This window comes from Aeromonas sp. 603757, assembly GCF_049171255.1.
GTDB classification, from domain to species: Bacteria; Pseudomonadota; Gammaproteobacteria; order Enterobacterales; family Aeromonadaceae; genus Aeromonas; species Aeromonas veronii_A.
Genome location: NZ_JAAKOE010000002.1, coordinates 1 through 57,320, shown reverse-complemented (window position 1 = coordinate 57,320; position 57,320 = coordinate 1). Strand labels below are relative to the sequence as shown.

General features: G+C 60.5%; 49 protein-coding genes and 1 pseudogene (1 of these 50 running past the window's edge). 37 read left to right on the top strand and 13 right to left on the bottom strand.

The window, feature by feature from the left end:
• Window positions 1-536: the 5' portion of an NAD-dependent epimerase/dehydratase family protein gene (locus tag G5332_RS02100; RefSeq protein ID WP_421249334.1), read on the bottom strand. 463 nt of this gene lie to the left of the window's left edge; only the first 536 of its 999 coding nucleotides appear in the window; its start codon is at window positions 534-536; its stop codon lies beyond the left edge, outside the window.
• 211 nt (window positions 537-747) lie between these two features.
• Between G5332_RS02100 and tsaA the strand changes: the two genes are divergently transcribed.
• The 6 genes from tsaA to G5332_RS02070 all read left to right on the top strand — a co-directional run bounded on the left by tsaA (window position 748) and on the right by G5332_RS02070 (window position 5,701).
• Window positions 748-1,452, top strand: a complete 705-nt coding sequence (tsaA, locus tag G5332_RS02095; RefSeq protein ID WP_139746419.1) for a tRNA (N6-threonylcarbamoyladenosine(37)-N6)-methyltransferase TrmO — start codon at window positions 748-750, stop codon at window positions 1,450-1,452.
• A gap of 288 nt (window positions 1,453-1,740) precedes the next feature.
• Entirely contained in the window at window positions 1,741-2,289 is a 549-nt protein-coding gene (locus G5332_RS02090) for a cytochrome b (protein WP_064341216.1), read from the top strand.
• A gap of 230 nt (window positions 2,290-2,519) precedes the next feature.
• Window positions 2,520-3,194: a response regulator gene (locus tag G5332_RS02085; RefSeq protein WP_216953181.1), complete on the top strand. Its 675-nt coding sequence runs from the start codon at window positions 2,520-2,522 to the stop codon at window positions 3,192-3,194.
• Window positions 3,194-4,576 carry an ATP-binding protein gene (locus G5332_RS02080; protein WP_216953180.1) on the top strand — a complete coding sequence of 461 codons (1,383 nt, stop codon included), beginning with the start codon at window positions 3,194-3,196 and terminating at the stop codon, window positions 4,574-4,576. The genes G5332_RS02085 and G5332_RS02080 overlap by 1 nt, the downstream gene beginning before the upstream one ends.
• A gap of 181 nt (window positions 4,577-4,757) precedes the next feature.
• Window positions 4,758-5,246 carry a TIGR00645 family protein gene (locus G5332_RS02075; RefSeq protein ID WP_040065876.1) on the top strand — a complete coding sequence of 163 codons (489 nt, stop codon included), beginning with the start codon at window positions 4,758-4,760 and terminating at the stop codon, window positions 5,244-5,246.
• Window positions 5,247-5,452: 206 nt separating this feature from the next.
• Window positions 5,453-5,701 (top strand): DUF3297 family protein, encoded by a 249-nt coding sequence (locus G5332_RS02070; RefSeq protein WP_005347440.1) that lies wholly within the window; start codon window positions 5,453-5,455, stop codon window positions 5,699-5,701.
• Window positions 5,702-5,817: 116 nt separating this feature from the next.
• On the opposite strand, the gene G5332_RS02065 is transcribed toward G5332_RS02070, so the two are convergent.
• Both G5332_RS02065 and puuR read right to left on the bottom strand, forming a co-directional pair.
• On the bottom strand, window positions 5,818-7,095 hold the full coding sequence (locus tag G5332_RS02065; protein WP_421249333.1) for an NAD(P)/FAD-dependent oxidoreductase: 1,278 nt from the start codon (window positions 7,093-7,095) through the stop codon (window positions 5,818-5,820).
• A 45-nt stretch (window positions 7,096-7,140) separates the two neighbouring features.
• Window positions 7,141-7,677 carry an HTH-type transcriptional regulator PuuR gene (gene puuR / locus G5332_RS02060; protein ID WP_337072501.1) on the bottom strand — a complete coding sequence of 179 codons (537 nt, stop codon included), beginning with the start codon at window positions 7,675-7,677 and terminating at the stop codon, window positions 7,141-7,143.
• Window positions 7,678-8,095: 418 nt separating this feature from the next.
• Here puuR and G5332_RS02055 point away from each other — a divergent pair, with 418 nt between their 5' ends.
• From G5332_RS02055 to G5332_RS02035, 5 genes are all read left to right on the top strand, one after another.
• Complete coding sequence (locus G5332_RS02055) at window positions 8,096-9,559, top strand: NAD-dependent succinate-semialdehyde dehydrogenase (protein ID WP_421249332.1); 1,464 nt, start codon at window positions 8,096-8,098, stop codon at window positions 9,557-9,559.
• Between the two features lie 124 nt (window positions 9,560-9,683).
• Entirely contained in the window at window positions 9,684-10,973 is a 1,290-nt protein-coding gene (gabT, locus tag G5332_RS02050) for a 4-aminobutyrate--2-oxoglutarate transaminase (RefSeq protein WP_421249331.1), read from the top strand.
• Between the two features lie 367 nt (window positions 10,974-11,340).
• On the top strand, window positions 11,341-12,690 hold the full coding sequence (locus tag G5332_RS02045) for an APC family permease (RefSeq protein ID WP_227343014.1): 1,350 nt from the start codon (window positions 11,341-11,343) through the stop codon (window positions 12,688-12,690).
• Between the two features lie 647 nt (window positions 12,691-13,337).
• A complete protein-coding gene (locus G5332_RS02040) occupies window positions 13,338-13,478 on the top strand; it encodes a hypothetical protein (RefSeq protein ID WP_005338239.1) in 141 nt (46 codons plus the stop codon).
• On the top strand, window positions 13,478-14,824 hold the full coding sequence (locus tag G5332_RS02035; protein WP_005350109.1) for an APC family permease: 1,347 nt from the start codon (window positions 13,478-13,480) through the stop codon (window positions 14,822-14,824). The genes G5332_RS02040 and G5332_RS02035 overlap by 1 nt, the downstream gene beginning before the upstream one ends.
• A gap of 94 nt (window positions 14,825-14,918) precedes the next feature.
• Here G5332_RS02035 and G5332_RS02030 read toward each other — a convergent pair whose 3' ends face one another.
• The gene (locus G5332_RS02030) at window positions 14,919-15,314 is read right to left on the bottom strand and encodes a hypothetical protein (protein ID WP_254204252.1); all 396 of its coding nucleotides are present in this window, start codon (window positions 15,312-15,314) and stop codon (window positions 14,919-14,921) included.
• A 248-nt stretch (window positions 15,315-15,562) separates the two neighbouring features.
• Here G5332_RS02030 and G5332_RS02025 point away from each other — a divergent pair, with 248 nt between their 5' ends.
• Window positions 15,563-16,711 (top strand): Na/Pi cotransporter family protein, encoded by a 1,149-nt coding sequence (locus tag G5332_RS02025; RefSeq protein WP_421171736.1) that lies wholly within the window; start codon window positions 15,563-15,565, stop codon window positions 16,709-16,711.
• Between the two features lie 174 nt (window positions 16,712-16,885).
• A complete protein-coding gene (locus G5332_RS02020; protein ID WP_005347462.1) occupies window positions 16,886-17,356 on the top strand; it encodes an FKBP-type peptidyl-prolyl cis-trans isomerase in 471 nt (156 codons plus the stop codon).
• A gap of 54 nt (window positions 17,357-17,410) precedes the next feature.
• Here the strand turns inward: G5332_RS02020 and ggt are convergent, their stop codons facing one another.
• Both ggt and rdgC read right to left on the bottom strand, forming a co-directional pair.
• Window positions 17,411-19,192 (bottom strand): gamma-glutamyltransferase, encoded by a 1,782-nt coding sequence (gene ggt / locus G5332_RS02015; RefSeq protein WP_421249330.1) that lies wholly within the window; start codon window positions 19,190-19,192, stop codon window positions 17,411-17,413.
• A gap of 191 nt (window positions 19,193-19,383) precedes the next feature.
• Complete coding sequence (gene rdgC / locus G5332_RS02010) at window positions 19,384-20,295, bottom strand: recombination-associated protein RdgC (protein ID WP_005350107.1); 912 nt, start codon at window positions 20,293-20,295, stop codon at window positions 19,384-19,386.
• Window positions 20,296-20,474: 179 nt separating this feature from the next.
• On the opposite strand from rdgC, the gene G5332_RS02005 reads away from it, so the two are divergent.
• The 3 genes from G5332_RS02005 (at window position 20,475) to G5332_RS01995 (ending at window position 25,982) form a co-directional block, all read left to right on the top strand.
• Entirely contained in the window at window positions 20,475-20,903 is a 429-nt protein-coding gene (locus G5332_RS02005; protein WP_216978334.1) for a GNAT family N-acetyltransferase, read from the top strand.
• A gap of 103 nt (window positions 20,904-21,006) precedes the next feature.
• On the top strand, window positions 21,007-22,233 hold the full coding sequence (locus tag G5332_RS02000) for an exonuclease SbcCD subunit D C-terminal domain-containing protein (protein WP_421171735.1): 1,227 nt from the start codon (window positions 21,007-21,009) through the stop codon (window positions 22,231-22,233).
• A complete protein-coding gene (locus G5332_RS01995) occupies window positions 22,230-25,982 on the top strand; it encodes an AAA family ATPase (protein WP_421171733.1) in 3,753 nt (1,250 codons plus the stop codon). The genes G5332_RS02000 and G5332_RS01995 overlap by 4 nt, the downstream gene beginning before the upstream one ends.
• Window positions 25,983-26,054: 72 nt before the next feature.
• On the opposite strand, the gene G5332_RS01990 is transcribed toward G5332_RS01995, so the two are convergent.
• Together G5332_RS01990 and G5332_RS01985 are read right to left on the bottom strand one after the other, a co-directional pair.
• Entirely contained in the window at window positions 26,055-26,819 is a 765-nt protein-coding gene (locus G5332_RS01990; protein ID WP_421171731.1) for a DODA-type extradiol aromatic ring-opening family dioxygenase, read from the bottom strand.
• A gap of 167 nt (window positions 26,820-26,986) precedes the next feature.
• Entirely contained in the window at window positions 26,987-27,229 is a 243-nt protein-coding gene (locus G5332_RS01985; protein WP_227342253.1) for a hypothetical protein, read from the bottom strand.
• Between the two features lie 308 nt (window positions 27,230-27,537).
• Between G5332_RS01985 and pykF the strand changes: the two genes are divergently transcribed.
• From pykF to G5332_RS01970, 3 genes are all read left to right on the top strand, one after another.
• Window positions 27,538-28,950: a pyruvate kinase PykF gene (gene pykF / locus G5332_RS01980; RefSeq protein ID WP_031227651.1), complete on the top strand. Its 1,413-nt coding sequence runs from the start codon at window positions 27,538-27,540 to the stop codon at window positions 28,948-28,950.
• A 150-nt stretch (window positions 28,951-29,100) separates the two neighbouring features.
• The gene (mscK, locus tag G5332_RS01975; RefSeq protein ID WP_227342251.1) at window positions 29,101-32,430 is read left to right on the top strand and encodes a mechanosensitive channel MscK; all 3,330 of its coding nucleotides are present in this window, start codon (window positions 29,101-29,103) and stop codon (window positions 32,428-32,430) included.
• Window positions 32,431-32,612: 182 nt separating this feature from the next.
• Window positions 32,613-33,545 (top strand): GGDEF domain-containing protein, encoded by a 933-nt coding sequence (locus tag G5332_RS01970; protein ID WP_421171730.1) that lies wholly within the window; start codon window positions 32,613-32,615, stop codon window positions 33,543-33,545.
• Between the two features lie 99 nt (window positions 33,546-33,644).
• Here the strand turns inward: G5332_RS01970 and crr are convergent, their stop codons facing one another.
• The 4 genes from crr to cysK all read right to left on the bottom strand — a co-directional run bounded on the left by crr (window position 33,645) and on the right by cysK (window position 37,639).
• On the bottom strand, window positions 33,645-34,154 hold the full coding sequence (crr, locus tag G5332_RS01965) for a PTS glucose transporter subunit IIA (protein ID WP_216953167.1): 510 nt from the start codon (window positions 34,152-34,154) through the stop codon (window positions 33,645-33,647).
• Between the two features lie 44 nt (window positions 34,155-34,198).
• A complete protein-coding gene (ptsI, locus tag G5332_RS01960) occupies window positions 34,199-35,926 on the bottom strand; it encodes a phosphoenolpyruvate-protein phosphotransferase PtsI (protein WP_216953166.1) in 1,728 nt (575 codons plus the stop codon).
• A gap of 46 nt (window positions 35,927-35,972) precedes the next feature.
• Window positions 35,973-36,230, bottom strand: a complete 258-nt coding sequence (locus G5332_RS01955) for an HPr family phosphocarrier protein (RefSeq protein ID WP_005338266.1) — start codon at window positions 36,228-36,230, stop codon at window positions 35,973-35,975.
• A 440-nt stretch (window positions 36,231-36,670) separates the two neighbouring features.
• Window positions 36,671-37,639 carry a cysteine synthase A gene (gene cysK, locus G5332_RS01950; protein ID WP_421171728.1) on the bottom strand — a complete coding sequence of 323 codons (969 nt, stop codon included), beginning with the start codon at window positions 37,637-37,639 and terminating at the stop codon, window positions 36,671-36,673.
• 159 nt (window positions 37,640-37,798) lie between these two features.
• On the opposite strand from cysK, the gene G5332_RS01945 reads away from it, so the two are divergent.
• The 18 genes and pseudogenes from G5332_RS01945 (at window position 37,799) to G5332_RS01860 (ending at window position 56,445) form a co-directional block, all read left to right on the top strand.
• On the top strand, window positions 37,799-38,641 hold the full coding sequence (locus tag G5332_RS01945; protein WP_216953165.1) for an AAA family ATPase: 843 nt from the start codon (window positions 37,799-37,801) through the stop codon (window positions 38,639-38,641).
• A 3-nt stretch (window positions 38,642-38,644) separates the two neighbouring features.
• Entirely contained in the window at window positions 38,645-39,808 is a 1,164-nt protein-coding gene (locus G5332_RS01940; protein WP_421311077.1) for a vWA domain-containing protein, read from the top strand.
• A 54-nt stretch (window positions 39,809-39,862) separates the two neighbouring features.
• Window positions 39,863-40,984, top strand: a complete 1,122-nt coding sequence (locus G5332_RS01935) for a beta-ketoacyl-ACP synthase III (protein WP_216978325.1) — start codon at window positions 39,863-39,865, stop codon at window positions 40,982-40,984.
• Window positions 40,985-41,361: 377 nt separating this feature from the next.
• Window positions 41,362-42,930, top strand: coding sequence for an ExeA family protein (locus G5332_RS01930; RefSeq protein WP_421171722.1), 1,569 nt, complete (start codon window positions 41,362-41,364; stop codon window positions 42,928-42,930).
• Window positions 42,930-43,616: a GspB family T2SS assembly factor variant ExeB gene (gene exeB / locus G5332_RS01925; RefSeq protein ID WP_216978323.1), complete on the top strand. Its 687-nt coding sequence runs from the start codon at window positions 42,930-42,932 to the stop codon at window positions 43,614-43,616. Before G5332_RS01930 ends, exeB begins: the two co-directional genes overlap by 1 nt.
• A 221-nt stretch (window positions 43,617-43,837) precedes the next feature.
• Window positions 43,838-44,680, top strand: a complete 843-nt coding sequence (gene exeC, locus G5332_RS01920; protein WP_421171720.1) for a GspC family type II secretion system variant ExeC — start codon at window positions 43,838-43,840, stop codon at window positions 44,678-44,680.
• Window positions 44,681-44,701: 21 nt separating this feature from the next.
• Window positions 44,702-46,741 carry a GspD family T2SS secretin variant ExeD gene (gene exeD, locus G5332_RS01915; protein ID WP_227342243.1) on the top strand — a complete coding sequence of 680 codons (2,040 nt, stop codon included), beginning with the start codon at window positions 44,702-44,704 and terminating at the stop codon, window positions 46,739-46,741.
• Window positions 46,741-48,246: a type II secretion system ATPase GspE gene (gene gspE, locus G5332_RS01910; RefSeq protein WP_323912824.1), complete on the top strand. Its 1,506-nt coding sequence runs from the start codon at window positions 46,741-46,743 to the stop codon at window positions 48,244-48,246. The genes exeD and gspE overlap by 1 nt, the downstream gene beginning before the upstream one ends.
• A gap of 1 nt (window position 48,247) precedes the next feature.
• Window positions 48,248-49,468, top strand: coding sequence for a GspF family T2SS innner membrane protein variant ExeF (gene exeF, locus G5332_RS01905; RefSeq protein WP_005338296.1), 1,221 nt, complete (start codon window positions 48,248-48,250; stop codon window positions 49,466-49,468).
• Window positions 49,469-49,565: 97 nt separating this feature from the next.
• The gene (gene exeG, locus G5332_RS01900) at window positions 49,566-49,997 is read left to right on the top strand and encodes a GspG family T2SS major pseudopilin variant ExeG (protein ID WP_005338297.1); all 432 of its coding nucleotides are present in this window, start codon (window positions 49,566-49,568) and stop codon (window positions 49,995-49,997) included.
• A 38-nt stretch (window positions 49,998-50,035) separates the two neighbouring features.
• On the top strand, window positions 50,036-50,608 hold the full coding sequence (gene exeH, locus G5332_RS01895) for a GspH family T2SS minor pseudopilin variant ExeH (protein WP_421259220.1): 573 nt from the start codon (window positions 50,036-50,038) through the stop codon (window positions 50,606-50,608).
• Window positions 50,605-50,964, top strand: coding sequence for a GspI family T2SS minor pseudopilin variant ExeI (gene exeI, locus G5332_RS01890; RefSeq protein WP_421311076.1), 360 nt, complete (start codon window positions 50,605-50,607; stop codon window positions 50,962-50,964). The genes exeH and exeI overlap by 4 nt, the downstream gene beginning before the upstream one ends.
• Window positions 50,961-51,608 (top strand): annotated as a pseudogene (gene gspJ, locus G5332_RS01885) (type II secretion system minor pseudopilin GspJ); the annotation flags it as partial. The gene exeI and the pseudogene gspJ, both read left to right, overlap by 4 nt.
• Window positions 51,609-51,720: 112 nt before the next feature.
• The gene (exeK, locus tag G5332_RS01880; RefSeq protein WP_323912831.1) at window positions 51,721-52,722 is read left to right on the top strand and encodes a GspK family T2SS minor pseudopilin variant ExeK; all 1,002 of its coding nucleotides are present in this window, start codon (window positions 51,721-51,723) and stop codon (window positions 52,720-52,722) included.
• 122 nt (window positions 52,723-52,844) lie between these two features.
• Entirely contained in the window at window positions 52,845-54,029 is a 1,185-nt protein-coding gene (gene exeL, locus G5332_RS01875; RefSeq protein WP_421311075.1) for a GspL family type II secretion system protein ExeL, read from the top strand.
• A complete protein-coding gene (exeM, locus tag G5332_RS01870; RefSeq protein WP_144715950.1) occupies window positions 54,026-54,517 on the top strand; it encodes a GspM family type II secretion system protein ExeM in 492 nt (163 codons plus the stop codon). Before exeL ends, exeM begins: the two co-directional genes overlap by 4 nt.
• Window positions 54,514-55,281: a GspN family type II secretion system protein ExeN gene (exeN, locus tag G5332_RS01865; RefSeq protein ID WP_421171716.1), complete on the top strand. Its 768-nt coding sequence runs from the start codon at window positions 54,514-54,516 to the stop codon at window positions 55,279-55,281. The genes exeM and exeN overlap by 4 nt, the downstream gene beginning before the upstream one ends.
• A 324-nt stretch (window positions 55,282-55,605) precedes the next feature.
• Window positions 55,606-56,445: a hypothetical protein gene (locus tag G5332_RS01860; RefSeq protein ID WP_227342231.1), complete on the top strand. Its 840-nt coding sequence runs from the start codon at window positions 55,606-55,608 to the stop codon at window positions 56,443-56,445.
• 56 nt (window positions 56,446-56,501) lie between these two features.
• Here G5332_RS01860 and G5332_RS01855 read toward each other — a convergent pair.
• The coding region (locus tag G5332_RS01855; RefSeq protein WP_421311074.1) for an IS3 family transposase at window positions 56,502-57,320 on the bottom strand (819 nt) is incomplete at its 5' end.

The following is a 57,320-nucleotide window of genomic DNA, read 5'->3' as shown; positions in this document are numbered from 1 at the left end:
AGCAACCAGGGCCCGCCCTGCTGCACCCGCTTAATCCACCAGGCCATGCGACCGGTGGGATCATGGGGGCCGCACAGCACGCCCGGGCGCAGGATGCAAAGCCGCTCGCCCCAGCGGGCACGATACTCCTGCTCGCACAACACCTTGAGCGGGCCATAGTCAGTGGGCATTTCCCCTTCGGGGATAGGGTGCAGCGGCGCCGACTCGTCCATTCCGTGCAGTGAAAAATCGCGATAGACGCTGATGGTGGAGATAAAGATCAGCCGCGCGCAGCGCCCGAGCAAGGCGGCAGAGAGGCTTGCCGCCTGCTCGGGGCGATAGCAGCAGGTGTCGATGACGAGATCCCACTGCAACCCGGCCCCTTGCAGGGCGCTCAGGCTATTGTCCCTGTCACCGGTGAGCTGCCCCAGATCGCGCCAATCCGGATGCTGGTGCAGGCCACGGTTGAACAGAGTCACTTCATGGCCCCAATCCAGCGCGAGCGCGGTGAGGTGGCGCCCCAAAAAACCGGTGCCACCGATAATCAGCAGTTTCATCCCTCTCCCTCCCTTCGGCGCGAGTGCGCACATTTCATCCTGACACGCCAGTTGCCTCCACCCTACGCAACTTGACGGCATGGCACAGCCCCCGACTGGCCGGGATGGGACAGGGATCACGGCAGCGCCGCAGAAAAGGGCGTATCGAGGCCGAGCCTGCGTTTTGGGGCCGCCTGTGCTAAATTGCCGGGGTTTTCAGTCAGGATCCGCCATGAAGTTCGAAATCGACACCCTCGGGATCATCCGCTCTCCCTACAAGGAGAAGTTCGCCATCCCCCGCCAGCCCGGTCTGGTCAAATCGGCCCGCGCCCGCCTCGAGCTGCTCCCCCCTTACGATCAGCCGGATGTGCTGCGCGGCATCGAGCAGTTCTCCCATCTGTGGCTCAGCTTCGTCTTTCACCAGACCATGGCGCAGGGCTGGCACCCGACGGTGCGTCCGCCGCGCCTTGGCGGCAACGAGCGGGTCGGGGTTTTTGCCACTCGCTCCACCTTCCGCCCCAATCCGCTAGGGCTCTCGGTGGTCGAGTTGCACGGGATCGGCCGTGAGCGGGGCAAGCTGTGGCTGGAGCTGGGGGCGGTGGATCTGCTCGATGGCACCCCCATCGTCGATATCAAGCCTTATATTCCCTATGCCGACAGCCTGCCGGATGCCCGTGGTGGCTTTGCCCCCGGCGCGCCCACCCCGCCGCTGGCTGTGAGTTTCAGTGCCGAGGCCGAGCAACAACTACAACCCTGGCTCAAGGCTCACCCCGAGCTACGCCAGCTGGTGAGCGAAGTGCTGGCGCAAGATCCACGCCCCGCCTACAAGAAGGGCAAGCCCGATGAGAAGGAGTACGGGGTGCGGCTGTTTGACTGCAACGTCCGTTTTCGCATCAGCGAGCCGGATTGCGTGGTGCTGGCCATCGAGCCAGCCTGAACCTTGGCGGGCCGACATCACTGATGCTATTTCACGCCTTCTTCACGTCACAAGGGGCTTAATGAGCCTGTAAATTGTGTGGCATTGATCAGACTATTCACCCGGTTGCCAGTGATACCATGCAGACAGCAGAGGGCATCTCCTCTCTGACTGAGGCCAGCAGCAGGCTATCGATGTATGGCAAGCATGGCAGCCAGCCTGTTGCCGCCAAAGGAGCAAGCCTCGCCCCGACACGCTTGAGTGCGGGGATGCCACACGGATGTGACAGCACTTCGAAGGAACAAACCTATGCTGATGAACAGTGAACAACGTTATGGCACCCTGAATATCGGGCTGCACTGGCTGACCCTGTGGGCCATGATCGCCGTCTACGCCCTGATCGAATTTCGCGATATCTTCCCCAAGGGGGACCCTGGCCGGGACCTCATGAAGGAGTGGCACTTTATGCTGGGGCTGCTTATTTTCGCTCTGGTGTTTGTCAGACTGGCCCTGCGCTGGATGAGCCCGACACCCCGCATCGTGCCCGAGCTCTCCCCGGTCATGCACAAGCTGGCAAAACTGGCCCACCTCGCCCTCTACGGTTTTCTTATTCTCACCCCGCTGTTTGGCTGGCTGCTGCTGAGCGCCGCGGGCAAACCCATCCCCTTCTTCGGGCTTGAGCTGCCTGCCCTGCTCTCCCCAAGTCCAGACCTCAAGGGGCTGATCAAGGAGGTGCACGAGACCCTGGGTAATATCGGTTACGCCCTGATCGGCCTGCACACGGTGGCGGCCCTCTATCACCACCATATTCTCAAAGACAACACCCTCACCAATATGCTGCCGCCACGCCGCAGCTAACAAGCAGCAGAACAAAAACAGAAGGGGCACACATTGCCCCTTCTGTTTTTTGAACGCGACAAGACCGGTGTCTATGAAGCGGCCCACTGCTCAGGCCTCTGACAGGTCTCTACAAGCAGAACGCCTTATGATTCAGTCCCGATACAGGAGCTGCACGATAGGATTCGAATTGACTCAAAGCGACATACACTTTCTAATTGACAGTCTGGACCCCTATGACCGTTCACATCATGAAAATTCTGTTGGTCGAAGACGACAAGCTGCTCAATCACCACCTCTCCTCTCTGCTGACCGAAGCCAACAATCAGGTATACAGCACCGATCAGGCCGGAATTGCGTTGCACTATGCCGCCGACTACCCCATTGATGTGGCGATCATCGATCTCGGTCTGCCCGATATGGATGGCTTGCAGTTGATCCGCCAACTGCGCGAACGGCAGATCCCCTTCCCCATCATTGTGCTGACCGCCCGTGGCAACTGGCAGGACAAGGTCGAAGGACTGGAGGCGGGGGCTGATGACTATCTGGTCAAACCGTTCCAGAAAGATGAGTTGCTGGCCCGCCTCAATGCCTTGATGCGCCGCAGCGCCGGCTTTATCTCCCCCAGAGTGAAGGCCGGTGATTACGAGCTGGATCTCTCCCGCAAGGAGCTGACCATCGACGGTGAAGTGGCAGTGCTCACCAGCTTTGAATACCTGATTCTGGAGTACCTGATGCGCAACGCCCGTCAGGTGGTCTCCAAGCAGCAGTTACTCGACCAGCTCTACGGCGATGGAGAGGGGGATCCCAACACCATAGAGGTGATGGTGAGCCGCCTGCGCAAAAAGCTGGATCCGGAAGGGACGATTCAACCCATCTCGACCATCCGTCGTCAGGGCTACATCTTCAACCTCTCCTGTAGCTGATGCAGTTTCATCTGCCACGTCCCATCAGGATGCTCCGCAGCTCTCTGCACATCAAACTGCTGCTCAGTTCGCTGCTGGTCATCGCACTGAGCATGGGGTTCGCCGTCTATGCCCTCTACCTCGGCCACATGGAGGAGCAGAGCCAGAAGGCGAGCGCCGGCATGCAGGAGAACCTGGCCAAGATGTTCTCCTCTACCAAGCCAGTCAACAGCGAAGCCACCGAGATCGGACGCATTTCCCGCCAGGTCAGTAACAGCAATCTCGATACGCTGATCTGTCGTGCCGATGGCGAGCTGATTTGGTCGAGCCTCCATATGCCGGAGGTGATCAAGGCCAAACAGACCATCTGTCGGGACCTGATGAAGTATCTGGGGGGAATGGATCTCGACTACTTCTTCAAGAAGCACACCATCAAGAACGGCGAGAGCTACTTCGTCTACAGCCTGCGTTTTACCCGCAATCCCGGCAGCGGCACCACAGCCTACTACGTGGTGATGATTGACTCGGCCAAACGCTATCACGAAGAGTCCCGCGCCTACCTCTACCAGACGGCCAAACAGGCGTTGCTCGCCTATCTGCTGCTGGCCGGGCTGCTGCTGCTCACCACCTTCTGGAGCCTCCGCTCCCTGCGCACTATCGCCAATCAGCTCGACGACATCCGGGCAGGCAAGCGGGATGCTATCGCCCATGATTTTGAACGGGAGTTGGCCCCGCTGACCGACTCCATCAACCAGTTGCTGGAGAACGAACGCCAGCAGACCCAGCGCTACCAGCATGCCCTCAACGATCTCGCTCACAGCCTGAAAACACGGCTGGCGCTGATCCAGATCACCACCCGAGAAATGAAGCTGGGGCGGGAGATCCACGACAACATCAATGAACAGATCCTCACCATGGATCAGATGATCCAGTACCAACTCAGACGAGCCGTCACCGGTCGCCAGCGCCTCGCCAGCAAGGGCACCGAGCCGGTACCGCTCATCGAGAAGCTGCTGGCCAGTCTGGCCAAGGTCTATCGCCACAAGAAGCTGCAGACCCACTTCCAGTTCGATGATGATGCCCTCTTCCACGGCGAACAGGGCGATCTGATGGAACTGATGGGCAACCTGCTCGACAACGCCTGCAAATTTGCCATCAGCGAAGTGAAGGTGACGGTACGCCGCCATCTCGATCGGTTACGCATCGAGGTAGAAGATGATGGCCCGGGCATCGATCCGGCCAAATCGGAGCAGATCTTTCAGCGTGGCGTGCGCGCTGACAGCTCGCCCGGCCAGGGCATCGGTCTGGCTGTCGTGACCGAGATCGTTCACAGCTACGGCGGCCAGATCCGGGTCGATGAATCTCCCCTCGGCGGTGCCCGCTTTACCCTGGATCTTCCCTGACACCGGATGGGCAAGGCCACGAGCCCTGCCAACCGCTCCATCGCCCTCCCCGGGGTTAAAAAATCCCGCCTGGCACCACCCAATTCAGCAATATGCTATCGAGATGCTTGAGATGTGAGGCATCTCGGTTAAGCTATGGCCGACTCGTTTGTTAACCATTTGATGGATCTTTAATCGCACTATGGAAAACATGTTTGAAAGATTGATGTACGCATCCCGCTGGATCATGGCCCCCATCTATCTTGGGCTCAGCCTCATACTGCTGGCACTGGGGGTGAAATTCTTTCAGGAGATCCTCCATATCCTGCCCAACATACTGGAGATGAAAGAGGTGGATCTGGTGCTGGTCACACTGTCGCTGATCGATATCACCCTGGTGGGGGGACTTATCGTGATGGTGATGTTTTCCGGCTATGAGAACTTCGTCTCGCGCCTCGATGTAGGGGATGAGAGCGACAAACTGGTGTGGCTCGGCAAGCTCGATGCCGGCTCCCTGAAAAACAAGGTCGCCGCCTCCATTGTCGCCATCTCCTCCATTCACCTGCTCAAGGTGTTTATGAATGCCGAAAACCTCCCCAACGACAAGATCAAGTGGTACCTGCTGATCCACATCACCTTTGTCCTCTCGGCCTTCGCCATGGGCTACCTCGACAAGCTGACCCGCAAATAGAAGTCAGCCTGTAATAGACGCTATGCCCGATAACGCAATCCGGATCGGGCATAGCGGTCGCCCCGAGCAGGGGATGGATTGGCAACGGGGATAATCAAGTCACCAACATAGATGGCCGCCCGCCTTGGCCGGTATTGTGGTCGCCTTGAATGCCATGGCGGCATTCTCTACAATGACCCACTTTTTATTCATTTCGGGTTATATCGATGAGCGATACCAGTACCAAACCGGCTCTGCCGGATCACCTCTCCTGCAATCCCCGCAGCCCTCACTATGTGGCAGCCTGCTTCGAGCACCCGATCGGTATTCGCCTGAACGGCAAAGAGCGCACCGATGTCGAGGAGTACTGCATCAGTGAAGGCTGGGTGAAGATCCCCTCCCCCAAGGCGCTGGATCGCCGTGGTCAGCCCATTCTGATCAAGCTCAAGGGCACCGTCGAAGCCTATTACAGCTAATCGCAGCCACCCGCTTCGGGTAAAACAGAAGGGCACCCTCGCGGTGGCCTTCTGTTTTTCGGCATTTGTGCTGGCATCGTCGCCAGCACCAGACCATATTTCTCGCTGGGCAGCCCTTATACCCCCAGCCGATCGCGCAAGGTATACCAGGCGGCACCCGCGGCGGTGAAGGGAATACGGAACAGCCGACCGCCCGGGAAGGGGTAGTGCGGCAGCTTGGCAAAGGCATCGAAACGCTCCGCCTGACCGCTCAGCACCTCGGAGAGCAGCTTGCCCGCCAGATGGGTGCAGGTGACACCGTGGCCGCTGTAACCCTGCATGTAGTAGATGTTGGGGCCGATGCGACCAAACTGTGGCAGCCTCGACAGGGTGAGCAGGAAATTGCCTGTCCAGGTGTACTCCACCTTGACGTCTTTAAGCTGGGGGAAGGTCTTGAGCATCTTGGGGATGATCAGCCGCTCGATATCTGCCGGATCCCGTGCGCCATAGACCACGCCGCCGCCATAGATCAGCCGGTGATCGGCGCTGGTGCGGTAGTAGTCGAGCAGGTAGTTGCAATCCTCCAGGCAGTAATTCTGCGGCAGCAGCTCGCGGGCCCGCTCCTCCCCCAGCACCTCGGTGGCGATCACCTGGGTGCCGCAAGGCATGCTCTTGCCGGCGAGCTCGGGCACCAGATTGCCGAGGTAGGCGTTACCGGCCACCACTATGTAGCGCGCCTTCACCGCTCCTTTGGCGGTCTTGACCAGAGCAGGCTGGCCCGGGGTGATGCTGGTAACGGCAGACAGCTCGAAGATCTGCCCACCCTGCATGCGGATCGCTTCAGCCTCGCCGAGAGCCAGATTGAGGGGGTGAATATGGCCGCCGCTCTTGTCGAGCAGGGCGCCGACGTAGCGATCGCTCGCCACCACTTCGCGCACGCCTCTGGCATCGAGCAGCTCCAGCTTGTCGTTGCCCCACTTCTGCCAGCGCGCCTGCTGCGCCTTGAGCTCGTGGAACTGTTTCTCGGTCTCGGCGGCAAAGACGCCCCCCTCCTGCAGATCGCACTGGATGTTGTAGCGTTTGATCCGCTCTCGGATGATCTGCCCCCCCTCAAACAGCATGGAACCGAGCAGCCTGGCCTGATCCGGCGGGCAGTTCGCTTCTATGGTGTCAATGTCGCGGCTGTAGGAGTTGACTATTTGGCCGCCGTTGCGGCCGCTGGCGCCAAAACCGACCCGGGCTGCCTCCAGTACCACCACCTTGTAGCCCTTCTCCACCAGATGCAGGGCACTGGAGAGGCCGGTATACCCCGCCCCGATGACGCAGACATCGCACTCCAGCTGCTCGGTCAGTGTCGGGTAGGGCGCGTGTTTATTGGCGCTGGCTGCGTAGTAACTGTTTACATGTTCGGTCATGATCCTGTTTCCTTACCGGTTTGGTTGGCAAACCCTATTCCAAGATTAAAAACTGGCCGGGGTATGGGCACTGACGATGCGACAGGTCTCCCCCGACGGATTGCTGAAGCTGTGGGGTTCGCCAGTGTCGATCACATAGCTGTCACCCGCCTCCAGCTGATAACTCTCTCCTGCCACGGTCAGGATCACCGAACCCTCCAGCACAGTGCCCACCTCTTCTCCCTGGTGGGTCACCTGACCACCGGTGTCGGTGCCCGGGGGGTAGGTCTCCAGCATAAAGCCGAGCTGGCGGCGGTTGTTGCCGTTGTGCACCAGCTTCATCGAGACCCCCTGACTGCCCAGCTCGATCAACTGATCACCCTTGATCACCACCTGCGGCGGGCGACTCAGCTCCTCTTCGGCAAAAAAGCGTGACAGTGGCAAGCCATATACGGTGAGCAGCTTTTGCAGCGAGGCGACCGAGGGGCTCACCTTATCCTGCTCGATCATGCAGATAGCACCGTGGGTCAGGCCGCTCAGCTCGGCCGCCCTCCGCTGGGAGAGCCCCAGTTGATGACGCACCGCCGCCAGCCGCTCCCCCATGCTCGCCTGCCGTGCAGCCCCCTGACCGAAGCGGGTACTGCTGCTCTGGGTTGGCGCCCCGCTCATGGCAGGCCTCCGCCATCGATTCCCTTGTCACGTTGGTACATTGGCCACCTCCCTGTTGCCACTGGTTAAAATAGCGGACCAGCCATGGCATCACTGTTTGCTATCTTACACAGCCTGGCGTTCATTATTTTGCACACCACTTATCGTGCGATACCCTGTTCATCTGGTTAAACTGCGCTACACAGCCCAATTTCTAGCATGCAACACACCAACAATTCAAATATATTTAACACTTGAAAAACATTTGCGCTCAATTTATGGTCTCTCTGTGCTTATTATTTTATACGGCAGCAGTACAGGATGAGCCGCATCATCGCCACCTTGCTGCCAGGTTTCATCATCGAGGCTTGCCATGTCCGCTACCAGTTCCAATCAAAGCTTGATCAAATCCCGTGCCTATATAGCTGGTCACTGGTGCGAGGCCGCCAGCGGCCGCACCTTCGAGGTGACCAATCCTGCCAGCGGGGCCGTCATTACCCAGGTGCCCGACATGGATGCCGAGGATACCCGCCGCGCCATCGCGGCCGCCCACGCGGCGCAACCCACCTGGGCTGCGCTGACCGCCAAGGAGCGCAGCAACAAGCTCTACGCCTGGTTTGCCGCCATCACAGCACATAGCGACGAGCTGGCGCGCATCATGACCTGCGAGCAGGGCAAGCCGCTGGCGGAAGCAAAGGGCGAGGTGGCCTATGGCGCCAGCTTTATCCAGTGGTTCGCCGAGGAGGGCAAGCGCGCCTACGGCCGCACCATCCCGGGTTTTAGCGGCGATCGCCGGCTGGCCACCATCAAGCAGCCGGTCGGGGTAGTCGCCGCCATCACTCCGTGGAACTTCCCCATTGCCATGATCACCCGCAAGGCGGGCCCTGCGCTGGCAGCGGGTTGCACCATCGTCATCAAACCCGCCGCAGAAACGCCGCTCTGCGCGCTGGCGCTGGCGGTGTTGGCCGAGCAGGCGGGCATCCCCGCCGGTGTCATCAATATCGTCACCAGCCATCAGGCGAGCGCGGTGGGCAACGAGCTGTGCAGTAATCCGGTGGTGCGCAAGCTCTCCTTCACCGGCTCCACCCGCATCGGCAAGCTGCTGATGCGCCAATGCGCCGACACCATGAAAAAGCTGTCGCTGGAGCTGGGCGGTAACGCCCCCTTTATCGTCTTTGACGACGCCGACCTCGACGCCGCCGTGGCCGGGGCACTCGCCTCCAAATACCGCAACGCCGGGCAAACCTGCGTCTGTGCCAACCGCATTCTGGTGCAGGCCAGTGTCTATGACGCCTTCGCCGAGAAGCTGACCGCTGCCGTCAGAGCCTTCAAGGTGGGAGATGGTATGGCGGAGGGCACCCAGATCGGCCCGCTTATCAACCCGGCTGCCGCCAGCAAGGTGGCCGAGTTGGTGCAGCAATCAGTCGCCGCCGGTGCCGAAGTGCTGCTGGGGGGCGAAGCCCACCCCGCCGGCCCCCTCTTCTACCAACCCACCATTTTGGGCATGGTGGATAAAACCAACCCCATCCTGCAGGAGGAGATCTTCGGCCCGGTCGCCCCGCTGGTGCGCTTCGAGACGGAAGCTGAAGCCATCGCGCTGGCTAACGATACCCCTTATGGGCTCGCCGCCTACTTCTATGGCCGCGATATCGCCCGTGTCTGGCGCGTCGCCGAGCAGCTTGAATACGGCATGGTCGGCATCAACGAGGGGATCATTTCAACTGAGCTGGCTCCCTTCGGCGGCATCAAGGAGTCAGGTCTGGGCCGGGAAGGGGCCGCCGAGGGGCTGGAGGAGTATCTGGAGACCAAATATCTCTGCTTTGGCGCCATTCGCTAGGGCAGTAAAACAGAGACGACAGGCCGCCGATCTGGCCCGATGGGCTGTTCGGCGGTAATGGGCGCCAGATCGCCCACCACATTTTCAGGGAATATCAGGGGCTGCGGCCCCTCAGGGAGGAAAGATGAGTCAGTCAGAATCAAACAAGGCGTGGCAAGCACGCCGTGAAGCGGCCGTGGTCAACGGCGTCGGCACCCTGCTGCCGGTCTTTATCGACCGTGCGCAAAATGCCGAGCTGTGGGATGTGGAGGGCAACCGCTACATCGACTTTGCCTCCGGCATCGCCGTGCTCAACACCGGCCACAACCACCCGAAGGTGGTGGCGGCGGTGCGCGAGCAGCTGGAAAAATTCAGCCACACCTGCTTTCAGGTCACCCCTTACCCGGGCTATATCGAGCTTGCCGAAAAGCTCAACGCCCTGGTGCCCGGCCCGACCCCGAAACGCACCCTGTTTCTCTCCACCGGTGCCGAGGCAGTCGAGAACGCCATCAAGATCGCCCGCGCCCATACCGGTCGCAGCGGCACCATCGCTTTCAAGGGGGGCTTTCACGGCCGCACCATGATGGGGATGGCGCTCACCGGCAAGGTGGTCCCCTACAAGACCGGCTTTGGCCCCTTCCCGGGTGAGGTCTACCACATCCCCTTCCCCGCCGACTATCTGGGGGTAAGTGAAGAGGATGCCCTGTACGCCCTCGATCTCTGCTTCAGCGCCGACATCGAACCCTCCCGCGTTGCCGCCATCATCATCGAGCCGGTACAGGGAGAAGGGGGCTTCTATCCCGCCTCCCCGAGCTTTATGCAGAAGCTGCGCAGCATCTGCGATCAGCACGGCATTCTGCTCATCTGTGACGAGATCCAGAGCGGCTTCTGCCGCACCGGCAAGACCTTCGCCACCGAGTATGCCGGCATCGAGCCGGACATCATGACCCTGGCCAAGAGTCTAGCGGGGGGCTTCCCGCTCTCTGCAGTAGTCGGCAAGGCAGAGATCATGAACGCCGCCAAGCCGGGGGGCCTGGGTGGCACCTATGCCGGTTCCCCCATTGCCTGCGCCGCCGCGCTGGCGGTGTTGCAGGTGATCGAAGAGGAGCAGCTCAACCAGAAGGCCCAGGCGCAAGGTGAGCAGATCAAGGCGGGACTGGAACGCATAGCCGAGCGTTTTGACTGCATAGGTCAAATTCGTGGACCCGGAGCCATGGTGGCCATGGAACTGGTGAAACAACGTGATGCCAGCCGGCCCGATCCCGACCTAACCAAACGTCTGGTGACCGAGGCGGGCAAACGCGGTCTGATCCTGCTCTCATGCGGGGTGCGCGCAAATGTCATCCGTTTTCTCGCCCCCCTGACCGCCCCTGCGGCAGTGATTGACGAAGGGTTGCGACTCCTTGAAAAATCGCTGGAGGCCGTGCTGGACTGACCAGCAGGAAAGCAATCGCTAACCTGTGCAAAAAAATGCAGTTTCGCCCCCCTTTTTTACTTGTCAAGGGGGCCCTGCAAATGCACAATGCGCCGCCACTGCAAGGACCGGTATCACCACATCTCACCGGTCCTTTTTTGTGCAGCGAACAAACCCATAAACGAGGCCGGATCACCCCCGGAAAAGATAGCGAGATTGGCAGCAATCTCCCGACACCACATTCTGTGAGGAACAACATGGGGCATCTCTATGCTTTCCTGCCGGCTCTGACCGGCGCGCGCCACCCCGGCGCCCTTGATTTCCGGGCCTCTCTCCCGGTTTCGTTGATGGAGTGTGCCGCCCTGGCACCGCGTGAGGAACAGGCATGATGAACGCCCAACCGGTTGGTCTGAAAAAGACCCTGAAACTGTGGCAGGTCGTGGTCATGGGTCTTGCCTACCTCACTCCCATGGCGGTATTCGATACCTTCGGCATCGTCACCGAAATTACCGAAGGCCATGTGCCGACCGCCTACCTCTTTGCCCTCATCGGCATGTTGTTCACAGCCCTGAGCTACGGCCATCTGGTACGCAAGTTCCCGTCGGCAGGCTCCGCCTATACCTATGCCCAGAAGGTGTTTCACCCCTATGTCGGCTTTATGGTGGGCTGGACCTCCCTGCTCGACTATATGTTCATGCCGATGATCAACATGCTGCTGGCCAAGATCTATCTGCAGGCTCTCTTCCCCGAGGTGGAGCCCTGGACCTATATTTTTGGTCTGGCGGCGGTGATGACCGCCCTTAACCTGCGCGGTATCAAGCTGGTGGCCAACTTCAACAGCCTGATCGTCATCATGCAGTTCAGTATTATCGCCGTCTTCATCGGCCTGATCGCCTGGGGCGTCCACAACGGTGAAGGGTTGGGGACCGTGGCCAGCAGCCGTCCCTTCTTCTCCGAGCAGATCAACATCTCGCCGTTGTTGATGGGTGCCTCCATCCTCTGTCTGTCGTTCCTCGGCTTTGATGCCATCAGCACCCTGTCGGAAGAGACACCGGACGCGGATCGGGTGATCCCCCGCGCCATCGTGCTGACGGCGCTGATCGGCGGTGTGCTGTTTGTCAGCACGTCCTACTTCCTGCAGCTCTACTTCCCGGACATCTCCCGCTTCAAGCAACCGGATGCAGTCCTGCCGGAGATCGCTCTCTATGTCGGTGGCAAACTGTTCCAGGCGGTGGTACTGGTCTGCACTACGGTGGCGGTGCTGGCCTCGGGACTCGCCTCTCACGCCGGGGTGTCGCGCCTGCTTTATGTAATGGGTCGTGATCGCGCTCTGCCGAGTCGCTTCTTCTCCTATGTGCATCCGAAGTGGCAGACCCCGGCATGCAATGTGCTGCTGGTCGGTCTGCTGGCCCTCTCCGCGGTATCGTTCGATCTCGAGATGGCACTGGCACTGATCAACTTTGGCGCCCTGGTGGCCTTCACCTTCGTCAATCTGGCGGTGATTGCCCACTTCTATGTGAAGCTAGGCCGCAACAAGTGTCTCAAGGATCACCTGATGTACCTGCTGCTGCCGCTCTGTGGCGCCGCCTGCATCGGGGTGTTGTGGCTCAATCTGGAACCCGCCTCCTTCGAGCTGGGGCTGATCTGGGCGGCGCTGGGTGCTATCTACCTGTTCCTGCGCCTCACCGTGTTCCGCATCCCGCTACAACCTGCTGACAAGGTGGAGATCGCCCAGTAATCGCGGCTCAACCATACCGCCATACAAAACAAGGAGCCTGCGGGCTCCTTGTTGTTTTTGCGGCGAGCTGGTTGCCAGAAACGCGGTTTCTGCAGGAAGTGTGACTGATTTCAAATAACTACCCAGCCGGACCGCTCGCCGTGCCATGGCCCGAGCCGCGTCGCCTCCTATCATTAGTCACTAATGTGAATGGATATGCAATAACTCTTTTTCCATTTCACCCCCTCCCATCCCCCGCCAGCCGATAAGATCGCTGGACTCGAGCCCGGGGGAACGCCGGCAAATATGATCAGGATCAATGTTGAGGCGCTATGCACCCTGCAGCCCCAATTTGCCGACTTTTCATACGTTACGACAGGGTTCTCTTCCCCCCCGAAAAGGGGGGAGCAGCTCGGGGACGGCTGCCGGGGGCGAGTGACCACTTACCCGCCCCCTGCGTATGCAAAAAAATGCGTTAATCCGCCCTTTTTTGCTTGTCAAGGGGGCTGACCGAATGCACAATACGCCGCCAATAAAGGACCGATGTTCACTGCGACATCGGTTTTTCTATTTTGAAGTGCAGTACAAACCCACCACAAGAGGCCGGAACATTTCCGGAAGTGATATCCGAGATTGCCAAACAATCTCCCGACGTTGAGAGGATAACAATGGGGCGTTTTAATGCTTTCCTGCCGGTACAGCCCGGTATGCGCCTCCCCGGCGCCCTTGATGTACAGGCTTGCGAATCCATCGTATCCCTGCGCTCGTTGCAAGCACGTGCTGCGGCACTGATTGAGGAGAAAGCGTAATGGCATCGCAAAACGCCAAGCTGCTCAAGACCCTTACCCTGACACAAGTGATTGTGATGGGTCTGGCCTATCTGACCCCCATGGCTGTCTTCGACACCTTCGCCATCGTCGGTGACATCACCGATGGCCGGGTCGCCACCGCCTATCTGCTGGCTCTGGGTGGCATCCTGCTCACCGCTTTCAGCTACGGTCATCTGGTACGCAAGTTCCCCTCTGCGGGCTCTGCCTATACCTATGCCCAGAAGGTGTTCAACCCCTACGTCGGTTTCATGGTCGGCTGGTCATCCCTGCTCGACTACATGTTCATGCCGATGATCAACATTCTGCTGGCCAAGATCTACCTGACCGCCATGTTCCCGGGCGTCGAGCCCTGGGTGTTCATCTTCGGTCTGGTGACCGTGATGACCTTCCTGAACCTGCGCGGCATCAATCTGGTGGCCAACTTCAACGGTCTGATCGTGGTGATCCAGCTGGCCATCATCACCCTCTTTATCGGCCTGATGGCGTGGGGCATCTACCACGGTGAAGGGGCTGGCACCCTGATGAGCAGCCGTCCGTTCCACTTCGAGTCAGCACAGCTGGTGCCGCTCTTTACCGGTGCCACCATCCTCTGCTTCTCGTTCCTTGGCTTTGACGGTCTGAGCTCCCTCTCCGAAGAGACCCCGAATGCCGGCAAGGTGATCCCCAAAGCGATCGTGCTGACTGCCCTTATCGGCGGCATCATCTTCGTGGTGGTCTCTTACTGCCTGCAGCTCTACTTCCCGAGCCTCTCCCGCTTCCAGCATCCGGATGCGGTACTGCCGGAGATCGCGCTCTACGTTGGCGGCACCTTCTTCCAGTCCGTGGTACTGGTCTGCACCACCGTTGCAGTGCTGGCCTCCGGCATGGCGGCTCACGCCGGTGTCTCGCGCATCCTCTACGTGATGGGACGTGACCGGATGATCCCGGAGCGGGTGTTTGGCTACATCCACCCGAAATACCGCACCCCGGCCATCAACGTGCTGATGGTGGGCGGTCTGGCCCTCTCCGCCGTGTCGTTTGATCTGGATACCGCGCTGGCGCTGGTCAACTTCGGGGCGCTGGTGGCGTTCAGCTTCGTCAACCTGTCGGTGATCGGTCAGTTCTGGGTGCGCGAGAAGCGCAACAAGACCCTCAAGGATCACGTCATCTACCTGTTGATGCCGTTGCTCGGTGCCGCCACCATCGGAGCTCTGTGGATCAACCTGGAGCAGAGCTCGCTGGAGCTGGGCCTGATCTGGGCTGGCCTCGGCGCAACCTATCTGTTCCTGCGTCTGGCGGTGTTCCGCATCCCGTTCCGTCAGTACGAAGAGGCGGCCGACGCCTGATCCTTTGCGGATAACGGATAGACAGAAGGGGAGCCATGGCTCCCCTTCTTGCTGCCGGTCTCTTGCCGGTCACACGGGCTTGGGCCCGCTCGGCTTACTGCTTGTCCAGCACAGCGGTCGCCGCAGCCTTGAGCGGATCGCGAGCGATGGTCTTGGCATCCTGCTCCGCCTTGTGCAGCTGCTGGTTTGCCTTGTGCAGCTGCTGGTTTGCCTTGTCCATCTTCTGCTGCATACCGTTGTCGCTCTCCTTGAGGTCGGCGCGCTTCTCGCCCAGCAGGTCGGTGCGGCCTTTTTGCACCTCGGCTTTCACCTTCTCTTTCTCCTGCTTCACCAGCTTGCTGGTATCACAGTTGCCCTTGACCCCCAGAGTGGCATTCACCGCTTCGTTTTTGAGGGCCTTGTCGAGGTTGCAGTCGGTTTTCAACAGGCTGGCCTGTGCCCCTGACGAGAGCAGCCCCAGCGACAGAGAGAGGATCCATGCACGCATCATCTTGTTTACTCCTGCTTGCCAATAAAGGGGCGCAGTGTAGCGATCACGTCCCGACTGGCAAGGCGGCAGTGCCTTCGTCCCCCTTTTATCACCCCAGAGCCAACCGGCTCGGTCAGCGCCTGTCGCCGCAGTTCGTCGTCATAAAAACATCATCGAAATGTCACGTTGTCATATTTCTGTCATTAACCATTGATTAAATGCGCGGGTCATCAACAACCCAAGACGGAACGACCGTCTCAAGAGGCTTTATGCAACACCATCACTCCTTGTCACAGCCGCCCGCGACCCGCGCCCTGTTCAACTGGATGAGTGTCATCGTACTGGTCTACCTGATCCTGGTTGCCGTGGGCGCCATCTCCCACGGCTTCAAAGATTTCTCCGGCGGCGCCGAGGGCGCAGCCCAGATCTTCGCCTTTGCCAATAACCCCTTTGTCGCCCTGCTGCTGGGTATTCTCGCTACCGCGCTGGTGCAATCCTCCAGTACCGTCACCTCGGTGATCGTTGGTCTGGTGGCTGGCGGCCTGCCCATCAGCATGGCCATCCCCATGGTGATGGGTGCCAACCTCGGCACCACCATCACCAACACCATCGTCTCCATGGGCCATGTGCGGGATCGCGCCGAGTTCCGCCGCGCTTTCGCCGCCGCCACCGTGCACGACTTTTTCAACCTGCTGGCGGTGTTCATCTTCCTGCCGCTGGAACTGATGTTCGGCCTGCTGCAACACAGCGCCGAGTGGCTGGCCAACCTGCTGGTAGGCTCCGCCAACATGTCGATGAAGGGCATGGATTTCATGAAGCCGCTGACCGCACCGGCCCAGCAGCTGATTGACAGCGCCGTTGCCTTCCTGCCGGGCAAGGGTGCCGCCATCGCGACCATCATCATCGGTATCCTGCTGATCCTCGCCTGCGTCACGTATCTCGGCAAAGTGCTGCAACAGGTACTGGTTGGCCGCGCCAAAGAGGTGCTGCACAAGGCGCTGGGCCGTGGCCCACTGACCGGCATTACCTCCGGCGCGCTGGTGACCATCATGGTGCAGTCCTCCTCCACCACCACCAGCCTGATGATCCCGCTGGCCGGCGGCGGCGTGTTCAGCACCCGTCAGCTCTACCCCTTCACCCTGGGGGCCAATATCGGCACCACCATCACCGCCCTGCTGGCTGCCACCGCCATCAGCGAAGCCGGTGCCCAGCTGGCCCTGACCATCGCGCTGGTCCACGTGCTGTTCAACCTCTTTGCCGTGGTCATCATCTATGGCATCCCCTTCCTGCGCGACCTGCCGGTGCGCGCCGCCGAGGGGCTGGCCCGGGTCGGCAGCGAGAACAAACTGCTGGCTCTGGGTTATGTAACAGGTCTCTTCTTCGCCCTGCCCGCCCTGATGATGGTGGCCGCCAAGTAAGCGCCGCCGCCATGACAAGGGGCGAGTCACCGACTCGCCCCTTTTTGCGTCTGCGTCTCCGAGCTTTGCCTGCCCGCTCACATCCTCCCGCCCTGTGGCTCGCCATCAGGAGCGGTGCGCGATAAGATGGCGCCCTCATTGCACTTTTTACATTTCATGGAACAGGAAAAACCGATGAAATTCATACTGATCGCGCTGCTCATCGCCGGTGTGGCCTACTACTTCTACTCCAGCAGCAACAACAAGAAGCTGGCGGCCGACAACGTGCGGATTGGCGCCGAGTTCCTCGCCAGCAACAAGGAGAAGCCGCTGGTGACCACCACCGCCTCCGGCCTGCAGTACGAAGTGCTGACCCCGGGCACCGGCACCGTTCATCCCACTGCCACCAGCAAGGTGAAGGTGCACTACGAGGGCAAGCTGCTGGACGGCACCGTCTTTGACAGCTCGGTCGCCCGTGGCGAGCCCATCGAGTTTGGCCTCAATCAGGTGATCGCTGGCTGGACCGAAGGGGTGCAGCTGATGGTGGAAGGTGAGAAGACCCGTTTCTACATCCCTGCCAACCTCGCCTACGGCGACCGCGCCGCGGGCAAAATCCCGCCGGGATCAGTCCTGATCTTCGACGTGGAACTGTTGGGTATCCAGTAACCGCTCCATCAGCAACAAGGCCAGCATTATGCTGGCCTTGTTGCTATGGAAACCTCACTCCCCCTTGGCGATCCCTTCCCGGCGCGGATCCGCTGCGCCAAACCAGCCACCGCCATTGCGCTCAACCCCTTGCAGGCCGGAGGTCTGCTCGTTCAGTACCACCTCATGTCCCCTCGCCTTCAATCCCTCGACCACCGACATGGGGGTGCGTCCCGCTTCCAGCTCGGTGGGGCCGTTGCGGCTGCCAAAGTTGGGCAGGTTGATGGCTTGTTGCAGGTTCAGGCCCCAATCCTGGGTGCCGAGCAGGGTCTTGCCCACGTAGTTGATAATGGCGGAGCCCCCCGGCGAGCCCAGCGTCATGGTCAGCTCGCCGCTTGGCTTGTCAAACACCAGCAGGGGTGACATGGAGGAGCGGGGCCGCTTGCCCGGCTCCACCCGGTTTGCCACCGGCAGACCGGCGGCATCCACCGAGGTGAAGGAAAAATCGGTGAGCTGGTTGTTGAGCAGGTAGCCGTTGACCATCTGACGCGATCCGAAACCATCCTCGATGGAGCTGGTCATGGAGATGGCCATCCCCGCCTTGTCGACGATCGAGACATGGCTGGTGGAGGGGAGTTCTGGGGTCGCATCCTTGCCGCGCGCCAGCGCCAGTGGCGGCGTACCGGGCTTGGCAATCCCCATGGAGTGCTGACCGACAAGCTTGCCCCGCTCGGCCAGATAGCCCTTGTCAAGCAACCCCTGCACCGGCACGCTGACAAAATCGCTGTCGGCGACGTACTGGTTGCGATCGGCGAAGGCCAGACGCGCCGCTTCGCTGTAGAGGTGGATAGCCTCGCTGGAAACAGCCAGTCCCCCCTCCTTGGTGGTGATCGGCTTGAAGGCCGCCATATCGCGGTTCTCCAGCATGCCGAAGATCTGGCCGAGTGCCAGGGTGCCGGACGAGGGAGTGGGAAAGCCGCAGATCTTGCTCTGGCGATAGTCAAAGCAGAGGCCATCCCGCACTTTGGCCTGATAGCTGGCCAGATCGGTGGCCGCCAGAACCCCGGGATTAGTGGGATGCTGACGCACCTTGGCCACCATGGCATCCGCCAGCGGCCCCTGATAGAAGGCATCCGCCCCCTCTGTGGCCAGAGTGCGCAGCACCTTGGCCAGCGCCGGGTTGGTCAGCCGGGTACCCGCCGTTTTGGGGCTGCCATCCGCCTGATAGAAGTAGGCTCGCGCCTGCGGATCCCGTGCCAGATAGGGATCCTTGGCCAGCAAGGTGGCCAGCCGTGGACTAATCACAAATCCTTGTTCTGCCAGCGTGATGGCAGGCTCGAACAGCGCAGCCCAGGGCAGCTTGCCATAACGCTGATGGGCCAGTGCCAGCGCGCGCAGGGTGCCGGGAACGCCGACCGAGCGGCCCCCCACCACCCCGTCATAAAACGCCAGCGACTTGCCATCTTGCATAAACAGCTGGTCGGTGGCGGCAGCCGGCGCCATCTCGCGGCCATCCACCGCACTCACCTTGCGGCCATCCCACACCAGCAGCAGCGTCCCGCCACCGATCCCGGAAGATTGCGGCTCCACCAGCGTCAGCACCAACTGCACCGCAATGGCGGCATCGACAGCACTGCCACCGGCCTTGATGATCTGGTAGCCCGCATCCACCGCCAGCGGGTTGGCGGCCGCCACCATGAAATCATGGCCCTGCCAGCCCTGTTTGTCGGTCCAGCCACTGGCGGCTTCGGGTGCGATCAGGGTCTGGGCTGGCGGGGTGTAGTGAAAGCCGTTGTCACTGGCACAACCGGCCAGCAGGGCAAGGGCGACAGCCAGCCCCAGAGGTTTGCGCAACATGACACTCTCCTTGTCTGTTTTATGACCATGAAGAGGGACTATGTCACGATTGGCGCTGATAGCTCAAGTTATTGAACCAGATCAATATCTTACTCATCTATCAATAATGGCAATCCGCAATAGATATAAAAAAACCGCCCGAAGGCGGTTTTTACGATGGGATGGCAGAGGCCAAACAGGCGCAAGTCCGGTTAGATGGACTGCTCTTCGCCACCCAGGGCAGCAAACAGCGCCGGGATAAACTGGGACAGCTCGGAGGTCACCAGCGCGAAGTCCGCATCCAGACGGGCGGCCGGATCTTCGCTGGTGACATCGTCGTTCTGCTCGCGCAGCTCTTCGCTGAATTTCAGGCGTTTGATGGAGAGATCATCCCCCAGCACGAAGCTGACGGTCTCGCCCCAGTTGAGGGCCAGCTTGGTCACCAGCTTGTCGTTGGCCAGGTGGTTCTTGATTTCATCCGTCATCAGATCCTGCTGCTTGCAGCGGATGATGCCGCCGTGCTCCATGGCACTGCGCAGCTCGGCTTCGTCTTCCAGAGTGAAGGAGGCTGGCAGATTGCCCTCGTTCAGCCACTCGGTCATGGTGATCTCGGGCGGGTTCTTGAGGGCCACCGGCACCACCGGCAGGGAGCCGATGGATTTGCGCAGCAGCGCCAGCAGATCGTCCGCCTTCTTGGCAGAACCTGCATCCACCACCATCAAATTGTCGGCCGGATTGATCCAGGCGAAGGTCTGGCTGGTACGACTGAAGGCACGGGGCAGCAGGGTGTGGAGGATCTCCTCTTTCAGCGCTTCCTTCTCTTTCTTCTTGAGGGCGCGTCCCTGTTCGAACTCGATCGCTTCTACCTTCTCGGCCAGCATCTCCTTGACCACGGTGCCGGGGAGCATCTTCTCCTCTTTGCGGGCGCAGATGAGGATGTGGCCGGAGGCAGAGTGGGTCAGGGTTGAGCCGAATTTGCCAAGGGGCTTGACCCACCCGAAACGGGAGATGTCCTGACTGCCGCAAGGGGTGAAGGCACAGGCTTCCAGCTGGGTTTCCAGCTGATCCACGGTCAGGTCAAAGGGGCGGGTAAAGCGATAAATCTGCAGGTTTTTAAACCACATGGCGTCCTCGGTCTCTAGATTGTCCGGCGGGCATTGTACTAGAGAGGCGCTTTGTGATCAGCCAATCATTCTCGCTAAATAAAGGGCGATCGACCTCACAGGGTCTCATTTATATCACCTGAACGGCCGTCAAGTTCCCCTAGACTGCGAGTGTACAAGTTGTTACCAAGGATGGATTTATGTTGCGGCCCAGTCGCCCGGAAGATATGGAAGAGATCGTCGAAATCTGGCTGCTGGCCTCCCTGCAGGCCCACGATTTCGTCGATGCCTCCTGCTGGTGGCAGGCCCAGGAGGATCTGCGTACCCGCTATCTCGATCGTGCCGCCATCTGGGTGTTCGAGGAGCGCGGCGATCTGCTCGGCTTTATGGCGCTGGTGGACAACTATCTCGCCGCCCTCTTTGTGCGTCCCGACCGTCAGGGTCGCGGTGTCGGCCACGCCCTGCTGCAGGAGGCCAAGCGTCAGGGGGCGTCGCTCTACGCCCGGGTCTTCGTCGAGAACGATCAGGCGGTACGTTTCTATCGTCGCCACGGTTTCGTCATCAAGGGTGAAGAGTCCGATCCTCTCACCGGTCACCCCCAGTACAAGATGTGCTGCGAACCCGCATGAACTGATGACAGACCGCTGTTTTACTTGAAAAAAGCACGGGGCATCCTCATCTTGTCTCCATCGGGTGCCATAGGCACCGTCCCTGCAACCGGGCTGCTTTCCAATGAAAATCCTCCATACCGCCGACTGGCATCTTGGCCATCAACTCCATGGTCATGACCGCCGTTTTGAACACGATGCCTTCCTCGACTGGCTAAGCGACACCCTCAAGGCGCGCGAGATCGACGCTCTGCTGGTGGCGGGCGATCTGTTTGATACCGCCAATCCCCCCGCCAGCGCCTGGCAACAACTCTACCGTTTTCTGGCGCGGCTGCGCGCCGAGATGCCCCACCTCAACATGGTGCTGATCGGCGGCAACCACGACTCTCCCTCCAAGCTCGATGCCCCCCACGAGCTGCTGCGCGCCTTTGATCTGCATCTGGTGGGCAGCATCAGTCGCGACAGTGAGGGCAAGCTCGAGACCGACCGCCTGCTGGTACCGCTGCAAGACAAGGAGGGCAACATTGCCGCCTGGTGCGCCGCCGTGCCGTTCCTGCGCAGCAGCGACTTGCGGGTGGAGCCGTTGGAAGAAGGGCAGGACCGGCTGATCGAAGGGGTACGCCAAATCTACGCCGAGGTATTGGCCGAAGGGCGCGCCCGCTGCGGGGAGGGTCTGCCGCTCATCGCCATGGGCCATGCCTATCTGGCGGCGGGCCAGCTCTCGGAGCTGTCGGAGCGGCGGGTGCTCGGCGGCAACCAACACGCACTGCCTGCCGAACTCTTTGCCGGTGCCGACTACACGGCGCTCGGCCACCTCCATCTGGCCCAGAGCCCGGCCGAGGGGGTGCACTACAGCGGCTCGCCGCTGCCGCTTTCGCTGGCCGAAGCCAACTACAACCATCAGGTGCTGGAAGTGACCTTTGCAGAGGGGAAACTGACCGGATTGGAGCGGATCCCGGTGCCCCGCGCGGTGGAGATGATCCGCCTGCCCCAGAGCACCCTCGACAACGCGCTGAACGCCATCGCATCGCTCGAGCTGCCTGCTTGTCCACAAGAGGCACAACCCTTCCTCGAAGTGCGGCTGCTGCTGCCCAAGCCAGAAGCGCGCATCCGCGAGCGCATTCTCGCCGCAATCGCAGACAAACCGGTGCGTCTGGCCCGCATCAGCACCCAGTATCAGGGCTCGGGCGAAGGGCTGGCCGATGGTCGCGAGCGGCGCAGGCTCGATGAGCTCTCCCCCACCGAGGTGTTTCGCCTCTGCTATCAGCGCCAGTTCGAGGGGGAACCCGAAGCACAACTGGTCGCCTCGTTTGAAGAGATCCTGGAGCAGGTGAAGGAGTCAAACCAATGAAAATCTTGTCTCTGTCAGGTGAGAATCTGGCCAGTCTGACCGGCCCCTTCACCATCGACTTTACCAGGGGGGCGCTCGGCGCCGCCGGTCTGTTTGCCATCACCGGCAACACTGGCGCGGGCAAGAGCACATTGCTCGACGCCATTTGTCTGGCCCTCTACGACGAGATGCCGCGCTTTATTGCCAATCGCAAGAACGTGGCCGAAGTGGGCCGCATGGATGACGAAGAGAAGCTCAAGGCCAACGACGTGCGTGGCATCCTCAGTCGCGGCCACGCCAGCGGCTTTGCCGAGGTGCAGTTTCGTGGCTGCGATGGCCGCATTTGGCTGGCCCGCTGGGCGGTGCGCCGGGCGCGAAACCGCTCGGAGGGGCGTTTTCAGGCGCAGGAGCGAACCCTGACCGATGTGGAGTCAGGGCAGGTTTTCTCCGGCAGCAAGCGGGAGCTGCAGGATCGCATCGACGAGCTGGTGGGTCTCTCCTGGGAGCAGTTCCGCCGCGCGGTGATCCTGCCGCAGGGGGAATTTGCCGCCTTCCTCAAATCGGATGCCAACGAGCGCTCCGCCCTGCTCGAACGGATGACCGGCACCGAACTCTACTCTGCCATCTCCATCCAGACCTATGAACGGGCGCGGGAAGAACAGCAGAAGCTGGCCACCATAGCCCAGCGCCTCGGCGACGTGGCGCTGATGGATGAAGCGACCCGCGAACAGTGGGTAAGCCAGCAGGTGAGCCTCTCCACCACCCTCAAGCACGAGCAGCAACAGCAGCTGCTGATGCAGGACTTGCGCGACCTCAACAGTCGCATTGCAGCCCAGCTGCAGGGCTGCGCCGAGGGACAGGCGGCGCTCGATGCCGCCCTGCAGGCCCACGGCGCCGCGGCCCCCGAGCGCGAGGAGTTTGCCCGTGCCGAACAGGCCCAGGTGGCCCGCGCCGATCACGACGAGCTGGCCCGCCTCACCCTTGAGGTACAGCAGCAGGAGAAGGTGATCGCCGAGCTGGGGCCTGAGCTGGCCAAACTCGAGGAGCAGACCCAGCAGAGCGCGCTGACCGAACAGCAGTTGCTGGCGGAGAAGATCGCCGCCGAGCGGGAATGGGGTGCCCTGCAACCCGAACTAAAGCGGGCGCAGGAGCTCGATACCCGCATCCGGGAAAAAGTGCAGCAGTTGCAGAAGATCCAGCAGGAGGGGGCACAGGAGCGAGAAGTGCAACTCACGCTGGAGCAGGGCTGGCGCGAGCAGAGCCGACAGGTAGAACTGCTCAAGCAGCAGCACCAGCAGTGGGGCCTTTGGCTCGAAGAGCATAAGGAGCTGGCACCGGTGGCCCGTCAGTGGCAACCCCTGCTCACCGCCATGCAAGATTGGGCCGAGGATGCCGACAAGTTACAACAGCTGCTCACCCTGCGGGATCACAAGCTGCGCGCCCTGCAACAGTTGCAGCGCCAGCTGGAGCAAGGCCAGCAAGAGCGCGACTACTGGCAACATGAACAAGCTCGGCTGCAACAGCAACAGAACGAGCTGCAGGAGCAGCAGTGGGAGAGCCGCCTCGCCAAGGCGCAGGAGCAGTGGCAGCAGCAAACCGAACAGCTGGGTCAGCTGCGCCAGCTGCTGGAGCTGGCCGATTATGGCCGCAACCACGGCGAACAGCATGGCCGCTTGCAGCAGGAGATTGCCCAGCTGGAGCAGGCCCTTGGCAAGCTCGCCACCCTTGGCGAAGAGCTGGCCCCCGCCCGCGAGCGGCTCGCCCTGCAGCGGGATGAAGCGCGCCACGCGCTGGAGCAGTCCCGCGCCATCGCCAGCTTCGAGCAGTATCGCCATATCCTGAGCGATGGCGAACCTTGCCCGCTGTGCGGTTCCGGGGAGCACCCCTACAGCCAGAGCCAGCCACAGGTGGCTGGCATTCTTGGTCAACTGGCGGAACGGACCCGCAGTCTGGAGCTGGAGTGGGAGCGGCTCAACCATCAGTACATTCAGTGCGAGAGCGAGCGTCAGGAGCTGGCCCGCCAGCTGGCGGTGCGTCAGCAACATCTGCCGGAGCTGGAAACCCGCGCCGAGCAGCTGACCCAGCGCTGGCAACAGCTGGGGGGCGATACCCTGCTGGGCCATCCGCTGCCGCTGCGCCAGAGCCCCATTGAGTGGAACGAGCTGATGAGCACCCTGCTTGGCCGTGGTCAGGCGCTGGAGCAAGGGTTGGCCCAGAGCCAGCAGCAGCTGCGTCAGGCCCAGCTTGGCCAACAACAGCTGCAAGGGGTGCGTCAACAACTGAGCCAACTGGCTGCCCAGCACCAGCAGTTTGACCAGCAGTGGCAAGAGGCCGACCGCCAGCGCATCGCGCTGGAAGGAGAAGTGAAGGCAATGGGCGAGCAGGAGGCGACCCTGCGCCAGCGCCTCGAACAGGGGGGCAACCGTCTCGATGAGCAGATGGCTGGCCAACCCTGGCGCCAATGGCTCGGCAGCCAGCAGTGGCACGAGTGGCAGCGAGCCTGCGAAGCCTGGCTGCACGGCCAGAGCGAGTGGGAGCGTCTGGCCAGCGAGATCGCCAGCCTCACCCCCGCCCTGAGTGCGCAGGAGGCACGCCTGCAGACCCAGCGCGAGCTGCTGCACAAACTCGAGCGGGACTACAAGGAGCACGAACAGCAACGGCAGGGGCTGCTCACCAGCCGCGCCGCCTGTCTGAATGGCGAGGAGATCCCGCAGGTCGAGAGCCGCTGGCAGCAACGACTGCAGCAGCTCGCCAGCGAACTGGAGGCGATGCAACAGAGCGCCCGCGCCCTGCGCGAGCGGCAGACCGAGCTCAAGACCCGTCTCACCCATGTGGAGCAGGAAAAGCAGACCAGCAGCCGCCGCAAGCGGGAGGTGCTAGGCCGCTGGGCCGCCCACGCCAGCACCCTTGGCATTGCCGAGTACGACCTTCGCCGCCTGCTCGCCATCAGCCCCGATGAACTCAAGGCTCGCCGCTCTGCCCTGCAAGGGTTGGAAGATGCCCTTGGCGAGGCGCGCACCCGCCTTGCCGAGCGGCAACGGGCGCTGGCACTGGAGGAGAGCAAGCGGGATCGCTATCGCGAGCATCACCCCGAGCTGGCTGCCCTGCCGGATGCAGAGCTGAGCGATCAACTGGCGGCACTCGATGCCCGCTGTCGCGCCCTTGAAGAGCAGCTGTTCGAGTGCAAGAGCAAACTGGCACAGGCCGAAGCCGCAGCCCTCAAGGCGGGCAGCCTGCAACAGGAGCTGGCCGCCCAGCAGGCGGTGGCCGACCACTGGCAGCAGCTGTGCGATCTGATTGGGCAGGCCAACGGCGCCAAGTTCCGCACGTTCGCCCAGAGCCTCACCCTCGAGCGTCTGCTGCTGGAGGCCAACGCCCAGCTCGCCGAGCTATCGCCCCGCTACCGGCTGGAGCGGGTACCCGGCACCGATCTGGCGCTACAAGTGGTGGATCTCGACATGGGGGACGAGGTGCGTTCGGTGGACTCCCTCTCCGGTGGCGAGAGTTTCCTGGTATCGCTGGCGCTGGCGCTGGCCCTCTCCAGCCTCTCGTCACGGCAGACCCAGGTCGAGTCGCTGTTTATTGACGAAGGGTTTGGCACCCTGGATCCGGACAGTCTGGATCTGGCGCTCGCCAGCCTCGACTCCCTCCAAGCCGCCGGTCGCCAGATCGGGGTCATCTCCCACGTCCAGACGCTGGTGGAGCGGATTGGCGTGCAGATCAGGGTCGAAGCTCTCGGCGGCGGCGAGAGCCGGGTAGTGGTTCCCTGAGAGCCTTCGGCTCACCCCCCACACCGTAAATAACAAGACCCCGCCAATTGGCGGGGTCTTGTTGAGAGGCAATCAACCGAAGCGGTAGGCGCCCATATAGAGGCTGCCGCCATCCCAGCTCTCGTGCAGCCGGGTGGGCGCCACACCATCAGCGGCCCCCAACGCCACAAAGAGTGGGCGCAGGTGGTCGTCGTGGGGATGGGACTCCACCGCACCGGGAGCCTGCTGGCGATAGTTGAGCAGCGCCAGCCGATCCTCTTCGACCATCTTCTGCTCCAGCCAGTCGACAAACTGGCTGGCCCACTCCGGCACTGGCGAGCCTTCCGGTGCCAGCGCCCGCAGGTTGTGGGTGATGGCGCCAGAGGCGAGGATGCCAATTCCCTGACTGCGCAGCGCCCCCAATACCTCTCCCAGTTGCCACAACTGGGCCGGGGTGAAGCTCGCGGGAATGGAGATCTGCACCAGCGGGAGCTCGCTGTTTGGGTCGATCAGGGAGAGCGGCGACCAGACCCCGTGATCCAGCTCGCGCCGCACCGGGGTGGCGGTCAGTCCGGCCAGTGCCAGCTGGTCGCTCACCCCTTGTTGCAGCCACTCGGGGCTGCTGGCAGGCCAGCGCATCCGGTAGAGGGGCTCGGGGAAGCCATAGAAGTCGTACATCAAGGCCGGTTTGGGCTCGACGTTGATCTGTAGCTCGCGGCTGAACCAGTGGGCGGAGATGACCACCAGCCCCTTGAGCTCACCCAGACGCAGGGTTCGCAGAAAGCGGGTGGCGGGTTGCTCACGCAGCACCAGATCCGGTGCGCCGTGGGAGATAAACCAGACAGGGGCGAGGGACATAAAGCAGACTCCAACAAAGTATCAGGGGGCGATACCGGAGGGGATATCGCTGTTGGAATCGATTATCCTCCCGCCATGAAAGGTGGACAATCCAGCAAGATAGATAAGAACTATCAACCAATGGTTGATAATTTCACGCTTTCACGACCGGTAAGCAGCAATAGATATCAAGGCTGCGACGCTTCCGGCTGCAGTCGGACTGCGCGAAGCGCCATCCGGGTCGCTGCACTGTGATCCTGCCACTCTCGCCACGCCAATCCCTCGGCGGCCACCTCCCCTTTCACCGGATGGGAGAAAATCGCCAGCAGTCGCGCATTATCAGGCCAGTAGCGGGCTGGCAGTGTCTGAACCAGCAGCAGGGCGGCGCCCAGCAAGAGCAGAGCCCATCCGGTTTCATGGCTGTTTTTCATCTCGGCCTCCTTCACCCGTGCGCCAATGAACTAACATTTTTGCGCAAGCCGGTGACAAGACGGTGACAGCGGACGGGTGGTCATTTTACAACATCTGAACCTCAACCCGGCCAAACAACCACAGATGGCAACATTTGTATCCCTTCAGCCCGAACCTGTGGCCGTATGCTCTAAAATGTGACTCACAGGAAAACGTTATCCCTGAAAAGAAAACGTTATCTGGTCAAAACGTTGTTTCTGGATCATAAAAAGATTCCAAAAACTGGTGTATATTGCTCGGCGGAAATTCCTTAACCATGAAGATTGACATGAAAAAGACCAAAATTGTCTGCACCATCGGTCCGAAGACCGAATCCAAAGAAATGCTGGCCAAAATGCTGGACGCCGGCATGAACGTCATGCGCCTGAACTTCTCCCACGGTGACTACGCCGAGCACGGCAGCCGCATCAGCAACCTGCGCGCTGTAATGGCCGAGACCGGCAAGCACGCAGCTATCCTGCTGGACACCAAGGGTCCGGAAATCCGTACCATGAAGCTGGAAGGCGGCAACGACGTCGCGCTGGTCGCTGGCCAGACTTTCACCTTCACCACCGACCAGACCGTGGTTGGCAACAAAGACAAAGTGGCTGTGACCTATGCAGGTTTCGCCAACGATCTGCGCGTCGGCAACCGCATTCTGGTTGATGACGGCCTGATCGGTCTGGACGTTATCGAAATCACCGAGCGCGAAGTTATCTGTAAAGTGCTGAACAACGGTGACCTGGGCGAGAACAAAGGCGTTAACCTGCCGGGCGTCTCCATCAAGCTGCCGGCCCTGGCCGAGAAAGACAAGCGCGACCTGATCTTCGGTTGCGAGCAAGGCGTTGATTTCGTTGCTGCTTCTTTCATCCGCAAGAAAGAAGACGTTCTGGAAATCCGTGAGCACCTGAAAGCCCACGGTGGCGAGAACATCCAGATCATCTCCAAGATCGAAAACCAGGAAGGTCTGGACAACTTCGACGAGATCCTGGCTGTTTCCGACGGCATCATGGTTGCTCGTGGCGACATGGGTGTAGAGATCCCGGTTGAAGAAGTTATCTTCGCCCAGAAGATGATCATCGCCAAGTGCAACAAAGCCCGCAAAGTGGTTATCACTGCCACCCAGATGCTGGACTCCATGATCAAGAACCCGCGTCCGACCCGCGCCGAAGCTGGTGACGTGGCCAACGCCATCCTGGACGGTACCGACGCAGTCATGCTGTCCGGTGAATCCGCCAAGGGTAAGTACCCGCTGGAAGCCGTGACCATCATGGCCACCATCTGCGAGCGTACCGATGCCGTGATGCCGTCCAACCTGTCTGCTGCAAACGACAGCAACAAGCTGCGCATCACCGAAGCCGTATGTAAAGGCGCCGTAGAGACCTCCGAGAAGCTGGACGCCCCGCTGATCGTGGTTGCTACCGAAGGCGGCAAATCTGCCAAGGCCATTCGCAAGTACTTCCCGAAAGCCTGGATCCTGGCTATCACCACCAACAAGAAAACTGCTGCCCAGCTGGTTCTGACCAAGGGTGTGGTTGCTCACGTGGTTGACAGCATCGCCTCTACCGACGATTTCTATCGCATCGGTAAAGAAGCCGCGCTGGAAATCGGCATGGGTCTGAAAGGTGACGTGGTTGTGATGGTCTCCGGTGCTCTGGTACCGAGCGGCACCACCAACACCGCTTCTGTTCACGTTCTTTAATCAGAGCTGAACGAGTTGAAAACGGCGCCTGCGGGCGCCGTTTTTTTTGTCCCTCCCCCCTGCTTACCTGACAAGCCCGGTGTTAGAATCCACGCGAATTTAATCTATGCGGGAAATCTCCCGAATATCGCGTAATAACCCGGAAGTTATATGCCCTCAATACGTTTTAAAAGAGTCTCGGCCACCCTGTTGCCGCTGCTCTGTCTCCTCGCCAGCCTCTGCGTCCCGCAAGCCATGGCGCAAGATGTCCCCTCTCGCAACGCAGTTCAGCGAGCGCTGGATGGTCTGGGTAAATCAGAGACCCTGACCGTCAGTCAGCAAGCAGATCAGAAGTTGCTGACCGAAACCCTCGGCCTGCTCGACAACATCGACAAGGAGGAGGCGAAGGCCAAGACCCAGGCCCAGCGGATCCGCAACCTGCCCACCGAACTCAGAGAGATCAGCGCCAAGCTCGATGCCCTGACCAAGGGCAAAAGTGCAGAGCAGATCAAGAGCGAATACGCCAGCATGAGTCTGGCAGAACTCGACAGCCGTCAGCCGGAAGTGCTGGCCAACATGCAGGCGGCCCAGGAGGCCCTCGGCGCCATCGGCAGCCAGCTCACCAGCTTGCAGACACTGCCGGAGCGAGCCCAGGCCAGCATGAGCCGTGCCTACCAGCGCAGTCAGGAGATCCGCAGCCGCCTCAACGCAGGTGAAAGCGTCTCCAGCGCCGAGAAGATGAAGCTCGGTGCCGAGCTGGCCCTGCTCGACCTGCAACTGGCCCACCTGCAAAAGGAGCTGGATAACCGTACCAGCATGCAGGATCTGGCGATCAAGCAGCGCGACTACCAGAGCGCCCGTCTCGCCAGCGAAGAGCAGAAACTGCAGCTGTTGCAGGATCAGAGCAGCGCCAAGCGCCTCGGCGACACCGAAAAAACCGCCGAGCAGACCGGTGAACTGGTGGCGACCGAAGACAGCCCGCTGGTGCAAAAAGAGCAGGAGCTCAACCACCAGCTCAGCCAGCAGCTGATCGGTGCCACTACCAGCCTCAACTCGCTGGTCCAGAAAAACCTGCAAGCCAAGAGCTGGCTGGAGCGCGGCATCCAGACCGAGCGCAACCTCAATGAACAGGTGCAGATGCTCAAGGGCAATCTGCTGCTGTCGCGCATCCTCTATCAGCTCTATCAGCAGCTGGAGGCGGCCCCCACCATCGCCGTCAAAAACCTGGAAGAGCAGATCGCCGATCTCCATCTGGCCCAGTTTGAACTGAGCCAGCAGCGTGACCAGCTGTTCCAGAAGAACCTCTATCTGGACAATCTGATCGCCGGCAGCAAGGATCCGGTGAGCGAGGAGGACAAAGAGAGCCTTGCCAAGCTGCTCGACACCCGCATCAATCTGCTCGATCAGCTCAACCGCCAGCTCGACAGCCAGCTCACCAACGCCATCAGCCTGCAGCTGACCCAGCAGCAGCTGGCGCGGGTCTATGCCTCTATCGAATTTACCCTGCAGCAACACATCTTCTGGGTAAGCAGCAACAAGCCCATCGACAGCAAGTGGTTTATCAGCTGGCCCGCCCAGGCCTACAAACAGGCCTCCGACTGGGTATTGAAACCGGACTGGAAACGCTGGCGCGAAGAGCTGCTGGGGATCTCCCTGCTCGCCTTCCCGCTGCTGCTGATCGGCGGCCTGCTGGTCTGGAAACGTCCGGCGCTGGTTGAGCGCGAGAAGAAGATCACCAAGGACCTTGGCCGTTTCCGTCAGGACAGCCAGTGGCACACCCCGCGCGCCCTGCTCTATACCGTGCTGCAACGCCTGCCGGGCAGCATGTTCATTCTCGCTGGCGGTCTGCTGCTCACCTACTGCGGTCTGCTCAGTCCCAAGCTGATGTTCCAAATCACCCTGAACCTCGCCCTCGGCTATCTGGTGTTCAGCGTCTATCTGGCGGTGATGCGCCCGGGTGGCATCGCCGAAACCCACTTCCGGATCCCGAAAGCGGAGCTGCAGGCCAAGCGCAACAGCATGCGCTACATCTGGTTGCCACTGCTGCCGCTCATCATGCTCGCAACCAAGGCGGTGGTTGAACCCTCCACCCTGGGCAACGACGTGATCGGTCAGGCTATGACCCTGACCCTGCTGGGGCTGGCCGCCTATCTGGTGTTCCCCATCTCCCGCGCCCGCATCAAGGGCGAGGCGAGCATGCAGAAGTCGCTGATCGCCATCGCCCTGGCGCTGGCGCCGGTGGCGCTGATCGTGCTGGCGGTGCTCGGTTACTACTACACCGCGCTGAAGCTCACCGGTCGCCTGATCGAATCCTTCTACCTCATCATCATCTGGAGCCTGGTCTACCGCACCGCCCTGCGTGGTCTGGAGCTGGCAGCACGTCGTCTGGCCTACCGCCGTGCGGTGGCCAAGCGTGAGCACAAATCTTCGGAAGATGCGGAAGGGGGCGAATCCATCGAAGAGCAGCCCATGGATCTGGAGGATGTCAGCCAGCAGTCCCTGCGTCTGACCCGTACCGTGCTGATGCTGATCTTCGGCGTCGCCTTCTACTGGCTCTGGTCCGATCTGGTCGCGGTCTTCTCCTACCTCGACAGCATGGTGCTGTGGCACCGCAGCGAAGGCACCGGCGCCAACGCCGTGCTGTTCCCCATCAGCCTGAGTGACGTGCTGATCGGCTTCCTGCTGCTCGGCGGTGCCTGGTCACTGGCGCGCAACCTGCCGGGCTTGCTGGAGGTGCTGGTGCTCTCCAAGCTCAACCTGGCTCAGGGGACCGCCTACGCCATCACCACCATGCTCAACTACGTACTGATCGGCTTTGGCTCCCTCACCGCTCTCTCCATGATGGGCGTGCAGTGGGACAAGCTGCAGTGGGTAGCGGGTGGTCTGTCAGTCGGTATCGGTTTCGGCATGAAGGAGATCCTCTCCAACTTCGTCTCCGGCATCATCATCCTGTTCGAGCGTCCGGTGCGGATCGGTGACACCGTCACCATCGGCTCCTTCTCCGGTACCGTCTCGCGGATCCGCATTCGCGCCACCACCCTGACCGACTTCGACCGCAAAGAGGTGATCATCCCCAACCAGCAGCTGATGACAGAACGGCTCATCAACTGGTCGCTGAGTGACACCGTCACCCGGGTGATCGTGCGGGTGGGCGTGGCGTACGGCTCGGATCTGGAGCTGACCCGCACCCTGCTCAAACAGGCGGCCGACGAAAACAGCCGGGTGCTGAAAGACCCAGCCCCCATCGTCTACTTCCTCACCTTTGGCGCCAGCACTCTGGATCACGAGCTGCGCTTCTTCGTGAGCGAACTGGGTGATCGCAACCCGGCGGTAGACGAGTTGAACCGCAAGATCGACCAGCTGTTCCGCGAGAACGGCATCGAGATCGCCTTCAACCAGATGGATGTCTACATCAAGAACATGCAGGGCGAAGAGCAGAAGGTGGAGTCCAACTCCGCCGCTCTGCCACCTCCCGCGGAAGATGGCAAGCAGCCAGCCTGATAGCGAACTGCACTGATCTGATGACAACAGCCGCTCACCCAGGTGAGCGGCTTTTTTATGTTCCCGTTGCTACGATCGTCCCCTCAGGCAACCACCGGAGAGTGATAAATGAGTTTACCCGCTGCGGTCTCTCACCTAATGTAGGCTGACGAACGGGAGAGCAGGGAGCCGCGTTTTCGCCCATGGATGACCAACAACTAGAGCACATTCTGTTTCGCTCCTTTGATGTGATCCCGCTCCCAATCCTGGTGTCCGAGTCGACAGCCAGCCAGGGTCATATGTCACTCGACCGGATCCCCCTGCGTCGCCATCTCTTCCTCAACAGGGCCTTTCGCGAACAGCTGGGCTATGAGCTGCATGATCTGCCGGACATGGAGAGTTGGTTTCACCTCGCCTATCCCGATGAGAGCTATCGCAACTCGGTAATTCAGGCCTGGCATAACCAGATAGAGCAGAGCCTGCACCATGGGCTGGAGGTCGCCGAAATGCCTGCGCTGATCCGCTGCAAGAGCGGTCAGTCGCGCTGGTTTATCGTCACTGCCCAGCTGGGGGCAGATGCCATCCCGGATAGCCATATCGTCACCTTTCGCGATATCCACGACCTGCAATGCATGGTAGAAGAGGTGAGCCGCCTCTCCTGCACCGATCCCCTCACCGAACTGACCAACCGGCGTGGCGCACAGCAACAGCTGCAGGCTCTCTGGTTGCAGGGCCAGCCCCTCTCGGTAGTACTGGGAGATATCGATCATTTCAAGCAGGTCAATGACCGCTACGGCCACCCTGCGGGCGATGCCGCGCTCTGCGCCGTCGCCCACGCCATGGCGGGCCAGCTGTTGCCGGGGGAGAGTTTGGCCCGTTGGGGCGGGGAGGAGTTCCTGCTGATCCTGCCAGACTGCAGCATTGAACAGGCAGCACGGCGCGCCGAACAACTGCGCCAGCATGTCAGTACCACCCGCTTGCCATGGCAAGGAAAACAGATCGCGCTAACCATCAGTCTGGGGTGTGCCAGCATGAAGGGTCAGGAGAGCATCGACTATCTGCTGATGATGGCAGACCGGGCCCTTTATCAGGCGAAGGAGCAGGGACGTAACCGGGTGGTCATCTCGGCACAATAGCCTGATAGCCAGAAAGGGAAGCTCGCACGCAACCATAAAAAAACCGAAGCACCAGGCTTCGGTTTTTTACTGCGGCAACTGGCATAGGCCAGCCGACCATTACTTCTTGATGCGGATAACCGGAGTCTCGCCCACAGTCACGGCACCAGTCATCTTCACCAGCTCTTTGATCTCGTCCATGTTGGAGATGACCACCGGAGTCAGGGTAGATTTGGCTTTTGCTTCCAGAACGGCCAGATCGAATTCGATGATGGTATCACCGCGCTTGACCTGCTGGCCTTCCTGAGCGATACGCTTGAAGCCTTCGCCTTTCAGTTCAACGGTGTCGATACCGAAGTGAACGAACAGCTCGATACCAGAGTCGGACTCCAGAGAGAACGCATGGTTGGTCTCGAAGATTTTTCCGATGGTGCCGTCGCACGGAGCAACCATCTTGTTGCCAGCCGGCTTGATGGCGATACCGTCACCCACGATCTTCTCGGCGAAGACAACGTCAGGCACATCTTCGATCGGCACGATTTCGCCAGACAGCGGAGCGAAGATTTCGATGCCGCCGGTATCAGCGCTATCGTCGGACACCAGTTTCTTCAGTTTGTCGAACAGACCCATAGTAAAAGCTCCTAGAGATGATTTGTCGCTGTTTGCAGCCGATCTTAGCAGACTGCCTTCTGCTTGATAAAGTTATCTACGCACGCTTCGATTTCAGCAGCGGTGGCAAAGCTCAATGCCTGGTCAGCCATTGCCTTCACATCTTCGAAGCTGGTGTTGCGGATAAGCTTCTTGATACGCGGTACAGAGATGGCGCTCATGGAGAACTCATCCAGACCCATACCCAGCAGCAGCAGGGTGGCGCGCTCGTCACCAGCCAGTTCACCACACATACCGGTCCACTTGCCTTCGGCGTGGGACGCATCGATAACCATCTTGATCAGGGTCAGGACGGAGGGTGACAGCGGGTTGTACATAGCGGAGATCATCTCGTTACCGCGATCGACAGCCAGGGTGTACTGGGTCAGGTCGTTGGTACCGATACTGAAGAAATCCACTTCCTTGGCCAGATGATGAGCCATCACGGCAGCGGCCGGGGTCTCGATCATGATACCCACTTCGATGGATTCATCAAAGGCTTTGCCTTCAGCACGCAGTTCGGCTTTCAGCGTCTCCACGGTAGCTTTCAGGCTACGGAACTCTTCGACAGAGATGATCATCGGGAACATGATGCGCAGTTTGCCGAAGGCAGACGCACGCAGAATGGCCCGCAGCTGAGCGTGCATGATGTCTTCGCGGTCGAAGAAAATACGCACGGCACGCCAGCCCAGGAAGGGGTTCATCTCTTTCGGGAAATTCATGTACGGCAGCTCTTTGTCGCCGCCAATGTCCATGGTACGCACGATGATCGGCTGATCCGGCATCGCTTCGGCCACTTCTTTGTAGGCTTTGAACTGCTCGTCTTCGGTCGGCAGCGCGTCACGGTCCATGAACAGGAACTCGGTACGGTACAGACCCACGCCTTCGGCGCCATTGCGGATGGCACCTTCGGTATCCTTGACGGTACCGATGTTGGCGCACACTTCGACCTGGTGACCATCCAGCGTGATGGCAGGCAGATCTTTCAGCTTGGCCAGCTCATCTTTCTCGGCCTGGAACTGAGCCTGGAACTTCTTGGCTTCGTTCAGCTGTTCAGCGGTCGGATTGATGATGATCTGGTTATTGATCGCATCCAGCACCAGCATGTCACCGTTCTTGACGCGCTCGGTGATGTCGTTGGTGCCTACCACGGCCGGCAGCTCCAGGGAGCGGGCCATGATGGAGGTGTGAGAGGTACGGCCACCGATATCGGTGACGAAACCCAGCACATATTTCAGGTTGATCTGAGCGGTTTCAGACGGGGTCAGGTCTTTGGCGACCAGGATCACCTCTTCGTCGATGGTGCTCAGGTTGACAACGGCGATGCCCAGCACGTTCTTCACCAGACGGGTACCGATGTCACGGAAGTCGGTAGCGCGCTCGCGCAGATAGGGGTCATCCAGCTCGGCCATCATCTTGGCGTACTGCTCGATCACCTCATAGATGGCTTTGTCGGCGGATGCCTTGTTCTCTTTGATGAAGGATTTGATATCCCCTTCCAGCTCCTCATCTTCGAGCAACATGATGTGGCCTTCGAAGATGGCCTCTTTTTCCTCACCGAAGGTGCGACCGGCCATCTCTTTGATGGCTTCCAGCTGGGCAGCTGACTTGGTACGAGCTTCGAGGAAACGGTTGATCTCGCCATCAATCTGATCAGCAGAGATTTTGCCCTGATTGATAACGATTTCATCTTCTTTAAGAAGAAGCGCCTTACCGAATGCGATACCGGGGGACGCAAGAATGCCAGATATCATAATCCTTCCTATTAAAACGACTGTGGGGGAGGAATCTAAAGCTGGATTACTCCAGCTCGTCCATCAGGGCAACCAGCTTCTCAACAGCTTGCTGGGCATCCGGGCCGTCAGCCTGGATGGTTACGTTGGTGCCCTTGGTCAGGCCCAGGGTCTGCAGCTTGAACAGGCTCTTGGCGCTGGCGGACTTGCCACCGGAGACCACAGTGATCTCGCTTTGGAATTCTTTGGCTTCTTTCACGAACTGAGCTGCCGGACGGGTGTGCAGGCCGTTTTCAGCAGTAATAACAACAGACTTCTCGTACATGGTTTCACCCCATATTATTGATATTTTTTGGTGGATTGGTCGTTTTTGAAGCAACCTGACCCACCGTGTCAGTATGGATATGTTGTAAAGTAACGAAAGCAGACCCGCAATGGTTTAATCCAGGTCAAGTTTCTGTGCAGTAATCGGCGCGCTGGTTGGCAATTTTCAGTTATTGGGCTACAAGCCGCATCAGGACTGGCCTGAAATTATTTTATAACGAAAAATAACACTTTGTTACTTTGTGATACCCAGCCAGCAAACACCGCGTGACGCCGCACAGGATATGAGATTTAGAGCGGAATGTCTGCTTTTTTTCTCACTCCGGAACTTGTTATTTTACCCCAAAAAATAAGGATCAAGTGACACTAACAGGGGTTGAGTCTAGCCCATAAAGAAGCGGCGCTCCTGGGAGCGCCGCTGTTTTGAAAGATTCCGATCAGTTACTGCTGCAGTTCCTGCTCGCTGAACACCCCGGCAAACAGGGCGCTGGAGAGGTAACGCTCCGCCGCACTCGGCAGAATGACCACTATGGTTTTGCCCGCAAATTCCGGCAGCTCGGCCAGACGGCTGGCAGCCACCACCGCAGCACCGGAGCTGATACCGGCCAGGATCCCCTCCTCCTCCATCAGGCGGCGGGCCATCTCGATGGCTTCATCGCTGGTCACCTTCTCCACCCGGTCGATGAGGGAGAGGTCCAGGTTGCCCGGGATAAAGCCTGCGCCGATCCCCTGGATCTTGTGGGGGCCCGGTTTGATCTCTTCCCCGGCCAACTTCTGACTGATGACCGGCGACTCGGCCGGTTCGACCGCGACAGAGACCACCGCCTTGCCCTGGGTCTTCTTCAGATAGCGGGAGACACCGGTAATGGTGCCACCGGTACCGACCCCGGCCACGAACACATCCACCTCACCGTCAGTGGCATCCCAAATCTCGGGGCCAGTGGTCTTTTCGTGGATCTCCGGGTTGGCCGGGTTTTCAAACTGTTGCAGCAACACATACTTGCCCGGCTCGGATTCGAGGATCTCGTTGGCCTTGGCAATGGCCCCCTTCATGCCGAGCGGCCCTTCGGTCAGCACCAGATTGGCACCGAGCGCCTTGAGCAGCTTGCGGCGCTCCAGGCTCATGGTGGCCGGCATGGTCAGGGTGATGGGATAGCCGCGAGCCGCCGCGACAAAGGCCAGAGCAATGCCCGTGTTGCCGCTGGTGGGCTCGATGATCTCCTTACCCTTGGTCAGGATGCCGCGCTTCTCGGCATCCCAGATCAGGTTGGCACCGATACGGCACTTGACGCTGAAGCTGGGGTTGCGGCTCTCGATCTTGGCCAGCACGCGACCTTTGGTAACAAGGTTGAGACGAACCAGCGGGGTGTGACCGATAGTCTGGCTGTTGTCCTCAAAAATTTTGCTCATGGCGCTATCCCTGTGTTTGTTACGACGATGAAACAAGATTACCCTGTGGTTTCTGAATGAGAAGTGACTATTCGTTATAACCATATGGTATTACAACATATAGAGCTTATTCTCTCTGGCCCCTGACTCCGGGCGCCAATCGTCAAAGGAACCGACGTTATGGGATTTTCAGGAAGCAGCCAGTATCTCGCCTCCGATGCATTGAAGATGGCGGTCAATGCCGCCATCACCCTCGAAAAACCGCTGCTGATCAAAGGGGAGCCGGGCACCGGCAAGACGGTGCTGGCGGAAGCGGTCGCCGACCATCTCGGCACCGACCTCATTGCCTGGCATATCAAGTCCACCACCAAGGCCCAACAGGGACTCTACGAATATGATGCGGTGGCCCGGCTGCGGGACTCCCAGCTCGGCGACCCCAGAGTGGCCGATATCAGCCACTACATTCGTAAAGGCAAACTGTGGCAGGCCTTCAGCTCCGAGCAGCGACCTGTGCTGCTGATCGACGAGATCGACAAGGCCGACATCGAATTCCCCAACGATCTGCTGCTGGAGCTGGATCGGATGGAGTTCGACGTCTACGAAACCGGCGAGCGAGTCAAGGCGCGCCAGCGGCCGGTGGTCATCATCACCTCCAACAACGAAAAAGAGCTGCCGGATGCCTTCCTGCGCCGCTGTTTCTTCCACTACATCCGCTTCCCCGACAAGGCCGAGATGCAGGCCATCGTCAAACTCCACTACCCCGACCTCAAGGAGAGCCTGCTTGGCGAGGCAATGGAGCTCTTCTTCGAGCTGCGCGAGGTAGAGGGGCTGCGCAAGAAGCCCTCCACCTCGGAGCTGCTGGACTGGATCCGCCTGCTGCTGGCCGACGATATCGCCCCCGAGGCAATGCGTGCCCGCGAGCCCGGCAAGCTGGTGCCCGCGCTATATGGCGCCCTGCTCAAGACCGAGCAGGACCTGCATCTCTTCGAGAAGCTCGCCTTTCTGGCCCGGCGCGGCAGCTGACCCATGCTGATCGACTTTTTTACCCACCTGCGCCGCCACAAGCTCTCCTGCAGCGTGCGTGAGCTGCTGGACTTGCACGCCGCACTGGCGGCCCGGCTGGTTGCTGTCGATATGGACGAGTTCTACCAGCTCTCCCGCTGCCTGCTGGTAAAAGACGAGGCCCACTACGATCGCTTCGATCGCGCCTTCGCCGAATACTACGAGGGGCTGGAAGCCATCCCCCTGCTGCCGGAAAACCTGCCCGAGGAGTGGCTGCGCAAGGAGTTCGAACGACTGTTGAGCCCAGAGGAGAAGGCGCGGCTCAAATCCCTCGGCGGACTCGACAAGCTGCTGGAGACCCTCAATCAGCGGTTGAACGAGCAGAAAGAGCGCCACGCCGGCGGCAACAAGTGGGTGGGAACAGGTGGCAGCAGCCCGTTTGGCCACAGCGGTTTTCACCCCGAGGGGGTGCGCATGGGTGGAGAGGGGCAGCACGGCAAGGCGGCCAAGGTGTGGGAGGCCCGTCACTATCGCAACTTCAGCGACGACTCACCGCTTGGCCAGCGCGCCATCCAGTTGGCACTGCGCAAGCTCCGACGCTGGGTGCGCAGAGGCAATCCCGACGAGCTGGATCTCGACGACACCATAAAAAGTTCGGCCCGCCAGGGCTGGCTCGATGTGAAGCTGCGGCCCGAGCGCCACAACGGGGTGAAGCTGCTGGTTTTCTTCGATGTGGGGGGCTCCATGGATGCCCACGTGGCCGAGGTGCAGCGTCTCTTCTCTGCGTTGCGCCACGAGTTCAAGCATCTGGAGTACTTCTATTTTCACAACTGCCTCTACGACTTCGTCTGGAAGGATAACGCCCGCCGCTTTGAGGAGCGGTTCGATACCCTGCGGCTACTGCGCACCTACGGCAGCGACTACCGGGTGATCCTGGTGGGGGATGCCACCATGGGCCCCTACGAGATCACCTGGCCGGGCGGCAGTGTCGAGCAGTGGAACGAGGAGTCGGGTCAGGTGTGGCTCACCCGCTTGCAGCAGCACTTTCCCAAACTGGTGTGGATCAACCCCACCCCGCGGCGGGAGTGGCTCTGGCATCCCTCCATCAAACTGATGAATGACGTGGTTGGCGGACGGATGCATCCGCTGACCCTGGCGGGTCTCGCTGCGGCGATCGACCAGCTGTAACCCTCTCTACCCTATAAACCGACAAGCCGGGAACGCACCCGGCGAGGAGCAAAGATGACCTCTATCGTGATCAGTGGCTCAGGCCTCTATACCCCACCCTTTGCCGTCAGCAATGAAGAGCTGGTGGCCGCCTTCAACCAGTATGTGGATCTCTACAACGAGGAGAACGCCTCCGCTATCGATGCCGGCCAGCTCCCCGCCAAGCAGCACTCCAGCTGCGAATTCATCGAGAAGGCCTCCGGCATCAAGAGCCGTTATCTGGTGAGTCGCGAAGGGGTGCTCAACCCCGACATCATGCAGCCGCTGCTGGCGGAACGGCCCGATGAGATGCCCTCCATCATGGTGGAGATGGCGGTGGCCGCCGCCGAGCAGGCGCTGATCGCCGCCGGCCGCGAGCCCGGCGAGATCGATTTGGTGATCGTGGCCGCCTCCAACATGCCGCGCCCCTATCCGGCACTGGCCATCGAGCTGCAGCACTATCTGGGGGCGAGCGGCATGGCCTTTGACATGAACGTGGCCTGCTCGTCCGCCACCTTCGGCATCAAGACTGCCGCCGACATGCTGGCGGCAGACACCGCCCGAGTGGCGCTGGTGGTTAATCCGGAGATCTGCTCGGGGCACCTCAATTTTCGCGATCGGGATAGTCACTTTATCTTCGGCGATGCCTGCACCGCGGTGCTGCTGGAGCGGGAAGCAGATTGCAAGGTGGCCAATCCGTGGCAACTGGTGGCCAGCAAGCTGGTGACCCAATACTCCAACAACATCCGCAACAACTTCGGCTTTCTGAACCGGCTGAGCCCGCGCACTCGCTACAGCGACGACAAGCTGTTCCGCCAGCAGGGGCGCAAGGTGTTCAAGGAGGTGTTACCGCTGGTGTGCGACCAGATTGCCAACCAGCTCGATGAGCAGGGCTGGCCCGCCGAGAGCCTGAACCGGCTCTGGCTCCATCAGGCCAACCTCACCATGAACCAGTTCATCGGCCGCAAACTGCTCGGCCACGATGCCAGCCAGCAGGAGGCGCCGGTCATTCTTGATAGCTATGGTAATACCAGCTCGGCGGGTTCCATCATCGCGTTTCATCTGTACAATCGCGACCTTCCTGCGGGGGCTCGCGGCGTACTGTGCTCCTTTGGCGCAGGCTACTCCATCGGTAGCCTGCTGCTACAACGACAGTAACAGAGTGCGCGGGGAGAGTGGCCCGCGCCCTGTACTCTGATTGGGGTTTGGCGCTGTTTCGCCGCTAGCCCCTCTCTCGGTTCACCCTTACGAGAGGAGAAAACGGGCATAAATAGTGGCCAGACCATGACTATTGATCCGAAAACACCGGACTACTGTGACAACGCATACCGACAAGCCATTGATGAAAAACTTATTTTTCAGATTGGTTGCAATTTTTGAGTACCATGGTGCAACGGGGCGATATCTGGATCACAAGATGACAGGAAAAGGCTGCAATTTGTCATCCTTTGCCAATGATGGCTTCCAATGAATTCGAGGTTTGCTATCATCCGGAGACATTTCTTATATGTCGCCGGCTACAAAAGAATCCCCTCATGTACACACAGTTCTTCGGCTTATCGGAACCGCCTTTCTCCATCTCGCCCAATCCCAAATACCTCTATATGAGTGAGCGCCACGGCGAAGCCCTTGCTCACCTCAACTACGGATTGCAGGATGGTGGCGGCTTTGTGCTGCTGACCGGCGAAGTGGGCACCGGCAAAACAACCGTCTCCCGCTCCCTGTTGCAGCAGTTGCCAGCAGAGACCGAGATCGCCTACATCCTCAACCCCTCCCTGACCGAACGGGATCTGCTGGCAGCCATCTGCGACGAGTTTCAACTCCCCTACCCCGCCGAGGCCGGGCTCAAGCAACTGTTCGACCTGATCCGCGACCACCTGCTGGCCAACCTGACCGCAGGTAAGCGCAGCGTGGTACTGGTGGATGAGGCCCAACATCTGTTGCCCGGGGTGTTGGAGCAGTTGCGTCTGCTCACCAACCTGGAAACCGACGAGAAAAAACTGCTGCAAATCGTGCTGATCGGCCAACCCGAACTGCAACAGATGCTGCGCCAGCCCCTGTTGCGCCAACTGGCCCAGCGCATCACCGCCCGCTACCACCTGCTGCCCCTCTCCGCCACCGATGTGGATGCCTACGTCCGCTTCCGGCTGCAAGTAGCCGGTTGTGTGCAGCCCATTTTTACCCCCAGAGCGATCCAGACGCTGCATCGGCTCTCCGGCGGCATTCCGCGCCTGATCAACCTCATCTGCGATCGCGCCCTGCTCGCCGCCTTCGCCCGTGGCAGCTACAAGATTGTTCATGGCGACATCAGCCAGGCAGCGTTCGAGGTGAGCGGCGTCCGTGATGAGGGGAGCTGGCTTTCCGGTCTGATGGTGACACTGGCTGGCGCCTTGCTGGTAGCTGCAGGCTGGTGGGGTTGGCAATTTTTCGGCGTATTCCCCGAACGGCCTGTGGTCAAGGTCGAGGTGCCTGTCACCGTTGACGAGACCGCCGAACAACAGGAACAGTTGACCGAGGCGATCAATCAGGCCCTCGACCCCGAGAGCGCCATGCAGAATCTCTATCGGGTCTGGGGCTATGAACCGGAACCGTTCGATGCCACCTGTGACAACGCCCCTCGCGCCGGTCTGCGCTGCCAGGAGGGAGAGGCAAGCCTCGAGGAGCTGCGCGCCCTGCAGCATCCCGCCATGATCACGCTCACTGACCAGACTGGCGGCCTCTACTACGCGACTCTGGTCAATCTGGGGCCAAGCAAGGCCAGCCTGATGATCGGCAACCAAAGCTGGCAAGTGGATCGCCAGTGGCTCAGCGACAACTGGGGTGGCAGCTATACCCTGCTCTGGCGCATGCCGAAAGGGGGCGTCAGCCTGATCGCCAGCAATGCCGGACAGACCCAGATCCAGTGGCTCGACAACGCTCTGAGCCGAGCATTGCAACAACCCGAACGCAAGGTGGGCCGTTTCGATGGCGAGCTCAAGAACAAACTGCAGCAGTTCCAGCGGGATCAAGGACTCACCCCTGACGGCATCGCTGGCAGCAACACCCTGCTGCGGCTCAACGCACTCTCCGGCGAACCTATGCCAAGACTGGAGGAGACCTCCTGATGTCTACCCTGCTCAATGCCCTGCGCCGTGCCCAGCAGCCTTCGCAACAGAGCCATATTCCCGCCATGGGGTTGGCGATAGCCCGCGAGGAGGCGCAACCCGCGCGTCGCGTCGGCTGGTTGCTGGCGCCCCTTGCCCTGCTGCTGGGGGCGGGTGCCAACTATGGCTGGCATCTAATCCACCTGCGTCCCATCGAGGAGAAGGTGGAGGTAAAAGAGGTGATTGCCTCCCCCTTCGTGCGGGTTGAGCCCAAGGCGATGGTGACCCGTCCGCTGCCCCCGCCCCTGCCGGAACCTGTAGTGCAGCAGCCCAGGGTCGCAGCGGCTGCCAGCAATCCGGCAGCCAGTCGACCAACCTTGGCCGAACAGCTGATGCGCGCCCTCAACGAAACACCGCTGCAACAGGAATCAGGTACAGTTTCCCAAAGCGTGCAGCCGGCCCAGTTGATGTCGCTGAATGCCGCTCCGCTTTCGGTTCGCCAGCAAGTGCCCGCATTCAGCTATGGCTCCCATGTGTTCTCATCCAATCCGGCCAAGCGGGCCGTGGTGCTCAATGGCCGCGAATACCGGGAAGGGAGCGAAATAGCCCCCGGGGTCGTGCTCGCCACCATCGACCAGCAGTACATTGTGCTGGATGTCGGAGGCCAGAGCGTAACCCTCAAGGCGTTGCAGGATTGGCAAGGGTGAGTACACACCTTCCCCTGATAATCGCTGGCAAGCAGGATGCACCTCGCCTGAGTGCCACTTTTATGAGCATTCAAAGGTTTACGGTGTGATGAAATATCCATTTTTACGGTTTGGTGCGCCCCGACCCGTTGTGTCACAGCACGCAGCCGTACACAATACGCAGCCGCCCCAGAGCCTGGAATTTGTTGATTAATATGACGCTACGATTCAGGGATGACATCTTGACCCTGCTGCTGGCCCGGTGCCAGCAGCTTCCTTTGACTCGCGTCACCGGAGTGTTCTTTCTGGCGCTGCTGCTGATGCTGGCCCAGCAGAGCGCAGCCCTCACCTGGCGCTTGCTCACTCTGGCAAACCCGCAATCCAGCCAGCCGTGGCAACCCTCCACCGTGGCGGTCAGCGGCCAGAGCAGTCCGCGCCTTGAATTGGGCGAGGTGAGCCGACTGGCGCTGTTTGGCAAGGCGATCCCCAAGGCGCAGGCAAAAACCGCCGTGGCCGCCAATGCGCCGCGCACCCAGCTCAATGCCCAGCTCAACGGGGTGTTGGCCAGCTCGGATCCGGCCAAATCCATCGCCATCATCGCCATGTCCGGCATCCAGAACTCCTACGGGGTTGGCGACATGATTGACGGCACCCAGGCGCGGATCCGGCAGGTCTATCCGGATCGGGTCATCATAGAGCGGGATGGCCGCGACGAGACCCTGATGCTGGATGGCGAGGAGTATGGCAAGCCGCTACCGCAAACAACAAATACCACTCTCCTTGGCTCTCTGCGCAGCGAGCTGATGGCCGATCCGGGCAAGATCACTGATTACCTCAATATTTCACCGGTTCAGATGGATGGCCGCATGGCCGGTTATCGCCTCAACCCGGGCAACAATCCGGAATTTTTCAACCAAAGCGGGCTGCAGGCCAATGATCTGGCCATCAGCATCAACGGACTGGATCTGCGTGACAACATGCAAGCCATGCAGGCGATGCAGCAGCTGGCTGGCGCAACGGAAATGACAGTAACCGTCGAGCGGCAGGGCGAACAGTTCGACATCTATGTGCGCTTGTCAGAATAATGATTTGGAGTCGTACCAATAATGACCACTAAAGGGAAAGGCTGGCGTCTGGCCACTATCGCAGCGGCTCTGATGATGGCGGGCTCAGCCTGGGCCACCGAGTACTCTGCCAGCTTCAAGAACGCCGACATCGAAGAGTTCATCAATACGGTGGGCAAAAACCTCAACAAGACCATCATCATAGAGCCCTCGGTGCGCGGCAAGATCAACGTGCGCAGCTACGACCTGCTCAACGAGGAGCAGTACTACCAGTTCTTCCTGAGTGTGCTCGATGTCTACGGCTTTGCCGTGGTGCCGATGAATAACGGCGTGCTCAAGGTGCTCCGCTCGCGGGATGCCAAAACCTCCGCCATTCCGGTGGTGGATGGCAATAACCCGGGAGTGGGCGACGAGATGGTGACCAGAGTCGTGCCGGTACGCAACGTCTCGGTGCGTGAACTGGCTCCCCTGCTGCGCCAGCTCAACGACAACGCCGGTGGGGGCAACGTGGTGCACTACGAGCCATCAAACGTGCTGCTCATCACCGGCCGCGCCGCCGTGGTCAACCGTCTGGTGGAAGTGGTGAACCGGGTCGACCGCGCAGGCGATCAGGATGTGGACATCATCAAGCTGAGATATGCCTCGGCCGGCGAGATGGTGCGGCTGGTGACCAACCTCAACAAGGATGGCAATCCACAAGGGGGCACCGCCTCCCTGTTGCTGTCGCCCAAGGTGGTGGCCGACGAGCGTACCAACTCGGTGGTGGTGAGCGGTGAGCCGAAAGCGCGCGCCCGCATCATCCAGATGGTTCGCCAGCTCGACCGCGACCTGCAGAGTCAGGGCAACACCCGGGTCTTCTATCTCAAATATGGCAAGGCCAAGGATATGGTCGATGTGCTCAAGGGGGTCAGCTCCAGCATCGAGGCTGACAAGAAGGGGGGCGGAGCAACCACAGGGGGCGCCAGCATCGGCGGTGGCAAGCTGGCCATCTCTGCCGACGAGGCAACCAATGCCCTGGTCATCACCGCCCAGCCGGATGTGATGGCGGAACTGGAGCAGGTGGTGGCCAAGCTCGATATCCGTCGCGCCCAGGTGCTGGTAGAAGCGATCATCGTCGAAATTGCCGACAGTGACGGCCTCAATCTGGGCGTGCAGTGGGCCAACACCAACGCTGGCGGCACCCAATTTACCAACACAACACTGCCCATTGGCGGAGCCATCGCAGCCGGTAAGGATTACCAGGATGGCAATACCGAGACAGCTACCAACTTGCTTGGGAGCTTTAACGGGATGGCCGCCGGTTTCTATCACGGCGATTGGGCCATGTTGGCGACGGCTCTCGCCTCCAATACCAAGAGCGATATTCTCTCAACCCCGAGTATCGTCACCATGGACAACAAGGAGGCCTCCTTCAATGTCGGACAGGAGGTGCCGGTGCAGAGCGGTTCACAAAGCTCCACCACCAGCGATCAGGTGTTCAACACCATAGAGCGCAAGACGGTGGGCACCAAGCTGACGGTTACGCCGCAGATTAACGAAGGGGACTCGGTACTGCTCAACATCGAGCAGGAGGTCTCCAGCGTCGCCAAGGTCGTATCAGACAGTACCAAGGGACTAGGCCCCACCTTCGATACCCGCACGGTGAAAAACGCCGTACTGGTGAAGAGTGGCGAGACAGTGGTACTGGGTGGCCTGATGGATGAGCAGACCAAGGAGGAAGTTTCCAAGGTGCCGTTACTCGGCGATATCCCGGTACTGGGTTACCTGTTCCGCTCCACCAGCACCAACACCAACAAGCGCAACCTGATGGTCTTTATCCGGCCCACCATCTTGCGTGATGCGGAGGTTTATACCGGCGTCTCCAGTAACAAGTACAGCCTGTTCCGCGCCGAACAGCTCAATGCTGCCGCCCAGGAGGGGTATCTCACCTCGCCCGCCCGTCAGGTTTTGCCCGTCTATGGCCAGGATGTGATGATGTCACCCGAAATCCGGCAGGAAGTGGAAAATCAGATGGAGCAGATAAAACGCCGCCAGCAGAACACAGCTGACAGCACCACCCCCTTTGTGCAGAGCCGTCCCTGATGAGTGCCTACCATCTTGATGGCGGCGAGTTGCCGCCCCCGCTGCCGGAGCTGCCCTTCGCCTTTGCCCGCAACTTCGGGGTGATCCTGATTGAGCGGGACGGCGCTCCTGTGCTGCAGTGCCGCCCCGGCGTCACCCCGCAGGCCCTGCTGGAAGTGCGGCGGGTAGCAGGTTGCAGCTTCGCGGTGGAGCAGCTCGACAACGAGGCCTTCGAAGAGCTGCTGATGGCCCACTATCAGCGCGACTCCTCCGAAGCGCGCCAGCTGATGGAAGATCTCGGCAACGAGATGGACTTCTTCGCCCTGGCCGAAGAGCTGCCCCAGAGCGAAGATCTGCTGGACGCCGATGACGACGCCCCCATCATTCGCCTCATCAACGCCATGTTGAGCGAGGCGATCAAAGAGGAGGCCTCCGATATCCATATCGAGACCTTCGAGCGGGCACTGGTCATTCGTTTTCGCATCGATGGGGTGCTGCGGGAGATCCTGCGTCCCCATCGCAAGCTGGCATCACTCCTGGTCTCGCGGATCAAGGTGATGTCGCGGATGGATATCGCCGAGAAGCGGGTGCCGCAGGATGGCCGTATCTCATTGCGCATCGGCGGCCGCGCCGTCGACGTGCGGGTCTCCACCATGCCGTCCAGCTACGGCGAGCGGGTGGTACTCCGTCTGCTCGACAAGAACACCATTCGCCTCGAGCTCAAGCAGCTCGGCATGACGGCACGCAACCGCAGCATCATCAGCGAGCTTATCCGCAAGCCCCACGGCATCATTCTGGTCACCGGCCCGACCGGTTCCGGTAAATCCACCACCCTCTATGCGGCGCTCTCCGAAATCAACTCGCGGGATCGCAACATCCTGACGGTGGAAGACCCCATCGAATATGACCTCGAAGGGGTGGGCCAGACCCAGGTCAACAGCAAGGTGGACATGACCTTCGCCCGCGGTCTGCGCGCCATTCTGCGCCAGGATCCGGACGTAGTGATGGTGGGGGAAATTCGTGACCTCGAGACCGCCCAGATCGCGGTACAGGCCTCCCTCACCGGTCACCTGGTAATGTCGACCCTGCACACCAACACCGCCATCGGCGCCATCACCCGGATGCGGGACATGGGGATCGAGCCCTTCCTGCTCTCCTCGTCGCTCTTGGCGGTGCTGGCCCAGCGGCTGGTGCGTACCCTCTGCCCCGATTGCCGCGCCTCGCGTCCGGCCACCGAGCAGGAGCGACTTGCAATGGGTATCACACTGGAACCTGATCAGCCTATCTGGCATCCGGTGGGCTGCGAACAGTGCAACCACACCGGCTATCGTGGCCGGACCGGCATCCACGAACTGGTGGTGGTGGACGAGGCGGTGCGTGAAGCCATTCACGGCGCCAGCGGCGAGATGGCCATTGAACGGCTGATCCGCGGCCATACCCCCAGCATCCGCCGCGACGGTATCGACAAGGTGCTCAAAGGGCAGACCAGCCTCGAAGAGGTACTGCGCGTGACCCGGGAAGATTGAGATGGCGGCATTCGAATACAAGGCCCTCGACAACAAGGGGCGTAGCAAGAGCGGCGTGATGGAGGGTGACTCGGCCCGTCAGGTGCGCCAGCTGCTGCGCGAGCAGGGGCTCACTCCCCTCGAGGTAAACGAGACCACCGAGAAGGCGAAACGGGAGGCGACCCGCTTCGCCCTGTTTCGGCGTGGCGCCAGCACAGCCGAGCTGGCCCTGATCACTCGCCAGCTGGCCACTCTGGTCGGTGCCGGCCTCACCATCGAAGAGGCCCTCAAGGCGGTGGCCGAGCAGTGCGAAAAAGCTCACTTGCGCTCTCTGGTGGCCACCGTGCGCAGCAAGGTAGTGGAAGGGTATTCGCTGGCCGACTCGCTGGGGGCCTTTCCCCATGTATTTGACCAGCTGTTTCGCTCCATGGTGGCGGCCGGTGAAAAATCGGGCCATCTGGAGAAGGTGCTCAACCGCCTCGCCGACTACACCGAGCAGCGCCAGCACATGCGCACCAAGCTGCTGCAGGCGATGATCTACCCCATCGTGCTCACCTGCGTCGCCATTGGGGTTATCTCGATCCTGCTTACCGCCGTGGTACCCAAGGTAGTGGCCCAGTTTGAACACATGGGCCAGCAGCTGCCGGGCACCACCCGCTTTCTCATCGGCACCAGCGAACTGATGCAGGCCTACGGCCTCTGGTTCCTGCTGCTGATCTTCCTTGGCAGCTTTGTCTGGCGCTGGTGGCTCACCGATGAAAAACGTCGCCGGCGCTGGCATCAGGTGCTGCTCGGCCTGCCGGTGATTGGCCGGGTCAGTCGCGGTCTCAACACCGCCCGCTTCGCCCGCACGTTAAGCATCCTCAACGCCAGCGCGGTGCCGCTGCTGGAGGGGATGAAGATCTCCGGCGAAGTGCTCTCCAACGACTTTGCCAGAATGCGCATTCTCGAGGCCGCCGAACGGGTGCGCGAGGGGACCAGTCTGCGCAAGTCGCTGACCGAGACCAAGATTTTCCCGCCCATGATGCTGCACATGATCGCCTCCGGCGAGCAGAGCGGCGAACTCGACAGCATGCTGGAGCGGGCGGCGGACAACCAGGATCGGGAGTTTGAATCCCAGGTCAATATCGCCCTCGGGGTGTTCGAACCCATGCTGGTGGTCTCCATGGCCGGGGTGGTGCTGTTTATCGTGATGTCGATCCTGCAGCCTATCCTCGAGCTCAACAATATGGTGAATATGTAAGTTTCCGGCGTTCGGTGGCGCCGCTGGCGGCCCGTCGAACCCACCCAGTGATCACTCTCTGATGGGCTATCCCATCTCATTCGTTACGGAGCAACTCATGAACAAACGTCGTCAATCCGGTTTTACCCTGCTGGAAGTCATGGTGGTCATCGTGATCCTCGGCATTCTGGCCAGTCTGGTGGTGCCCAACCTGATGGGCAACAAGGAGAAGGCTGACCAGCAGAAAGCGGTCTCCGATATCGTGGCGCTGGAAAACGCCCTCGACATGTACAAGCTGGACAACAACCGCTACCCGACCACAGAACAGGGGCTGGACGCGCTGGTGACCAAGCCCTCCATCGATCCGGCGCCGCGCAGCTACCGCGATGGCGGCTACATCAAGCGCCTGCCGCAAGATCCCTGGGGCAACCCGTACCAGCTGCTGAGCCCGGGCCAGTTCGGCAAGATCGACATCTTCTCCATGGGTCTGGATGGCGAAGCCGGTACCGATGATGACATCGGCAACTGGAACCTGAAGGATTTTCAATAAGTGATATGCCGCCACCGCACTCCTTGTGAGCTGACTGCATGAAGCGATCTCTCTCCTTTCATCGCCAATCCGGCTTTACTCTGCTGGAAGTGTTGCTGGTCGCCATGCTGATGGGGCTGGTGGCCACCGCCGTCACCCTCAGCATGGGTGGCGCAAAAGGTGACAGGGAGATCGACAAGCAGGCGCGCCGCCTGATGGCAACCCTGCAGCTGGCGCAGGAGTATGCGGTGATGGATGGTCGTCTGGTAGGCATTCGCATCGAGGATAACGGCTGGCAGTTTATGCAGCGCCAAGCCAAGGATCGCAAGTGGCTGGCCCTGACTGGCGACAAGCAGCTGGGGCCGGTACAACTGGCCGAGAACATGACGCTGGCACTGGAGCTGGAAGGCTTTGGCTGGCAGCCCGATCCCGACGAGAAAACCGAACAGAAGCGCGGCGAGAAGGAGCGCACGCCACAGTTACTTATTTTCCCGGGCGGCGAGCTGAGCCCGTTCGTGCTCACCTTCACCCAGCAGGATGACGATGCCCGCTACACCCGCATCGTCAAGGGGGACGAGTTCGGCCGCCTCACCCTGCTCACCGGCGATGAAGATGAAGAGGTGAGCGAATGAAAGCCCGGGGCATGACACTACTTGAAGTCATGGTCGCACTGGCCGCCTTTGCCATCGCGGGTCTCGCGGTAATGAAAACCGCCAGCGAACACCTCTCGGCCCTCAACTATCTGGAGCAGAAGACACTCGCCACCTGGGTGGTAGAGAACCAGCTGGTGCAGCAGAAGCTCGAGAACAAGTGGCCCGGCGACAGCTGGGTGGAAGGGGATGAGCAGATGGCGGGCAGTACCTGGTACTGGCGCTATCGCGGCGTCGCCACCGCCGACAACAACTTCCGGGCGCTCGATATGGAAGTGCGTACCGAGGCCAAAGCCGAGAACCCGGTCGCCATGATGCGGACCTATATCAGCCGATGACCCAGCACGTTGCCCGCACGCCTCGCCCCGTCCGCCATGCCGGTTTCACCCTGCTCGAAATGCTGGTGGCGATCGCTATCTTCGCCACTCTCAGCATGGGCGCCTATCAGGTGCTGCAAGGGGTGCTCACCAGCGACGAGGTGGCCAAGCGCAAGGAGGCCCGCCTCAACGAACTGCAACTCGCCTTCACCCTGCTGGAGCGAGACATCACCCAGATGGTGCCGCGCAGCGGCCGCATCGAGGGGGAGAACAACAAGGTGCTGCTGGCGGCCTCCCGGTTCGGCCAGCAGAGCGATGACTGGGGCATGGCCTTTATGCGCAGCGGCTGGCTCAACCCGGATGGCATGCTGCCCCGCTCCCATCTGCAACGGGTCGGCTGGCGCCTCAAGGATCAGAAGCTGGAGCGCCTGAGCTACCTCTATCCGGATCCGGTGATCGGCACCGAGCCGCGCATCCAGCCAGTGCTGACAGGGGTCACGGCGTTTCGCCTCTACTTCTTCGACAAGGGCAACTGGAAAGAGGAGTGGAGCCAGCGCAGCTTGCTGCCCTACGGGCTGGCAGTGGAGCTGGATCTGGAAGATTACGGCACCATTCGCCGTCAGTTCCTGATTGGCGCCGGTGGCCAGCGCGCCGAAGAGAACAGCCAGAGCAGCAACCCCGACCAGGGGGGCGGCAACAACAGCAATAACGGGAACAACGGCGGCAACGGCAATACCAATGGCGGTAATGGTGACAGCCAGAACGGAGGGGGCGCCAATGCGGGCTAATCTCGCCTCACCCGATCGCCAGCGCGGCATGGCGCTGCTGGTGGTGCTGCTGATCCTCTCGGTAATGGTGATCATCGCCAGCAATATGAGCGGCCGCCTGCAGCTTGAGCTGCGCCGCACCGCCAACATCACCACCAGCAAACAGGCATGGTGGTATGCCCTCTCGGCGGAAGCGCTGGTGAGCAAGGTGCTGACGCAGGATTTCAAGGACAATCCCGAGGTGGTCAACCTCAGCCAGAACTGGGCCCGCAAGAACACTGTGTTTCCGGTGGACGATGGCCAGCTCAAGGGCGAGGTGACCGACCTGCAATCCTGCTTCAACCTCAACAGCCTGAGCGTGGCCGCCAAGGCGGGAAGCGGCGAGGAGCTGGCGCAGCAGCCCTATCCGGTGCAGGTGTTTCGCGAACTGCTCAAGCAGCTGGCGATGGATGATTACGAGGCGGCCCAGCTCACCGATGCCATCCGTGACTGGACTGACAAGGATACGGTGCTGGTCTCCAGCCTTGGCGCAGAGGACGCCTATTACGAGGGGCTCAAGCCACCCTACCTCACCGCCAACCAGTGGATGCTGGGCAAGGATGAGTTGCGGGCGGTGCGCGGGGTGACGGCCAGGGTCTATGCCAAACTGGCTCCCTATGTCTGCACCCTGCCCAACGACAAGTTGAAGATCAATATCAATACCCTTGCCCCCCAGCGCCCCGAGCTGCTGGTCGCCCTCTATCTGGGCACTATCGGGCTGGATGACGCCAAGCGAGTACTGAACGAGCGGCCACAGAAGGGGTGGAAAGAGAGCAAGCTGATGACAGACATGCTCGCTCCGGTCGATGCGGTGAAAGGGCTGAAAGAGGCGCTGGTGGTCAAGAGCGACTTCTTCGAAGCCCGAGTCGTGGCCGAGGTCGGCGACAACCGGGCCTGGCTCGAAACCCTGTTCCAGCGGGGCAAGGACAATAAACTGGTGATGCTGCGCCGCCTCAGTAGCGGCGCCGAATAAACAGCGCACCTGCAGGCCCTCGCCCGCGGGTACGAGAGATGTTGGATGCAGCCTGCGGGCTGCGCACCGGTTGCCAGGGCGCACAACGCCCTTTGCAAACCGGTATCGCAGGAGAGAGATGCGTGAGCGAAAGTCTGGTCATCCGACTGGGGACCAATAAACAACAACCCGTGGCCTGGCTGGTCTGGTCCGGTCAGGAGCAGGAGATCATCGCCTCCGGCACCCTGCCCTCGGCCGATGCCCTGGGCGAGCTGCAGGAGCGGGCCGGTGGCCGCCCCGTGGTCACGCTAGTGCCGGGCAGCGATCTGATCTTCCGGCGCGTCACCCTGCCGGGTCGCTACAACCGCCAGTCGGCAGCGGCCCTCCCCTACCTGCTGGAGGAGCAGATCGCCTCCGACGTGGACGAGCTCCATCTGGTGGTGCTGGCCCACGAAGGGCAACAGGTCGACCTGATGGCGGTGGATCGGCAGAAGATGGGCGAGTGGCTCGGCTGGCTCGATGCCGCAGGCCTAAAGAGCCTGCACCTGCTGCCCGATGTGCTGGCGCTGCCGCAGGCCGCTGATGGCTGGTCTGCGCTGCAGCTCGGCAGCGAGTGGCTGGTACGCCAGGGCCCCTGTCAGGGGATCGTCGCCGACGAACCGCTGCTAGCCATCTTGCTGGCAACCGAAGCGGAGCCGGTCACCATCCACAGCCACACACCGGAGCCCGCCATTGCCGCCGCCAACTGGCAGGCGGCGGAGCCCGAACTCCCCATGCTGCTGCTGGCCAAGGGGGCCCTCACCTGCCGGGCCAACCTGCTGACCGGCCCCTACCGACCACAGACCGAATATGCCCGCTACTGGCTGCAGTGGCGCAAGGTAGCTATCACCGCAGGTCTGTTGCTGCTGGTGGCGCTGGGCCAGCGCGGCGTGCAGCTCTATCAGCTCACCGAGCAGGACAAGGCGCTGAAAGCGGAGATCCGTGCCGTCTATACCCGCATCTTCCCGGGCGAGAACCGCATCGTGAACGTGCGCAGCCAGATGACCCAGCACCTGCAACAGATGGGACAGGCCCCGCAAAACGGCGTGCTGCTGATGCTGACCGAGCTGGCCCCCACCTTTGCCGAAGTCCCCGGCCTCAAGCCGCAGGTGCTGCGCTTTGATGCCAGTCGCCGCGAGCTGAGGCTGCAGGTGACCGCCCCAGGCTTTGCCGAGATCGAGCGGTTCCGTGAGCTGGCCGGCAAGCAATTCGAGGTACAGCAAGGCGAGGTGCGCAGCACCGAAGGCAAGGTAGAGGGCGCACTGGTGCTCAAGGGTAAATCATCATGATGGAAAAATTGCAGAGCTGGTGGCACGGCATTACCGCACGGGAACAGCGGCTGGTGGTCGCAGGCGGCGTTCTGCTGCTGGTCGGTCTCTTCTACTGGAGCCTCTGGCAGCCCATCGCCAACCGCATCGCGGAGCGGGAGCGGCAGGTGCAGAACCAGCAGCAGACTCTCGCCTGGCTCAAGGAGAAGGGTGAAGAGGTGCTGGCCATGCAGGGGGGCTCGGGTCGCCAGATCGATACCAGCGGCACCCTGGAAGGGGTGGTCAACCGCACCGCCTTCAACCACAAGATCAAGATTGCCCGACTGCAACCCCAGGCGCAGGAGCTGCAAGTGTGGATCGACACTGTCCAGTTCGATGACTTGCTGCTCTGGCTCTCCACTCTGGTGGAGCAGCACGGCATTCAGGTTCAAATCATCGAGATCGCCCGCGAGGATCTGGCCCCGGGTCTGGTCAAGGTCAGACGTTTGCAGTTGAGTCGTCCACAATGAAAAAACGCATCCTGATTGCCAGCCTGTTTCTGGCAGCCTATCTGGTATTCCTGCTGGCCACCCTGCCTGCGGCGCTGGTCGCGCGCTATCTGCCGCTGCCTGCCAACATTGCCAACCTGCTGAAACTGGAAGGGGTAAGCGGCACCCTCTGGAACGGCCAGATCGCCCGGCTGCAATATGCCAGCGAATCGGTGAGCCAGCTGCGCTGGGATCTCAACGGCTGGTCGCTGCTGCGCTTCGCCCCCGAAGTGGCCATTCGCTTTGGCGATCGCAACGGCCTCAATGGTCAGGGCGTTTTCGGCTGGAATGGCGCCGCCTTCGGCCGGGATCTGACCCTCAACGCCCCCGCCCCCTGGTTGCTGAGCCGGGTGCCGATGCGCCTGCCGATCCCGCTCACCGTCACCGGTCAGCTGCAGCTCAAAGTGGAGCAGTTTGCCCAGGGCAACCCCTGGTGTGACAACCTCTACGGCAACCTCGACTGGTACAACGCCAGTGCCGATACCCCGGCGGGCAAGCTGGATCTGGCCGACCCCGAGCTGAAGCTCACCTGCCTCGACTCCAGACTGGTGGCCGAACTCAAGCAGGGCTCCGATGCGGTGCAGACCATAGGTCGCCTCGAGCTGCAACCCAATGGCCAATACCTGTTCCAGGGCACCCTGAAACCGGGCCCGGAACTGCCACCGCAGATGCAACAAGGACTCCCCTTCCTCGGTCAGCCCGACAGTCAGGGCCGCTTCCCCCTGCGCTACCAGGGGCGAATCTAATACCCTCCCCCGTCGACCCCGGAGCCACTCCGGGGTCGACGGGGGAGGCTCTGACTCCTGGGTCCCCCCACTGCGTTCACACACCGGCAATCATCAATAAGGGCCTTCCTACTGAAAAAGCAGCAACGCATTCCCGTCACGCCCAATCTCCATCAGCTTGTGTTCGTAGTGAAATGTGAGCAGGAACCAATTCTTGACTATTTATCTCCAGGCCAGGATCTGCTTCACCGCCCAATCCGTGGTCGATGTACCAGACTCGCTTTATTACGATATAATCATCGCTCTTTTCGCCCGGCCAGCACGGTTAGTCCAAGAGTACGCAAGATGGAAATAAAGCTGCACCAGAACGCAACCACAACGCCCCGGACTCGCAAATATATCCAGACCTCCAGCAAATCAGATGCAGCTCTTGCCGAGGAGCTGAACATCTCGATAGATACGGTGAGACGCTGGCGCAATCGTGATGATTGCTATGACAAATCCCACAGACCCCGCACAATCCATCGCAAACTGCAGCCTGAGCAGGAGTGGTTGGTATTGTTTCTTCGCCATCGGCTGCATCTCTCTCTTGATGAACTGCTGGAGGTCACCCGCTTACTGATCCGTGCCGATGTCTCGCGGGCAGGTTTGAGCCGCTGTCTGCAAAAATACCAACAAGATCGGTTGAAAAAGCCTGACCCTGCATCTGGATTGGGTCACGTGTGGCTGGATGCGCTATATCTCCCAACTGTCATCGCAGCCAGTCAGCCTTTGCTGCTGGTGCTCACGGAGCAATTGACCGGCCATATCTCATTTGCCCTCTGTGCCCCGGAAGAGAAAGAGCAGATCCTTAATGGCTTCACCAACTATTTGCAAAATGAGTTGCCCTACCCGATCGAGAGCATTGAGGTCACCAGTCCACTCCCCGAAGTAGAGGCGTTGGCCAACAGGCTATGCACGTCGGTGACCTCTGCCTCTTTACCGATATCCAGTGGGTTGCTCGACTCAACCGCATTCTCTCAACCACTGACTGCCATTCTGGCTGGTGAGCGTTTTGACAAACGTCTCAGTCTGGGAGCCGTATTACTTGAGTTTGAAGATCTGCTTAACCACAGGATATTGCGCAATCGCTTGAAAAGCCTGACACCTGGCACCTACATCCGTCAACTACAGCAAAAAGAGTAAAAGTGGCCGCTCAGTGTAATACCTCCTGACAGATCTCTGTAGTGTTACTGTAGTGGTCAACTAAATCCGGACACTTGGTTAGGCCGTTCTTCGGCTTTTGCTGGCGGTATCCCATTATTGTGGTGATGTGGACGCCGCCAGTTGTAGTAATCCATCAGGTAATAACTGATATCCCGCTTTGCCTCCCGCACGCTCATGTATCCCATAGCCGGGAGCCACTCTGACTTCAGGCTTCTGAACAATCGCTCCATCGGGGCGTTATCCCAGCAGTTACCACGACGACTCATGCTTTGGGTCATGCGATAGCGCCACAGTCGTTGCCGAAATGCCCGGCTGCCATATTGGCTGCCCTGGTCGGAGTGAAATAGCACACCGGATGGGCAACCCCGCTGCTGATAGGCCATCTCCAGTGCTTTGATTGCCAATTCTGCATCAGGCTTCTCAGATATCGCCCACCCCACAACCCGCCGGGTATGCAGGTCAAGCACCGCTGCCAGGTAATGCCAACGACCACCTGCCCAGACGTAGGTGATATCGCCACCCCACACCTGATTGGGTTGCTGGACATCAAATTCGCGGGCCAGCAGATTGGGAATGTCCGGTCGTTCAGACCGAGCGACCTGATAGCGATGAGTGCCCGGTTGCTTGGATACCAGACCGGCTTCCTTCATCAGGTTACGTACTTTGAATCGACCAATCTGATACCCCAACTCCCGCATCATCGACATCAAGGCACGGCTGCCCGCTGAGTTTCGGCTCGCTTTGAACAAACGGCGCAACTCAGAGCGCTGCTGCATACGCTCACGGTTAATCGTCTGCTTGCGAGCCAGATAGTCGTAAAAACAGGATGTTGGAACATCGAAAGCGCAGCAGAC

What these genes read in the sequence shown, in the direction of transcription:
- tsaA (WP_139746419.1), top strand. Translation starts at nt 748, where the DNA reads ATGAAGTTCGAAATCGACACCCTCGGGATCATCCGCTCTCCCTACAAG.
- G5332_RS02090 (WP_064341216.1), top strand. Translation starts at nt 1,741, where the DNA reads ATGCTGATGAACAGTGAACAACGTTATGGCACCCTGAATATCGGGCTG.
- G5332_RS02085 (WP_216953181.1), top strand. Translation starts at nt 2,520, where the DNA reads ATGAAAATTCTGTTGGTCGAAGACGACAAGCTGCTCAATCACCACCTC.
- G5332_RS02080 (WP_216953180.1), top strand. Translation starts at nt 3,194, where the DNA reads ATGCAGTTTCATCTGCCACGTCCCATCAGGATGCTCCGCAGCTCTCTG.
- G5332_RS02075 (WP_040065876.1), top strand. Translation starts at nt 4,758, where the DNA reads ATGGAAAACATGTTTGAAAGATTGATGTACGCATCCCGCTGGATCATG.
- G5332_RS02070 (WP_005347440.1), top strand. Translation starts at nt 5,453, where the DNA reads ATGAGCGATACCAGTACCAAACCGGCTCTGCCGGATCACCTCTCCTGC.
- G5332_RS02065 (WP_421249333.1), bottom strand. Translation starts at nt 7,095, where the DNA reads ATGACCGAACATGTAAACAGTTACTACGCAGCCAGCGCCAATAAACAC.
- puuR (WP_337072501.1), bottom strand. Translation starts at nt 7,677, where the DNA reads ATGGGGGAGCGGCTGGCGGCGGTGCGTCATCAACTGGGGCTCTCCCAG.
- G5332_RS02055 (WP_421249332.1), top strand. Translation starts at nt 8,096, where the DNA reads ATGTCCGCTACCAGTTCCAATCAAAGCTTGATCAAATCCCGTGCCTAT.
- gabT (WP_421249331.1), top strand. Translation starts at nt 9,684, where the DNA reads ATGAGTCAGTCAGAATCAAACAAGGCGTGGCAAGCACGCCGTGAAGCG.
- G5332_RS02045 (WP_227343014.1), top strand. Translation starts at nt 11,341, where the DNA reads ATGAACGCCCAACCGGTTGGTCTGAAAAAGACCCTGAAACTGTGGCAG.
- G5332_RS02040 (WP_005338239.1), top strand. Translation starts at nt 13,338, where the DNA reads ATGGGGCGTTTTAATGCTTTCCTGCCGGTACAGCCCGGTATGCGCCTC.
- G5332_RS02035 (WP_005350109.1), top strand. Translation starts at nt 13,478, where the DNA reads ATGGCATCGCAAAACGCCAAGCTGCTCAAGACCCTTACCCTGACACAA.
- G5332_RS02030 (WP_254204252.1), bottom strand. Translation starts at nt 15,314, where the DNA reads ATGATGCGTGCATGGATCCTCTCTCTGTCGCTGGGGCTGCTCTCGTCA.
- G5332_RS02025 (WP_421171736.1), top strand. Translation starts at nt 15,563, where the DNA reads ATGCAACACCATCACTCCTTGTCACAGCCGCCCGCGACCCGCGCCCTG.
- G5332_RS02020 (WP_005347462.1), top strand. Translation starts at nt 16,886, where the DNA reads ATGAAATTCATACTGATCGCGCTGCTCATCGCCGGTGTGGCCTACTAC.
- ggt (WP_421249330.1), bottom strand. Translation starts at nt 19,192, where the DNA reads ATGTTGCGCAAACCTCTGGGGCTGGCTGTCGCCCTTGCCCTGCTGGCC.
- rdgC (WP_005350107.1), bottom strand. Translation starts at nt 20,295, where the DNA reads ATGTGGTTTAAAAACCTGCAGATTTATCGCTTTACCCGCCCCTTTGAC.
- G5332_RS02005 (WP_216978334.1), top strand. Translation starts at nt 20,475, where the DNA reads ATGTTGCGGCCCAGTCGCCCGGAAGATATGGAAGAGATCGTCGAAATC.
- G5332_RS02000 (WP_421171735.1), top strand. Translation starts at nt 21,007, where the DNA reads ATGAAAATCCTCCATACCGCCGACTGGCATCTTGGCCATCAACTCCAT.
- G5332_RS01995 (WP_421171733.1), top strand. Translation starts at nt 22,230, where the DNA reads ATGAAAATCTTGTCTCTGTCAGGTGAGAATCTGGCCAGTCTGACCGGC.
- G5332_RS01990 (WP_421171731.1), bottom strand. Translation starts at nt 26,819, where the DNA reads ATGTCCCTCGCCCCTGTCTGGTTTATCTCCCACGGCGCACCGGATCTG.
- G5332_RS01985 (WP_227342253.1), bottom strand. Translation starts at nt 27,229, where the DNA reads ATGAAAAACAGCCATGAAACCGGATGGGCTCTGCTCTTGCTGGGCGCC.
- pykF (WP_031227651.1), top strand. Translation starts at nt 27,538, where the DNA reads ATGAAAAAGACCAAAATTGTCTGCACCATCGGTCCGAAGACCGAATCC.
- mscK (WP_227342251.1), top strand. Translation starts at nt 29,101, where the DNA reads ATGCCCTCAATACGTTTTAAAAGAGTCTCGGCCACCCTGTTGCCGCTG.
- G5332_RS01970 (WP_421171730.1), top strand. Translation starts at nt 32,613, where the DNA reads ATGGATGACCAACAACTAGAGCACATTCTGTTTCGCTCCTTTGATGTG.
- crr (WP_216953167.1), bottom strand. Translation starts at nt 34,154, where the DNA reads ATGGGTCTGTTCGACAAACTGAAGAAACTGGTGTCCGACGATAGCGCT.
- ptsI (WP_216953166.1), bottom strand. Translation starts at nt 35,926, where the DNA reads ATGATATCTGGCATTCTTGCGTCCCCCGGTATCGCATTCGGTAAGGCG.
- G5332_RS01955 (WP_005338266.1), bottom strand. Translation starts at nt 36,230, where the DNA reads ATGTACGAGAAGTCTGTTGTTATTACTGCTGAAAACGGCCTGCACACC.
- cysK (WP_421171728.1), bottom strand. Translation starts at nt 37,639, where the DNA reads ATGAGCAAAATTTTTGAGGACAACAGCCAGACTATCGGTCACACCCCG.
- G5332_RS01945 (WP_216953165.1), top strand. Translation starts at nt 37,799, where the DNA reads ATGGGATTTTCAGGAAGCAGCCAGTATCTCGCCTCCGATGCATTGAAG.
- G5332_RS01940 (WP_421311077.1), top strand. Translation starts at nt 38,645, where the DNA reads ATGCTGATCGACTTTTTTACCCACCTGCGCCGCCACAAGCTCTCCTGC.
- G5332_RS01935 (WP_216978325.1), top strand. Translation starts at nt 39,863, where the DNA reads ATGACCTCTATCGTGATCAGTGGCTCAGGCCTCTATACCCCACCCTTT.
- G5332_RS01930 (WP_421171722.1), top strand. Translation starts at nt 41,362, where the DNA reads ATGTACACACAGTTCTTCGGCTTATCGGAACCGCCTTTCTCCATCTCG.
- exeB (WP_216978323.1), top strand. Translation starts at nt 42,930, where the DNA reads ATGTCTACCCTGCTCAATGCCCTGCGCCGTGCCCAGCAGCCTTCGCAA.
- exeD (WP_227342243.1), top strand. Translation starts at nt 44,702, where the DNA reads ATGACCACTAAAGGGAAAGGCTGGCGTCTGGCCACTATCGCAGCGGCT.
- gspE (WP_323912824.1), top strand. Translation starts at nt 46,741, where the DNA reads ATGAGTGCCTACCATCTTGATGGCGGCGAGTTGCCGCCCCCGCTGCCG.
- exeF (WP_005338296.1), top strand. Translation starts at nt 48,248, where the DNA reads ATGGCGGCATTCGAATACAAGGCCCTCGACAACAAGGGGCGTAGCAAG.
- exeG (WP_005338297.1), top strand. Translation starts at nt 49,566, where the DNA reads ATGAACAAACGTCGTCAATCCGGTTTTACCCTGCTGGAAGTCATGGTG.
- exeH (WP_421259220.1), top strand. Translation starts at nt 50,036, where the DNA reads ATGAAGCGATCTCTCTCCTTTCATCGCCAATCCGGCTTTACTCTGCTG.
- exeI (WP_421311076.1), top strand. Translation starts at nt 50,605, where the DNA reads ATGAAAGCCCGGGGCATGACACTACTTGAAGTCATGGTCGCACTGGCC.
- exeK (WP_323912831.1), top strand. Translation starts at nt 51,721, where the DNA reads ATGCGGGCTAATCTCGCCTCACCCGATCGCCAGCGCGGCATGGCGCTG.
- exeM (WP_144715950.1), top strand. Translation starts at nt 54,026, where the DNA reads ATGATGGAAAAATTGCAGAGCTGGTGGCACGGCATTACCGCACGGGAA.
- exeN (WP_421171716.1), top strand. Translation starts at nt 54,514, where the DNA reads ATGAAAAAACGCATCCTGATTGCCAGCCTGTTTCTGGCAGCCTATCTG.
- G5332_RS01860 (WP_227342231.1), top strand. Translation starts at nt 55,606, where the DNA reads ATGGAAATAAAGCTGCACCAGAACGCAACCACAACGCCCCGGACTCGC.